This is a genomic window from Pseudothermotoga sp., assembly GCA_025060105.1.
GTDB lineage: Bacteria > Thermotogota > Thermotogae > Thermotogales > DSM-5069 > Pseudothermotoga_A.
In genome coordinates this window covers 1-57,671 of sequence record JANXCS010000004.1, presented here as the reverse complement: position 1 = coordinate 57,671, position 57,671 = coordinate 1, and the positions used below count along the sequence as shown (strand labels likewise).

58 protein-coding genes and 5 tRNA genes (1 of these 63 running past the window's edge) are annotated in these 57,671 nt (G+C 48.6%); 31 read left to right on the top strand and 32 right to left on the bottom strand.

What is annotated here, in order from left to right:
• The 3 genes in view from NZ875_05025 to NZ875_05015 are tightly spaced (each overlapping or abutting the next) and all read right to left on the bottom strand, a layout consistent with a single transcriptional unit that may run on beyond the window.
• On the bottom strand, window positions 1–941 hold the 5' portion of the coding sequence (locus tag NZ875_05025; GenBank protein ID MCS7175099.1) for a sigma-54-dependent Fis family transcriptional regulator. Its footprint begins 784 nt before the window's first position; the window shows 941 of its 1,725 coding nt (coding positions 1–941); it begins with the start codon at window positions 939–941; the stop codon falls past the left edge of the window.
• Window positions 895–1,656, bottom strand: a complete 762-nt coding sequence (gene rsmA / locus NZ875_05020) for a 16S rRNA (adenine(1518)-N(6)/adenine(1519)-N(6))-dimethyltransferase RsmA (protein ID MCS7175098.1) — start codon at window positions 1,654–1,656, stop codon at window positions 895–897. Before rsmA ends, NZ875_05025 begins: the two co-directional genes overlap by 47 nt.
• Window positions 1,653–2,066: a MaoC family dehydratase gene (locus NZ875_05015; GenBank protein MCS7175097.1), complete on the bottom strand. Its 414-nt coding sequence runs from the start codon at window positions 2,064–2,066 to the stop codon at window positions 1,653–1,655. Before NZ875_05015 ends, rsmA begins: the two co-directional genes overlap by 4 nt.
• Before the next feature lie 61 nt (window positions 2,067–2,127).
• On the opposite strand from NZ875_05015, the gene NZ875_05010 reads away from it, so the two are divergent.
• From NZ875_05010 to ispE, 8 genes are read left to right on the top strand one after another with little or no spacing between them, the layout of a single operon-like run.
• Window positions 2,128–4,041 (top strand): molybdopterin biosynthesis protein, encoded by a 1,914-nt coding sequence (locus NZ875_05010; protein MCS7175096.1) that lies wholly within the window; start codon window positions 2,128–2,130, stop codon window positions 4,039–4,041.
• Window positions 4,038–4,526, top strand: coding sequence for a MogA/MoaB family molybdenum cofactor biosynthesis protein (locus NZ875_05005; GenBank protein ID MCS7175095.1), 489 nt, complete (start codon window positions 4,038–4,040; stop codon window positions 4,524–4,526). Before NZ875_05010 ends, NZ875_05005 begins: the two co-directional genes overlap by 4 nt.
• Before the next feature lie 10 nt (window positions 4,527–4,536).
• Entirely contained in the window at window positions 4,537–5,787 is a 1,251-nt protein-coding gene (locus tag NZ875_05000) for a molybdopterin molybdotransferase MoeA (GenBank protein MCS7175094.1), read from the top strand.
• Window positions 5,788–5,791: 4 nt separating this feature from the next.
• Window positions 5,792–7,066, top strand: a complete 1,275-nt coding sequence (locus tag NZ875_04995) for an SLC13 family permease (GenBank protein MCS7175093.1) — start codon at window positions 5,792–5,794, stop codon at window positions 7,064–7,066.
• A gap of 6 nt (window positions 7,067–7,072) precedes the next feature.
• The gene (locus NZ875_04990) at window positions 7,073–7,936 is read left to right on the top strand and encodes a tyrosine-type recombinase/integrase (protein ID MCS7175092.1); all 864 of its coding nucleotides are present in this window, start codon (window positions 7,073–7,075) and stop codon (window positions 7,934–7,936) included.
• Between the two features lie 3 nt (window positions 7,937–7,939).
• A complete protein-coding gene (locus NZ875_04985) occupies window positions 7,940–8,530 on the top strand; it encodes a thymidine kinase (protein ID MCS7175091.1) in 591 nt (196 codons plus the stop codon).
• Window positions 8,493–9,080: an NUDIX domain-containing protein gene (locus NZ875_04980; GenBank protein MCS7175090.1), complete on the top strand. Its 588-nt coding sequence runs from the start codon at window positions 8,493–8,495 to the stop codon at window positions 9,078–9,080. The genes NZ875_04985 and NZ875_04980 overlap by 38 nt, the downstream gene beginning before the upstream one ends.
• Entirely contained in the window at window positions 9,032–9,838 is an 807-nt protein-coding gene (gene ispE, locus NZ875_04975; GenBank protein MCS7175089.1) for a 4-(cytidine 5'-diphospho)-2-C-methyl-D-erythritol kinase, read from the top strand. The genes NZ875_04980 and ispE overlap by 49 nt, the downstream gene beginning before the upstream one ends.
• On the opposite strand, the gene NZ875_04970 is transcribed toward ispE, so the two are convergent.
• From NZ875_04970 to NZ875_04940, 7 genes are all read right to left on the bottom strand, one after another.
• Complete coding sequence (locus NZ875_04970) at window positions 9,823–11,511, bottom strand: acyl-CoA dehydratase activase (protein ID MCS7175088.1); 1,689 nt, start codon at window positions 11,509–11,511, stop codon at window positions 9,823–9,825. The two genes, ispE and NZ875_04970, sit on opposite strands and share 16 nt — an antisense overlap.
• Window positions 11,508–12,758 (bottom strand): 2-hydroxyacyl-CoA dehydratase family protein, encoded by a 1,251-nt coding sequence (locus tag NZ875_04965; protein MCS7175087.1) that lies wholly within the window; start codon window positions 12,756–12,758, stop codon window positions 11,508–11,510. Before NZ875_04965 ends, NZ875_04970 begins: the two co-directional genes overlap by 4 nt.
• A 4-nt stretch (window positions 12,759–12,762) precedes the next feature.
• Window positions 12,763–13,935 carry a phosphopentomutase gene (locus NZ875_04960; GenBank protein ID MCS7175086.1) on the bottom strand — a complete coding sequence of 391 codons (1,173 nt, stop codon included), beginning with the start codon at window positions 13,933–13,935 and terminating at the stop codon, window positions 12,763–12,765.
• Entirely contained in the window at window positions 13,932–15,428 is a 1,497-nt protein-coding gene (gene lnt, locus NZ875_04955; protein ID MCS7175085.1) for an apolipoprotein N-acyltransferase, read from the bottom strand. The genes NZ875_04960 and lnt overlap by 4 nt, the downstream gene beginning before the upstream one ends.
• A complete protein-coding gene (locus NZ875_04950; protein MCS7175084.1) occupies window positions 15,425–16,267 on the bottom strand; it encodes a Cof-type HAD-IIB family hydrolase in 843 nt (280 codons plus the stop codon). Before NZ875_04950 ends, lnt begins: the two co-directional genes overlap by 4 nt.
• A 48-nt stretch (window positions 16,268–16,315) precedes the next feature.
• Window positions 16,316–16,402: transfer RNA gene (locus NZ875_04945), tRNA-Leu, on the bottom strand.
• A gap of 36 nt (window positions 16,403–16,438) precedes the next feature.
• On the bottom strand, window positions 16,439–17,953 hold the full coding sequence (locus NZ875_04940) for a diguanylate cyclase (protein ID MCS7175083.1): 1,515 nt from the start codon (window positions 17,951–17,953) through the stop codon (window positions 16,439–16,441).
• A gap of 84 nt (window positions 17,954–18,037) precedes the next feature.
• On the opposite strand from NZ875_04940, the gene NZ875_04935 reads away from it, so the two are divergent.
• The 3 genes from NZ875_04935 to rsmD are packed head-to-tail and all read left to right on the top strand — an operon-like array spanning window position 18,038 to window position 20,784.
• A complete protein-coding gene (locus NZ875_04935) occupies window positions 18,038–19,000 on the top strand; it encodes an ATPase (GenBank protein MCS7175082.1) in 963 nt (320 codons plus the stop codon).
• The gene (locus NZ875_04930) at window positions 18,997–20,232 is read left to right on the top strand and encodes a 6-phospho-beta-glucosidase (protein ID MCS7175081.1); all 1,236 of its coding nucleotides are present in this window, start codon (window positions 18,997–18,999) and stop codon (window positions 20,230–20,232) included. The genes NZ875_04935 and NZ875_04930 overlap by 4 nt, the downstream gene beginning before the upstream one ends.
• 6 nt (window positions 20,233–20,238) lie before the next feature.
• On the top strand, window positions 20,239–20,784 hold the full coding sequence (gene rsmD / locus NZ875_04925) for a 16S rRNA (guanine(966)-N(2))-methyltransferase RsmD (protein ID MCS7175080.1): 546 nt from the start codon (window positions 20,239–20,241) through the stop codon (window positions 20,782–20,784).
• On the opposite strand, the gene NZ875_04920 is transcribed toward rsmD, so the two are convergent.
• The 9 genes from NZ875_04920 to NZ875_04880 form a co-directional block, all read right to left on the bottom strand.
• Complete coding sequence (locus NZ875_04920; GenBank protein MCS7175079.1) at window positions 20,750–21,259, bottom strand: hypothetical protein; 510 nt, start codon at window positions 21,257–21,259, stop codon at window positions 20,750–20,752. The genes rsmD and NZ875_04920 overlap by 35 nt on opposite strands.
• Window positions 21,256–22,290, bottom strand: a complete 1,035-nt coding sequence (gene asd / locus NZ875_04915) for an aspartate-semialdehyde dehydrogenase (protein MCS7175078.1) — start codon at window positions 22,288–22,290, stop codon at window positions 21,256–21,258. Before asd ends, NZ875_04920 begins: the two co-directional genes overlap by 4 nt.
• A gap of 15 nt (window positions 22,291–22,305) precedes the next feature.
• Window positions 22,306–23,256, bottom strand: coding sequence for a methylenetetrahydrofolate reductase (locus tag NZ875_04910; protein ID MCS7175077.1), 951 nt, complete (start codon window positions 23,254–23,256; stop codon window positions 22,306–22,308).
• Window positions 23,240–23,986, bottom strand: a complete 747-nt coding sequence (locus tag NZ875_04905; GenBank protein MCS7175076.1) for a UPF0280 family protein — start codon at window positions 23,984–23,986, stop codon at window positions 23,240–23,242. Before NZ875_04905 ends, NZ875_04910 begins: the two co-directional genes overlap by 17 nt.
• Window positions 23,983–25,305, bottom strand: a complete 1,323-nt coding sequence (locus tag NZ875_04900) for a 4Fe-4S binding protein (GenBank protein ID MCS7175075.1) — start codon at window positions 25,303–25,305, stop codon at window positions 23,983–23,985. Before NZ875_04900 ends, NZ875_04905 begins: the two co-directional genes overlap by 4 nt.
• Before the next feature lie 5 nt (window positions 25,306–25,310).
• Window positions 25,311–26,645, bottom strand: coding sequence for an aspartate kinase (locus tag NZ875_04895; protein ID MCS7175074.1), 1,335 nt, complete (start codon window positions 26,643–26,645; stop codon window positions 25,311–25,313).
• Complete coding sequence (locus tag NZ875_04890; GenBank protein MCS7175073.1) at window positions 26,642–28,966, bottom strand: homocysteine S-methyltransferase family protein; 2,325 nt, start codon at window positions 28,964–28,966, stop codon at window positions 26,642–26,644. Before NZ875_04890 ends, NZ875_04895 begins: the two co-directional genes overlap by 4 nt.
• Entirely contained in the window at window positions 28,959–29,522 is a 564-nt protein-coding gene (locus NZ875_04885; protein ID MCS7175072.1) for a methionine synthase, read from the bottom strand. Before NZ875_04885 ends, NZ875_04890 begins: the two co-directional genes overlap by 8 nt.
• Window positions 29,523–29,606: 84 nt before the next feature.
• A complete protein-coding gene (locus NZ875_04880; protein ID MCS7175071.1) occupies window positions 29,607–30,620 on the bottom strand; it encodes an L-threonylcarbamoyladenylate synthase in 1,014 nt (337 codons plus the stop codon).
• A gap of 94 nt (window positions 30,621–30,714) precedes the next feature.
• Here NZ875_04880 and flgB point away from each other — a divergent pair, with 94 nt between their 5' ends.
• The 8 genes from flgB (at window position 30,715) to lysA (ending at window position 36,029) form a co-directional block, all read left to right on the top strand.
• Window positions 30,715–31,092 (top strand): flagellar basal body rod protein FlgB, encoded by a 378-nt coding sequence (gene flgB / locus NZ875_04875; protein MCS7175070.1) that lies wholly within the window; start codon window positions 30,715–30,717, stop codon window positions 31,090–31,092.
• Between the two features lies 1 nt (window position 31,093).
• Window positions 31,094–31,501: a flagellar basal body rod protein FlgC gene (gene flgC, locus NZ875_04870; protein MCS7175069.1), complete on the top strand. Its 408-nt coding sequence runs from the start codon at window positions 31,094–31,096 to the stop codon at window positions 31,499–31,501.
• Window positions 31,502–31,505: 4 nt separating this feature from the next.
• Complete coding sequence (gene fliE / locus NZ875_04865; GenBank protein MCS7175068.1) at window positions 31,506–31,799, top strand: flagellar hook-basal body complex protein FliE; 294 nt, start codon at window positions 31,506–31,508, stop codon at window positions 31,797–31,799.
• Window positions 31,800–31,817: 18 nt separating this feature from the next.
• Window positions 31,818–31,905, top strand: a tRNA-Leu gene (locus tag NZ875_04860).
• A gap of 263 nt (window positions 31,906–32,168) precedes the next feature.
• Window positions 32,169–33,149, top strand: coding sequence for an ABC transporter substrate-binding protein (locus NZ875_04855; GenBank protein MCS7175067.1), 981 nt, complete (start codon window positions 32,169–32,171; stop codon window positions 33,147–33,149).
• A complete protein-coding gene (locus NZ875_04850) occupies window positions 33,146–34,108 on the top strand; it encodes an ABC transporter permease (GenBank protein MCS7175066.1) in 963 nt (320 codons plus the stop codon). The genes NZ875_04855 and NZ875_04850 overlap by 4 nt, the downstream gene beginning before the upstream one ends.
• Window positions 34,105–34,851, top strand: coding sequence for an ATP-binding cassette domain-containing protein (locus NZ875_04845; protein ID MCS7175065.1), 747 nt, complete (start codon window positions 34,105–34,107; stop codon window positions 34,849–34,851). The genes NZ875_04850 and NZ875_04845 overlap by 4 nt, the downstream gene beginning before the upstream one ends.
• Before the next feature lie 20 nt (window positions 34,852–34,871).
• A complete protein-coding gene (gene lysA, locus NZ875_04840; protein MCS7175064.1) occupies window positions 34,872–36,029 on the top strand; it encodes a diaminopimelate decarboxylase in 1,158 nt (385 codons plus the stop codon).
• On the opposite strand, the gene NZ875_04835 is transcribed toward lysA, so the two are convergent.
• The 4 genes from NZ875_04835 to NZ875_04820 are packed head-to-tail and all read right to left on the bottom strand — an operon-like array spanning window position 36,010 to window position 38,254.
• Entirely contained in the window at window positions 36,010–36,330 is a 321-nt protein-coding gene (locus NZ875_04835; protein ID MCS7175063.1) for a YbjQ family protein, read from the bottom strand. The genes lysA and NZ875_04835 overlap by 20 nt on opposite strands.
• Before the next feature lie 13 nt (window positions 36,331–36,343).
• Entirely contained in the window at window positions 36,344–37,108 is a 765-nt protein-coding gene (locus NZ875_04830) for an ABC transporter permease (GenBank protein MCS7175062.1), read from the bottom strand.
• A complete protein-coding gene (locus NZ875_04825) occupies window positions 37,105–37,890 on the bottom strand; it encodes an ABC transporter ATP-binding protein (GenBank protein MCS7175061.1) in 786 nt (261 codons plus the stop codon). The genes NZ875_04830 and NZ875_04825 overlap by 4 nt, the downstream gene beginning before the upstream one ends.
• Window positions 37,853–38,254 (bottom strand): GntR family transcriptional regulator, encoded by a 402-nt coding sequence (locus NZ875_04820; protein MCS7175060.1) that lies wholly within the window; start codon window positions 38,252–38,254, stop codon window positions 37,853–37,855. The genes NZ875_04825 and NZ875_04820 overlap by 38 nt, the downstream gene beginning before the upstream one ends.
• 131 nt (window positions 38,255–38,385) lie before the next feature.
• On the opposite strand from NZ875_04820, the gene NZ875_04815 reads away from it, so the two are divergent.
• From NZ875_04815 to NZ875_04800, 4 genes are read left to right on the top strand one after another with little or no spacing between them, the layout of a single operon-like run.
• Entirely contained in the window at window positions 38,386–39,714 is a 1,329-nt protein-coding gene (locus tag NZ875_04815) for a TIGR00366 family protein (GenBank protein ID MCS7175059.1), read from the top strand.
• 13 nt (window positions 39,715–39,727) lie between these two features.
• The gene (locus tag NZ875_04810; protein ID MCS7175058.1) at window positions 39,728–40,939 is read left to right on the top strand and encodes an acetyl-CoA C-acetyltransferase; all 1,212 of its coding nucleotides are present in this window, start codon (window positions 39,728–39,730) and stop codon (window positions 40,937–40,939) included.
• A gap of 3 nt (window positions 40,940–40,942) precedes the next feature.
• Window positions 40,943–41,602, top strand: coding sequence for a 3-oxoacid CoA-transferase subunit A (locus tag NZ875_04805; protein ID MCS7175057.1), 660 nt, complete (start codon window positions 40,943–40,945; stop codon window positions 41,600–41,602).
• On the top strand, window positions 41,599–42,273 hold the full coding sequence (locus tag NZ875_04800) for a CoA transferase subunit B (protein MCS7175056.1): 675 nt from the start codon (window positions 41,599–41,601) through the stop codon (window positions 42,271–42,273). Before NZ875_04805 ends, NZ875_04800 begins: the two co-directional genes overlap by 4 nt.
• An 87-nt stretch (window positions 42,274–42,360) precedes the next feature.
• Here NZ875_04800 and NZ875_04795 read toward each other — a convergent pair whose 3' ends face one another.
• Together NZ875_04795 and NZ875_04790 are read right to left on the bottom strand one after the other, a co-directional pair.
• Complete coding sequence (locus NZ875_04795) at window positions 42,361–42,666, bottom strand: hypothetical protein (GenBank protein MCS7175055.1); 306 nt, start codon at window positions 42,664–42,666, stop codon at window positions 42,361–42,363.
• 82 nt (window positions 42,667–42,748) lie between these two features.
• Complete coding sequence (locus NZ875_04790) at window positions 42,749–43,264, bottom strand: hypothetical protein (GenBank protein MCS7175054.1); 516 nt, start codon at window positions 43,262–43,264, stop codon at window positions 42,749–42,751.
• A gap of 164 nt (window positions 43,265–43,428) precedes the next feature.
• On the opposite strand from NZ875_04790, the gene zwf reads away from it, so the two are divergent.
• Both zwf and pgl read left to right on the top strand, forming a co-directional pair.
• A complete protein-coding gene (zwf, locus tag NZ875_04785; protein ID MCS7175053.1) occupies window positions 43,429–44,898 on the top strand; it encodes a glucose-6-phosphate dehydrogenase in 1,470 nt (489 codons plus the stop codon).
• Complete coding sequence (pgl, locus tag NZ875_04780; GenBank protein MCS7175052.1) at window positions 44,883–45,548, top strand: 6-phosphogluconolactonase; 666 nt, start codon at window positions 44,883–44,885, stop codon at window positions 45,546–45,548. Before zwf ends, pgl begins: the two co-directional genes overlap by 16 nt.
• Window positions 45,549–45,859: 311 nt before the next feature.
• Here the strand turns inward: pgl and NZ875_04775 are convergent.
• Window positions 45,860–45,935 (bottom strand) — tRNA-Met (locus tag NZ875_04775).
• Between the two features lie 56 nt (window positions 45,936–45,991).
• Between NZ875_04775 and NZ875_04770 the strand changes: the two genes are divergently transcribed.
• From NZ875_04770 to NZ875_04760, 3 genes are read left to right on the top strand one after another with little or no spacing between them, the layout of a single operon-like run.
• Window positions 45,992–46,177, top strand: a complete 186-nt coding sequence (locus NZ875_04770) for a hypothetical protein (protein ID MCS7175051.1) — start codon at window positions 45,992–45,994, stop codon at window positions 46,175–46,177.
• Window positions 46,178–46,214: 37 nt separating this feature from the next.
• Entirely contained in the window at window positions 46,215–47,660 is a 1,446-nt protein-coding gene (locus NZ875_04765; protein ID MCS7175050.1) for a TldD/PmbA family protein, read from the top strand.
• Window positions 47,657–48,988 (top strand): TldD/PmbA family protein, encoded by a 1,332-nt coding sequence (locus NZ875_04760; protein MCS7175049.1) that lies wholly within the window; start codon window positions 47,657–47,659, stop codon window positions 48,986–48,988. Before NZ875_04765 ends, NZ875_04760 begins: the two co-directional genes overlap by 4 nt.
• A 65-nt stretch (window positions 48,989–49,053) precedes the next feature.
• Here the strand turns inward: NZ875_04760 and NZ875_04755 are convergent, their stop codons facing one another.
• On the bottom strand, window positions 49,054–51,087 hold the full coding sequence (locus NZ875_04755; GenBank protein MCS7175048.1) for a S8 family serine peptidase: 2,034 nt from the start codon (window positions 51,085–51,087) through the stop codon (window positions 49,054–49,056).
• A gap of 17 nt (window positions 51,088–51,104) precedes the next feature.
• On the bottom strand, window positions 51,105–53,126 hold the full coding sequence (locus tag NZ875_04750) for a hypothetical protein (protein ID MCS7175047.1): 2,022 nt from the start codon (window positions 53,124–53,126) through the stop codon (window positions 51,105–51,107).
• Between the two features lie 155 nt (window positions 53,127–53,281).
• On the opposite strand from NZ875_04750, the gene NZ875_04745 reads away from it, so the two are divergent.
• A tRNA-Pro gene (locus NZ875_04745) sits at window positions 53,282–53,358 on the top strand.
• A 4-nt stretch (window positions 53,359–53,362) separates the two neighbouring features.
• On the opposite strand, the gene NZ875_04740 is transcribed toward NZ875_04745, so the two are convergent.
• Entirely contained in the window at window positions 53,363–54,214 is an 852-nt protein-coding gene (locus NZ875_04740) for an ATPase (protein ID MCS7175046.1), read from the bottom strand.
• 47 nt (window positions 54,215–54,261) lie between these two features.
• Here NZ875_04740 and NZ875_04735 point away from each other — a divergent pair.
• Together NZ875_04735 and fba are read left to right on the top strand one after the other, a co-directional pair.
• Window positions 54,262–54,351 (top strand) — tRNA-Ser (locus tag NZ875_04735).
• 31 nt (window positions 54,352–54,382) lie between these two features.
• Complete coding sequence (gene fba / locus NZ875_04730; GenBank protein MCS7175045.1) at window positions 54,383–55,315, top strand: class II fructose-1,6-bisphosphate aldolase; 933 nt, start codon at window positions 54,383–54,385, stop codon at window positions 55,313–55,315.
• Here fba and rsfS read toward each other — a convergent pair.
• The 3 genes from rsfS to NZ875_04715 all read right to left on the bottom strand — a co-directional run.
• Entirely contained in the window at window positions 55,312–55,638 is a 327-nt protein-coding gene (gene rsfS / locus NZ875_04725) for a ribosome silencing factor (protein ID MCS7175044.1), read from the bottom strand. The two genes, fba and rsfS, sit on opposite strands and share 4 nt — an antisense overlap.
• A 4-nt stretch (window positions 55,639–55,642) precedes the next feature.
• The gene (gene glmS / locus NZ875_04720) at window positions 55,643–57,463 is read right to left on the bottom strand and encodes a glutamine--fructose-6-phosphate transaminase (isomerizing) (GenBank protein ID MCS7175043.1); all 1,821 of its coding nucleotides are present in this window, start codon (window positions 57,461–57,463) and stop codon (window positions 55,643–55,645) included.
• The coding region (locus tag NZ875_04715) for a phosphate acyltransferase (GenBank protein MCS7175042.1) at window positions 57,435–57,671 on the bottom strand (237 nt) is incomplete at its 5' end. The genes glmS and NZ875_04715, both read right to left, overlap by 29 nt.

The window sequence follows — 57,671 nt, the reverse complement described above, 5'->3', positions numbered from 1 at the left end:
GCTGCACAGTTGACGCTCACGAAAGGTTGGTCTTTCCTGTCGCTTGCGTTGTGTATCGCGTGTGCGAGCAACTCTTTACCTGTACCACTTTCTCCTCTCAGCAGAACCGTTGCAGGCGTGTGTGCCACCTTCATGGCTTGTTCTATCACGGCCTTCATCTTCGCACTCTCGGCCACGATGTCTTCGAAGGTATATCTGGCGCTGAGACGTCTCATGATCCGTCGCATTTCTTCGAGTTCCCTGCTCAGACGTACGATCTCCGACACATCGTGTATCACACCGACACTACCTTTGAATTCACCCTTGACGAACAGAGGTGTCACGTCCACCACAACTTCTTTGCGCGTTGGACCCACCAGCAACCTGGCCCCATAGATGGGCTGTTTCGTTTGCGCAACTTTCATGTGCATGCTTTCTCCTTCTGCGATGTCTATCGTGGCGGGTTTGCCTATCACTTCCTGTGCTGAGAATCCCGTTATTTTCGTGTAAGCCTTGTTGACCATCACGATCTTTCCTTCGGCATCGGCAACAGATATGGCATCGTTGGTGGATTCTATGATCGCTTTCAAGAGTGCTTCCATTTCTCGAAGGTTTGTGACTTCTTCGACCATCTTCTGAACGCTCGTGATGTCTCTGAATATCGCTACGGCACCTATGACGTTACCTTGTTGGTCTCTGATGGGTATCCTCGAGGTTATTATTTTGACTTCGCCTATGTTTTGAATGTGATCTATCTCGGCCTTGCCCGTTTGAACAACGATGTGCAACCTCGTGTTCGGTATCACGTCGACCACATGTTTGTTGATAGCGCTGGAAGGTGGAATACCGAGTATGATCGAGGCTTGTCTGTTTATGTAAACTACCTTTCCATCTCTGTCCACTATGATGATGCCTTCAACTATGGAGTTGAGGACCGTTTCGAAAAGTTCCGCCCTCGTCATAACACCACTCCAAATAAATTTTAACTATTTGATCAACATTCGCGTTGAAAACTCGCACGTTTTCAAAAGGCCCCTGGTAATCTATAGACAACGTTTTGAGTGCATTTTTGAGCGTTTTGTTTGGTCTCGAAAAGAGTCTTCTGAGGAATTCCTCATACCTTTTCAAATCGAGCGGCGTCCGTTTCCTGACGAGTTCGACCATGGTCGAATCCACCTTCGGAGGAGGATCGAAGCAAGTTCTTGGAACGTGGAAAAGGACGCGAACATCGAAATAAGTCTGAGTTAAAGCGGTGATGAACGTCAATCTCCGTTTATCACGACCGTGAGCGAGCTTCTCTGCGAACTCTTTTTGGACGATGAAGATGCACCTTTTAAAACCCAGTTCGATCACCTTACGGATGATTTTCGACGATATCTGATAAGGTATACTTCCGTAGCACAACTGTGCTCCTTCGATCTCGTTTGGCGACACTTTCAGAAAATCTTTCAACCTCAGCTCGACGTTCCCAGAAACGTTCCTTTTGAACTCTTCAACCAATGTCTCGTCGATTTCATAACAAAGCAGTCGACAACCGAGTTTGGCGGTGAAACTCGTTAAAAAGCCTTTTCCGCATCCTATCTCTACGATTGTATCTTCTCTGGAAGGATCCAATAATTTTGAAAGTTCCTGGCCCACCCACTCACATACGAGGAAATGCTGGCCGTACCGTCTCACTGTTCGATCAAGATCTCAGCTTGTCCTTCGATGGCAGTAGAACCGTCCATCTTCAAAACGTTCGTTTGAAGGATCGCTCTTTTCTTCTCTTCCTTTTTTTCGATCACACGCACATGAACTTTCACAGCTTCACCAACGAACACGGGAGCCCTGTAAGTCAGCTGCTGCCTAACCAAAATCGTTCCTGGACCTGGGAAATCCATACCAAGGACCTTCGAGATCAGCGAGGCTACGAGCATACCATGACAGATTTTTCTTCCAAAACGTGTGTTCTTTGCATACTCATCATCCAAATGTATGGGATTCTTATCGCCCGTGATCTCCGCGAAGGCTTTCACCATTTCTTCTGTGACCATGAACATCGTCTCGTACTCTTGGTTTACTTGTAAAGTTGAGAATTTCACTCTCATCCGCTCCCAAGTTACATATTACCACGTTGCGGAGTAGAATGTTATTCGGAGGTGCGATCTTCTGGAGAGGAAGATATACCTAAAGAAAATGGATTTGGATCAAGTACTTAAGCGTTATCTAGAACGATTGAGGGACGTTGGTTTTTTCGAACGAAAAGTGGAAAGAGTCAAAACGAGGGACGCGCTCGATAGAACGCTCGCTTCAGCGGTTTTTGCGCATAGAAGTGTACCACACTACAATGCGGCAGCCGTGGATGGTATCGCCGTTCGGAGCGTCGATACGATCGGCGCCTCCAAGCACGCACCGAAGAAGTTGGCGAAGGATCGATACGAATTCGTCAACACGGGTCAACCTATCCGCGAAGGTTTCGACGCGGTGATAATGATAGAAGATGTTCATTTTTTGCAAGATTCTTCAGTTCAAGTTTTTGAACCTGTACCACAGTTCCACAACGTCAGGGTGATCGGTGAAGACGTCGTGGAGTACGACATGTTGTTTCCAAGATACCATCGCCTTGCCCCACAAGACCTGGCTCTGCTCCTCGCCGCTGGGGTGTTCGAAGTCGATGTGTTGAAGAAGATGAAGTGTGTGGTCGTGCCAACGGGGGACGAGATCGTCGATCCAACCGCAGAGCTCAAAGAAGGTCTCATACCTGAGACCAACTCGTCGCTCGTCAAAGCTTTCTTGGAGAAGCTGGGAGCAGAAGTGGAAGTTTTTCAGATCGTCAAGGACGATGTGAGAATGTTGGAAGAAACCTTGCACACGTTCTTACCAAAGAGCGATATGCTACTCTTCATAGGTGGTTCTTCCGCCGGGGAGAAGGATTTCGTCTATAGGTTACTCGAAAAAACGGGTGAGGTGTTCGCGCACGGTTTAAACCTTCGTCCTGGCAAGCCAACCGTTCTATCCATCGTGGAGAAAAAGCCAGTGATCGGGCTACCTGGCTTCCCCTCGTCGTGTTTCACGGTGCTTGAGAGGATCGTTCAACCGATCATCGATGAATGGTACGGTCGAAGGGATTGTGAAGCAGATTTCATCGAAGCCGAGTCTGTGAGACGTGTGCACTCTTTTGTGGGTGAAGACGAGATCGTGAGGGGTGTGGTGGCGAAAGTCAAAGAAAGGTACGTCTTCGTTCCACTTAAGAGAGGATCTGCGGTCATGTCATCGCTCTCGAGGATGAACGGCACACTCGTTGTTCCAAAAGGTGAGGAAGTCATAGAGGAAGGACAAAAAGTTTTGATAAAACTGGAGAGTTCCAAGCGCTACATCGACGACATGGTGCTCTTCGTGGGTAGCAATGATCCACTCGTCGATCGGCTCGTTGATCTGTTGTGTGAGCGAAAGCTGAACCTCACGGTTGTGAGCGTGGGTAGTTTGGGTGGTGTACGGGCGATCGCGAGGGCACAAGCCCATCTGGGTGGGATACACCTGTTCGACCCAGAGACTGAGACTTACAACTTACCTTATCTGAGGAAAATGTTGAACAATTTCGTGCTGGTCAAATTCGCCAAGAGACTTCAGGGCATTGTCGTGCAGAAAGGAAATCCCAAATCGATCAAGACACTGTACGATCTCACTAAAAGCGATGTGAAGTTTGTCAACAGACAGAAAGCCTCAGGAACTAGGATTCTTTTGGATTATTATCTTGAGAAACTCGGAATAGAACCGAGCAAGATAAATGGTTATGAAAACGAGGAGTCAACGCACATCGGTGTTGCCTTGAAAGTGAAGAAAGGTCTGGCAGACGCCGGTTTGGCGGTGGCCTACGTTGCGAAGTTGATGGATTTAGATTTCGTGCCGATCTGTTGGGAAGATTACGATCTTCTGATTCTACCTGAGTTCTTCGAAGATGAACGTTTCAAGATCATACTCGATGTGATAACATCCAAAGAGTTCAGAAACCTCGCCTCTGCCTACGCGGGGTACGATGTATCCGAGGCGGGAAAGATCATCTTGGAGGGTAGAGAGCTATGAAGGTGGGTATAGTCGTGATCGGCGATAGAGTGAGCAAAAATCTCATGATCGACAGGAACGCCGAGACGGTCGAGAACCTCCTCAGAGACATCGGCGGAAGGATCGAAGCGAAGTTCGTTGTGCCGGATGAGATGGACTTGATACGTGAAAAGCTACTCTATCTGTGTGAACACGGTTTCGATTTGGTGATCACCTGTGGGGGTACGGGTGTTTCGCCCAGGGATGTGACACCCGAGGCGACACTCTCGGTGGTGGAAAAAAGGCTCTATGGCATGGAGATGGCCATGATGAACGAAGCTCTGAAGCATACACCGACGGCCATGCTGTCTCGAGCCGTCGTGGGTGTGAAAAAAGAGACTCTGATCGTCAATCTACCTGGCAGTCCAGATGCAGTCAGAGAGAATTTAAAAGCGATCTTACCGGCGATACCACACGCCATCGAGAAGATCAAGGGTTCCACGAAAGACTGTGGTTCGAAATTTTGAGGCGCTCGTTATGGGTGAGATGAGATTTCTCAAGCTCGCTACACTCCAACAAGTCTATTCTGAGTATCTTCGGCTTGTGAACCCGCTCGATCGGGTTGAGCAAATCTCGGTGCTCGAATCGCTCGGGTTTGTGAGCGCTGAGGACATACCAGCGAGGCAAGATCTGCCAGGTTTCAATAAATCCTTGGTGGATGGTTATGCTGTTAGGGCGAAAGATACAACCGGTGCCAGTACGAGTTTTCCAGCAGTCCTGCATTTTGCTTTCGAAGTGAAAGTTGGTGAGGAACCAAAAAGGCCTCTTGGTCAGAACGAAGCGGCTTGGATCGCTACCGGTGCAATGTTGCCGATCGGTGCCGATGCCGTCGTTATGGCCGAGCATACCCAGAGGTTCGGAGAGTACGTGGAGGTCATGAAGCCCGTGGCAGTCGGAGAAAACGTTTTCAAAAAGGATGACGATGTGAAGTTGGGTCAGTTGATAGTCACGAAGGGTGTGAGGATCGGACCTGGTCATCTTCAGCTCATGTTTCAACTTGGGATCCAACGGTTGAAAGTGTTTCGGCGCGTGAGTGTCGGAGTGATATCGACTGGTGATGAGATCGTTGAACCTTTTGAGCAAAATAAATCGATCGCTCAGGTGCGCGACAGCAACAGCTATACACTCGAATGCTGGTTGAAATCTTTAGGGTTCAGAATAGAACGTGTAGGACTCTGCCGCGATGACGAAGAGATGCTGTTCAAGATGTTGAAAGATTCGATGAAAAATCACGATGCGATCGTGATCGTCGGTGGAAGTTCCATAGGTACGAGAGATTTCACAGAGTCTGCGATGAATCGGTCGGGAAAACCTGGTGTGATTTTCCACGGGATCCTCATGCAACCTGGTAAACCGACGGTGCTGGGCTTGTTGGACGGAAAACCTGTGGTTGGCTTGCCAGGTAATCCAGTTTCTTTCACCGTGAGCGCCAGATTCGTGTTGTTACCCATCCTCAGAAAGTTGGAAGGTGAGATCGACTTTCTTCCAAAACCTGTGGGCATGGTGAAACTGGCGAGGAACGTGTCCTCCAGACAAGGTAGAGAACATTTTGTCAGAGTCAGGCTTTTCGTGAGAGACGCCCAAGTTTGGGCTGAACCTTTGGAGAGCGAAACGGCACAAGTTTCGAACCTTGCCATGGCCGACGGTGTGATCAGATTGCCGGCGAACATCGAGGGACTTTACGCGGGAGATTTTGCGGAGTTCTATCCTCTCTGGTCTGGGTGGTGATACGATGATCAAGCAGCTCATAGCTTTGGGTTTGTTTCTCGGAGCCTACTATGTGATATTGAGCAAAACTCAGAGAACATCGGTGAAAGTATTCTTGTTAGGTTTGATCGCAGCCGTTCTGAAACTCTCTGAGGGGCTCACGGTTGAAAATATTTCACGTGTCGTCGACTTCAACACGATCGGTTTGCTCCTCGGTATGATGATCATCGTGGCCGTGATGAAAACCACAGGTTTTTTCCAGATGGCCGCCATATACGCGGTGAGACTTGGACGGGGACAACTGAAAAGGACTTTTTTGATGCTCATGATCTTCATCGCCGTGCTTTCGGCTTTTCTGGACAATGTGACCACGTTGCTCATATTCGCTCCCATCCTTTTTCTCGTCTGTGACGCAGCGGGTGTTGATCCGTCGAGGATGCTCGTGCTCGGTATAGTCGCCTCGAACATCGGTGGAATCTCGACCATGATAGGCGATCCTCCAAACATCATAATAGGTTTGGCCGGTGGCTTGAGTTTCACAAGCTTCATCACACATCTGGCCCCTGCAGCGTTCCTCCTCACGTTGATATCGGCGCTGTTGTTGACCCGTGACATACATGAAGAGAAGGAATCTCTGGAAGGTTTAAGAAAGCTCGCAACCACCAACCCGATACAAGCTATCACCGACAAAAAAACACTCTCGAAGCTCATCGTCGTCTTCGTTGTCACCATCGTTGGATTCGCTTTTCATGAGAGGTTGAAAATCGACATAGCGTTCATCGCACTCGTTGGTGCCTCTCTTTCGCTCATCCTCGCTGGAAAGAATTTTGAGGATGTTGCAAAAGAGGTCGAATGGGACACGCTCTTCTTCTTCATGGGGCTATTTTCACTCACGTACGTTGTGAGAGAACTCGGCCTTCTGAGCAAGTTTGCTGGACTCGTTTCGTTGATACGCTCACCCCTTCTTCTGACTCTACTTCTCGTTTGGCTCGGAGCCATCATGTCGGCTCTGCTGAGTGCCGTACCGACCACCGTGGTTCTCGTTCCTGTGGTGAAACACCTGGTGGAGCTCGGCCATCCGATTCAACTTTGGTGGGCGATCGCCCTTGGTATAGGGATCGGTTCGAACACGACTCCCATGGGCGCAGCCGTCAACATAGTGGCCATTTCCCTGCTGAAGAAGTTCACAGGTAAAACTTTGATGTTCAAAGATTTCTTCAAAGTTTCTTCTTTGATAGTTCTGATCGGTCTGATGGTTTCCAGCCTTTATGCGCTCTTGTTGAGTTTCTCAGGATGGTGATCGAGTTTGGAAAATCTGCTTCAAGAGTATGTAGAATATCTCAGATTCGTACGCAGAGTTTCAGAGAACACCGTGATCGCTTATCAAACCGACGTGGCACAGTTTTTACAATTTTTGCGTGAAAAAGGTATATCCTTGAACTCGTTCGGTGTGAAGGACGGTGAAGACTATTTGAAACAAATTTCTAAGGATCGCGATAAACCCATGAGCGTTTCAACGCTGGCGAGGAAGATATCTTCGTTGAGAAATTTCTTCGACTATCTCGTGTTGAGAAACTACGTTTCAAACAATCCTTGGACAAGGGTGAAGAGCCCGAGGCTCAGAAAGAGGATGCCAGACTTTCTGACCAGGGAAGAAGTCGGAGCGATGTTGAGAGCTTCGGAACGGAACGAGAGGGATCATTTGATCTTGTGCCTTCTGTACTATTGTGGCTTGAGAGTGAGCGAGCTGTGCAATCTGAAAGTGAGTGATGTTTCTTTCTCACCAGCGTTCGTGAAGATCTTGATGGGAAAGGGGAGGAAAGATCGAATTGTACCACTGAACATCGATTTGTCCAACAAATTGAGACATTACATAACCGAATCACAAAGAACGATGGAACAATTCCTTTTCGGTGGAGAAGTTAGGATACATCCTAGTACTGTGTTCAGGATCGTACGCAAATATGCCAACCTCTGCGGTATAAAGAAAAAAATACATCCACACACGTTGCGCCACTCTTTCGCAACACACTTACTGCAACGAAAGGTGAACGTGAGGGTCGTTCAAGAACTCTTGGGTCACGCGAATCTCTCCACCACGAGTACGTATCTACACCTGCTCGATGAGGAAAAGATTGCTGCAGTCAACTCTTTGATAGAGGAGGAATGAACCGTGTCTGGAAAACTCACCGTCATCGTTGGACCGATGTATTCAGGTAAAACCACGGAGCTGTTGTCCTTTCTGGAGATCTACAAATTGGGTCGAAAGAAAACTCTACTCTTCAAACCGGCTTTGGATGTCAGATACGGCGTTGATGTTGTGAGGACGCATTCCGGTTTAGAAGCTCAAGCTGTGTCGGTGGAATGCTCAAAAGATATGCTTCCTCATCTCAGAGAGAAGGTGGACGCCGTTTTCATAGACGAAGTGCAGTTCTTCGATAAAGATCTGGTGAGGATAGTGAGGAAGCTTTTGGATGAAAACGTCAACGTCTTCTGTGCGGGGTTGGACATGACCTTCAAGCAGAATCCCTTTGAGACCACTATGCTACTCCTCGCACTCGCCGACGAGGTGATCAAGAAGAAGGCGGTTTGTCATTTGTGTGGAGAGCACAACGCCACTCTGAGTTACAAGATTTCCGATGGTGATGCAGAGATCGATGTGGGTGGCAAGGAGAAGTACATCGCAGTCTGTAGAGACTGTTACAACAGCTTGGTGGTGAAGGGCCTTGGAACGAGTTTTAGTGGTTCCAACGAAGGTGATTGAGAATCTCGTTGATAATGAGAGCGGTATTTTCCCAATAGATCTCGAGCTTCTGCGCGATTCGATAGAAAGATTTGGCTTTTTCATCGACAGGAACGTCGCAGAGTTCGATGAAGCGAATCGTCAAGTGATTCCGTACGTTTTGATGAACCAAGAGGGCAGATTTCTTCTGCTGAGGCGTACCAACAAACAGCAAGAGAAAAGGTTGCACGGCAGACTGTCCATCGGGGTGGGAGGACACATCACACTCCAAGATGGTGACACTCCCTGGAAGGCTTTTTTGAACGGGATGGAGAGAGAAATACACGAAGAAGTCGATGCGAAAATTCGTAAGATGGTCTATCTTGGCCTTCTGAACGATCTCAGTTCCCCCGTGAGCAGGGTTCATGTGGGCATCGTTTATTTGGCTGAAGTGGAGTTCAGAAGTTTGAACGAACCTGACATGTTCGAGTGGTGGTTCAAGAGCCTTGAAGAAATCACCCAGTGGGAGGAAGAGCTGGAAGGATGGTCGAAGCTGACGTTGGATTTTCTGAGAGGGCTTACGCGAAACTGAATCTGTACTTGGACGTGGTTGCGAGACGACCAGACGGCTATCACGACATCGTGGGTCTGTTTCAAACGATAAGCCTTCACGATGAATTGTTGTTCTTCGAAATCGAAAAAACCAAAGGAATCATCGTCGAATGCAATGCTCCTATAGAGGGTCAGAACTTGGTGGAAAAAGCCTACAGAGCGTTCAACAAGTACCATCCTACGGATTTCGGTTTGAAAGTGGTTTTGAAGAAACGCATACCCATAGGATCGGGCTTGGGTGGTGGAAGCTCAGATGCTGCAGCGACGCTCAGATTCCTCGCCAAAAAATTGAAGGTGTCGAATCTAGACTTGCTTCAAATCGCTTCAGAAGTTGGTTCGGATGTTCCGTTCCTGCTCTTCGGTGGTACGGCCATCGTTGAAGGTAAAGGTGAAAAAATCACACCGCTCAGTCCTATAACTGGTTACACGGTGGATCTGTTCTGCCCAAACGTGAGTGTGAGCACCGCGATGGCTTATCGGATGCTCGAAGAGAGAAACTTCAACAGAGGTCCAAAACCTGTAGAAAAGCTTTATGAAGCTTATCTGAAACGCGATTTCGATGCGATCAAAGCTTTATCTTACAACATTTTTCAAGAACTGGTCTGCAACATGCATGAAGAGATAAAACGAACGCTTTTGAAGGCTTGGACTACGAATCCAATCGTCGCACAGCTCACAGGAACTGGTAGCTGTGTCTTTTCCGTTCGTGAGAGCGGAGGGAATCACGTTTTTTGCTGAAGACCGATCAGTGCGGCGCCGAGTGCACCTGTTGTGATCGGATTTTTGGGAACGATCAGCTCAACACCCATCAACTTTTCGAGTGCCCATTTCAAGCCTTTGTTCAGGGCAACCCCACCGGTCAGAACGATCGGAGGTCGTCCTTTGACCCTCTGATACATAGCGTATATCCTTCGAGCGATGGCTTCGTGTGCGGCGCGGATTATATCCTGTTTGTGATAACCTTTGCTCCTGAGTGAGATGATCTCACTCTCCGCGAACACCGCACAAACACTGCTGATGTTGAGTTCTTGTTTTGACTTCAAAGATTCTTCTCCCAAGGCTTCTATGGGTGTTTCCAGAATGGAAGCCACGATCTCGAGAAATCTGCCCGTTCCAGCCGCACATTTGTCGTTCATGACGAAATCGACGACTTTTCCATCCTCCAGTCTGATCACCTTGCTGTCTTGTCCTCCGATGTCGATGATCGTCCCAACGTTCTCGTACAGGTAACTGACACCGATGGCATGACAAGTTATTTCAGTCACACGTTCCTGTGCGAAATCGATCGCGTCACGACCGTAGCCGGTCGCAACGACGAAGACGTCCTCATGGGAGATCTTCAGTTCCTGCGAACTCTTCATCAACAGTCGTTTCGCAGACTCCTTGGGATCGGCACCCGTTTTCAAAATTTCCTGTAGAAGTATGTTTCCAGATCTATCGATGGCAACCAATTTCGTGCTCGTAGAACCGCTGTCTATACCTATGAAATACGAAAAGTTCAACGCAGGCTTTGAAAATCTCTTCAAACTCTCCAAAAGAGCTCCGATTCTCGTTTTTGTTTGTTCAAAACCTCCAGATGAGAAATTTTCTTCAACGCTGACGAAAGGAACTTTCAACTTTTCCAAGATTTGCCCATCGAAATGATAAAAGTCGCAGAACTTCGCGGTGTGCAACACAACAGCAGAAGGTTCGAACGATTTCACAAGTTCGCTCAATTTTCTGTCCGAGCTGAACCTTCCGCACACGAGTTTTTTGCTCAATATCCTTGAAGCGATCGATTCGAAGACGTTGCTTTTCATTTGAATATCCGACAACAACGCGTACGGACCAGAACACGTCGCATTCAGCACACACGCTCCAGAGTCCTCTATGAACTTGACCAGCTCTTCGCTCACCCAAGACCCCACCAAAAGCACCTTCAATGTGTCTTTCTTCGTCGAGCCGATCCATTCTTGGTTCGAAAGACTTTCAAAGAGTTCTTTTGCCTTGTAAGGATCTTCAAAAAGTGCCTTTTCCAAGTTTTTTGACGATTCTAGAAACCAAGAATGTGTCTCTTCAAGCTCACTCACCGGCACTTCCCTGTTGAAAGTTTCCTTCAGTTTTTCCCAAAGTTTTCTCAACTCGTCTGCGAAAGCGCGTAGGACTACTTTGTCATTTTTTACAGGAACGTGCAGATAGAAAGATCTGTTCGTCTTTTTCAAAAAGTCGTACGCTCGGCGCATCGAATCACACGAATCGACCCAAACGAGCACGTCGTTCGGTTCAACGGAACAAACGGCACTCCTGCAGAAAGAGCACACGTTAGGATGAAGTTTTTGAAACTCGATCGAGTTCGGTCGGATTCTTCTGAACGGTACCTTCAATGCATGGAAGAATTCGAAAGGAACAAGTGGACAGTTGTAGACTATCATCCGATCATCTCCAGAAACGCTTGGATCCGCGTTTTGTACTGTTCAAAAGAAGCGCTGGTGTGATCAACACAGTCTCCATCGAGCGATAGGAAAGGTATCCTCACCTCATCGAAAGCGTTCTTCAATATTTCGACTGAACCGGATGACTGTTTGCATCCAAAATGGTTGAAGTGGATCACTCCATCCACCTTGAAATCGAAAGCCAACCGCAGGGCGAACTTCGCCCTCGTCTCGACGTCTCCGAGCAGCGGATTGGAAAGTATCTTTTCGGCCAAACACTTGAACGGATGCGCCACATCTATCTTCCAGTTGAGCCAGTCCCATGAAAGTTCGCTCGCCACCACCGAATATTGGCTATCTTTAGAGAAGATATCGTTCAGAACGTTGTCGTAATAAGGGCTCAGGTGCATCCAAAGAAACCTTTTCTTGAAGGTAGGTGCATTCGAGTCGAGTTGTTTTCGAAGCGCTCGCACCGCTTTGAGCATGTGCACATCTGGTCTAACGTGCAATGCATACAACAAATTCACATGTTGATAGAGATGTAATCCGACGGGATTTTCGCAGAGTTTTGGATAAAGCTCTCGCAAGGTTCCAAAGATCTCTGATTCAATTTTCAACTGTTCCTCAAACTTCGAGTAGTTGAAACTTTGATTCAACTCGTTTTCCAACTCGTGGACGATTCCTTCCAACTGTTGAGACACGCTGTGAACACTGGATTGATCGAACGTTCTTGGAACATCAACGATCAATGGGTCTAAACCATGGATCTGTGCGATCGTTTTGAAGATCGGAACGTTTCCATCGCAGAGCGCGTTCGTGGCTGCAACGACCTTGGCGTTGCTCACCATCTTCAACAGATTCAGGCCCAACCCCGCTCTGTGGAACGAACAAGTGTTTTTCGATATGCCCATCGCTTCCGCTCGGTTCAGGGCGAGATCCTCCAAATGCATCGCAGCCAGCATTCCAGCCAACCCTTCGGCCGATACGCATTTCAGATTGAATCCTGCCATGATTTCTACAGGGAAGAAGAGATTGACCAGAGCGATCTTTCCACCTTCGAAAGCTGAGCTGACGATGGAGAGGGCTACTGAATCCACCCAGCTCGCAAAATCGTTTTTGATGTTGGCGACCACTCGGCGCCTCGCCAGTTCGAGTTTTATTCCTAGTTTGAGTATCTCCTTTGCGAGTTTCGGTCTTTTCCAAAAATATCTCACGAATTTTCCGTATGCGACGCTCTTTTTGCTCATATCTTCAACACTCGAAAAGCAGATCTTTGAATGAAACGCCGTTGTCGAGCTTATCTACGTTGAAGATATCGGCCACCGTTTGTCCGAAATCCGCGAAAGATTCTCTCACACCAAGGTTCACATTTTGACAAACCTTCGATCCGCACACCAGGATGGGAACCTTCTCGCGCGAATGGTCCGTTGAAGGAGTGGTCGGATCACAACCGTGGTCGGCCGTTATGAAGAGAACATCGTCTTCCTCCATCGCATCCCATATTTCTGGTAATCTCCTGTCGAAATCTTCCAACGCCTTCGCGTAGCCCTTCACATCGTTTCTGTGTCCGTATTTCATATCGTAATCGACCAGGTTGGTGAAGATCATACACCGTTGTCTTTTGTTCTTCATCAACCATACAGTCTTATCGACACCGTCCATGTTGTCTTCCGTCTTGAAGCTCTCCGTTATCCCCTTCCCGGCGTAAAGATCGTATATCTTACCAACGCCATACACAGGTATCCGATTTTCCGTGAGCACATCGAGCAAGGTTCGGCCTTCGGGTGGTAGAGAATAGTCGTGCCTCCTTGGTGTTCTCACATAGTTTGGCCATTCACCAGTGAAAGGTCTCGCGATGACCCTGGCCACTTTGAAACCCATTTCGTCGAGCAAACTTCTGGCGATCTCACAGTATCTGTAGAGTTCTTCAACAGGAACGATCTCTTCCTTGGCGGCGATCTGAAACACGCTGTCTGCGGACGTGTAGACTATCAAGGCACCGGTCCTTTCATGTTCCAAGCCGAGTTCTTTTATGATTTCCGTGCCCGAGGCCGGCTTGTTACCTATCACCTTCCTGCCAACCCTTCGCTCGAATTCCTTCACGAGTGCTTCGGGAAAACCGTTGGGAAAGAGATCGAACGGCTTCTTCAACACGATACCTGAGAGTTCCCAGTGTCCCGTGGTGGAATCTTTTCCTGCACTCTTTTCTTTCATGACACCGAAGGCACCGATGGCCTTCATCTTTGGAACACCGAGTATGTCGTCCAGATTACCCAACCCCATCTTCGCGAGGTTCGGTAAGTTCAGCCCACCGACAGCCTTCGCCGTGTTGACGAGCGTGTTGCTACCTTCATCTCCATACAGATGCGAGTCTGGAAGCTCTCCTATACCGACGCTGTCGAGCACGATCGCTATCACTCTCATCCCCAAACCCTCCTCACGCGAATCCTCCTTTGACCTGGTAGCAACAACGTCAGCAAGATGACAGCCAGGCAGAACCAAACGATGAGATCACCGTACTTCGTGTAGAACGTTTCTCCTCTCTTTGGAGAAAGTTCTATCTCCATGGATCCGTAACTCCTCACGGGAAGGACCTTGGTGATCCTTCCGTATGGGTCTACAACACCGGTTATACCTGCGTTGGAAACCTGTATGATCTGTCTCCTCGTCTCTACGGCCCTGAAAACGGATTTTGAGAAATGTTGCTTCAAAGCCGTGTTGAAATCGAACCAACCGTCGTTGGTACAAACGACGAGAACCTCTGCACCGTTTTTCACCAAGTTTCTTGAAGGCTCGCTGAAGTAAGATTCGAAGCATATTTGAATGCCGAGCGAGGGATAGTTTTCCAAACTCACTGGCAAAAAGTTTTCGCCAGGCTCGAGGTACGATAAACCTTTCAAAAAATCGAACATACCGAAGATTTTCTCGTAAGGAAGCATCTCCACGAACGGGAACAGCTTGACCTTGGAATAGACCTTTCTCACATTAGAACTTTCAACTAGAAAGATACTGTTCTTCGCACCACCGTTCGTTGATATCGCTCCAAAAAGGATCTTCAGATTGTTTCTGTTCGAAAGTTCGAGCATTTTTTCTCCGACAGGATTCTTCGTTGGATCCGTTGGGAACGTATCTTCCGGAAGGATGACGAGATTGTTGGAAAGTTTTTCCAAATGTTTTTCGATCTCCGAGTAGAGTTCCAAAGACGAAGAGCTGTACTTCTTTTTGGGAGTAACGTGAGTTTGCAGTGCGACTAGCTTCGTTTCACCCTTCTGTGGTGGGGGTAAAAAGCTTTCCACCACGTGTGAGACAGAGATGATCAGTAAAACGACGAAGGCGATCCTTTCTATGGGTTTGGAACTCTTCTTCATCAGCATGTAGAGCGCTCTGTTCACCAGCACGATGAGGAAGGTCAAACCATAAGAACCGATCAAAGGTGCTAGCTGTAGCACGCCGACTTCCCTGTAGAGGGCATCCGCCAAGGTCCCACCGGTGAAACCCATTTCGCCAAGGCCCCTCAGATAATCCATCAGTGTGTAGGCGGAAGCGACGAAGAGTAAGTCGAGCCAAGGCCAATTCTCGGTCGATCTTCTACCGAGAGAGTAAATCAAGCCGAACGCTGCGAAAGGTAAGGCTTCTATAGCCAACATGATCAGAAAGACAAAGAAACCAAGCCATCCTGGAAACCTCGAGAATGTCCTCGGTAGATTTTCAACCAAGACTGGTAGAACCCAAAACAGATTGATGGCACTGAAGATGTAAAAGTAAAGAAACCCGTACAGAGCACTCACAAGGGGATTTTTGTCCTCCAAGGCTAAGAATAAAAAAACTAGTCCGAACCAAACGAAGAAGCCAAACAAAAAACCAGGCATGGAAAGAGCAGTCAGAACACTAGAAAGTACCAAAAGTAAAAGGCTCATTCGTACACACGCTCCTGAAGGACGAATCTCTCCAAAGCTTTCGCGACACCGCATTCATCGTTGCTGTCAGTCACATAAGTTGCGATCCTTTTGATCTCATCCGGTGCGTTCTGCATGGCCACAGCTATCCCAACCATGCGCATGATCGATTCATCGTTCAAATTGTCACCTATGTACATGACTTCATCTGGTCTAACTCGATACATTTTCAAAAAGAACTCCAACGCTCTTTCTTTGCCGACGTTTGGTCCGAAGATCTCCACGAAAGTTTCCCCATCTTTCCTCTGATTCTCGATCGGAGTGTAAACATCACGGAGAGATTCTTCAACTTGTTGAGTCAACTTGTTGACATCTTCGATTTTTCCAACCAGCGCGATTTCGACCACACTCGGTCTGTGCTCGAGTACTTTCAGCAAATCTTTCACCATCCTGATCCGGTGCGAGTTGAGTTGAAAATACTGGGCGAAGGCTCCTTCGTAAGGTTTTTCCACGAGTATATCCTTCTCTGCGAAGAAAGATTCGTAGATCGCTGGATACACACCGTTCAACCTGCACAGTTCGACAAAATGGCTCGCCACCTTGGAATCGAGCTCGATTCGCTGGTAAATCTTCATGCTCACTGGATCTATGATCAAAGCACCGTTTTGAAAAACGGCAGGTATCTGGATTTCAAGCTCTCTCAAATAATGTGAAGCCGAGCCAAAGCTTCTGCCGGTGAAGATCGTAACATGTACACCGAGTTCAACTGCGCGCTTCACAGCTTGTTTGTCCATCTTAGAGATGTGTTTTTGATTGTTCAACAACGTTCCGTCCAGATCTATGCAGACCAGCTTGATCAAACGAACCACCCATGAAAGTATAGCAAAAAAGGGAGCTTTCGCTCCCTCTGGTGCCGAGGGCGGGACTTGAACCCGCACGGGCCGAGGCCCACATGGCCCTCAACCATGCGTGTCTGCCAATTCCACCACCTCGGCAGCCGTCAAAATTTTACCATGTGATCGTTGGTAATGTCAATCGGCGCAGATGTTTCCTTTGCCCGACGCTTTGGCCTTGTACATACGTTTGTCCGCCAAACTTATGAGGCTTTGCAGATCGTGACCGTCTCTGGGAAACTCTGAAATGCCTATCGAAGCGCTCAACGTCAACGTGATCTCGGACATAACGAGCTTTTGCTTCAAATTCTCTTGGAACCTCTTTGCAATACGTAAAGCACCTTCCAAGTCGATGTTTGGAACTATAGCGAGAAATTCATCACCACCGTAGCGTATCAACACCGTATCTTTCCTAACGCTTTTGGAAAGCCTCATTGCGAATTCTTTCAAAACCAGATCTCCCACAATATGGCCATGTTTGTCGTTTATCTGCTTGAACTCGTCCACATCGAACATGAGTACACAGAAGTTCTTGCCGAGGATGAACGTGTGTTCTCCGAGTTCTTCCAGAACGCTCCTGTTGGACAAACCGGTGAGTGCATCGGTCTCGGCCTTCGCTTTCCAAAGATTGATCTTTTGCACATGTTCTGTGATCTCTGTCAAAACGAACATCGCTCCTCGAACTTCTCCATTTTCAAAGTGTGGTACGGCGTGGATGTGAAACCACTTCTCTTGGCTTTCGTCACCGAGCTTGGAGGCCCTACTTACATCGCTTTTCTTTTTTTGAACTTCTTTTGTGAGCTGTTTCAACAATTCCAAAACATCCGATTTGACGATTTCAGAACTACCTTCACTGAAAAACGTGTTTTTGAACGCTTCGTTCATGAAGGTTAGCTCCAATTCCTCAAAGATTGCGATCGGTGTGGGGATAGAACTCAAAATGGCATGAAACTTCTCTTTTTCTTGCTGAACTTTGTTCAGAAGTTTTTCTTTTTCTGCTTGGTATCGATTCATCATCCGAAGGAAGAGGATCAGTACCAAAAAGAAGCTGATTGCGGAAACGCCTTCCACCTGCCAAAAGTTCATCCGAACGCGTTTGATCTGCTCCGTCAGAGTTTGACTGTACAGACCTGTGCCTATGATCCAGTTCCAAGGTTTAAAAACGCGAATGACAGTCAGTTTCCTTTGAATCTTTTTCTCGCCGTACACGTACCATTCGTACTCAACGTGATCTTTTCCCTGCTTTGCTCCCTGAACGATGCTACTGACCGCTCTGGAAAAAACGATGTTGTCCGACTCCAAACCTTTCTGACCCTCGAGCTCTGGATAGTATGGATGGGCCAACAATACGCCGTCGGTATCCAGAACGAAGAAATAATCCTTTCCCTCTGGTCCATAAAAGGAACTTTTGATTAGTCTCAGCGCCTCTTTCTTTGCCGATTCTTCGGACATCGCTCCTTCGGCACTTTCAGAATGGTACAGCTCCACTAAATTCAAGATCATGTCCAAATACCCTCTTAGACTGTTCAGTTGATAGCTTTGCACCAGTGTGTCCAGTTTGGGAAAAACGAACATCATCGGATAGACTAGAAGCGCGAAGAACGCGGCGGCCAAGATGAAGGAAATGACGTAAAGGTTTGGCTTGAATCGCACCTGAGACACCTCTTTGTTCATGTTTTCTTTCTTAGATTAGATTATACTAAATTTTTGGTATCGCTCTCCGTTGGGGGTGAGGTTGTGTACTTTCTGGGCGTCGATGTCGGTGGCACTAAGACACACGTTTTGATCGTTGACCATGAAGGAAGAACGGTGGCTTTTCAAGAAGGGCCGGGAGCGAATTATCAGGGATTGGGTGTGGAGAAAGCTTACAACAATTTGATGGAAACGATCTCGAAAGCGTTGGAAAAGGCTTCTTTGAGTCTTCAAGATATCGAAGCGGGCTTTTTCGGTGTGGCTGGGGCGGATTTCGACTACGAGATCAAGATCGTTCGAACGATCCTCGATCGGATCGGTTTGAGGAGATACGCTTTCGACAACGATGGGAGGATCGCTCTGAGGTCTGGGACCTTGGACGATGTGGGTATCCTCGTCAGTTGTGGCACTGGTGGGATCAATTACGCCTGTGATGGGAAGAGAATGGAGAGGATGGGTGGTTTTTCAGAGTTCTTCGGTGAACGCTTGGGTTCTTACATCATCGCCGGTTTGGTTGCCTCGTCGATCGTCAGGGGAAAGGACGGTAGGTCTGAACATACGAAGATGATCCAGATGTTTGAATCTCAGATCGGTGGGAAAATAGAAGATATCATGCATTACGAGTACGAAGGCGACTACGAAAAGATGAGAGAATATTCCATCTTGTTGATCAAGACACTCTTTTGTGCGGCGAACCAACATGATTTTGTCGCGTTGAAGATACTCTGTCGGATCGTAGACGAAGTTGTGAGCGTAGTGAAGGCTTTCAGAATGAAACTCGATTTCACCCCACCCATCAAGTTGGTTCTGGAGGGAAGCTTCTTCAAAAACGCCGATCCGATCCTTTTGGAGATGATCCTCAGTGCGGTTGGACCAGAGTATCGGATCGTTGTTCCGAAACATCCACCTGTGGTTGGGGCGGTCCTGCTCGCGGCGGAATTTTCGAATCACAAGTTCGATCGACACTCAATCGAAAGGTTGATCGGCTTTTGGGGGAATGAGCCATGAAGATCGCGGTGATCGGTGCTGGTAGTAGTTACACACCGGAACTCATCTCGGGTTTGATGTGTGTGGCGAAAGAGTTGGATTTGGATCAAGTTTGGTTTCACGACGTGGACGAAAGAAGGTTGCACATCATGCACAGCTTTTGCGAAAGGCTCATCAAAGGTTGTTTTGCCCTCTTCAAAACCTCAGATTTTGTCCAAGCTGTGAGAAGAGCAGATTATGTGATTTTTCAGTTCAGACCAGGTGGTTTGAAGTCGCGAAAGCTCGATGAAGAAATTCCACTCAAATACGGCCTCATCGGTCAAGAGACTACGGGTGTTGGAGGGTTCGCCGCTGCTCTCAGAGCTTTCGGTGTGATTGAGAATTATGTGGATCTCATCGATAAAAACAGTGAAGCGTTGATAATCAACTTCACCAATCCTTCTGGTCACATCACCGAGTTCGTACTGAACTATCTTGGATTCGAAAGGTTCATAGGCCTATGCAACGTTCCTATCAACGTTTTGAAGCATATTTCCAAACTTTTTTCGTGCAACGTGGAAGATATTTTCGTCAAATATTATGGGCTGAACCATCTGAGTTTCATCGAAAAAGTGTGGTTCAAAAACAAAGACGTCACCAACGAGTTGTTCAACAAGGTTTCACAGCAGAGCGAGCCAGAGTTACCTGCTTGGTTGATCTCTTCACTGGGTCTTTTTGTGAATCCCTATCTGCGTTACTATCTCTCCACACAGACTGTGCTGAACAAGTTGATGAAAGAAGGGACACGGGCCCAAAAGGTTCTAGAGATCGAGGAGAGACTCTTCCAACATTACGAGAAGTTTGACAGCATACCTGAAGAGCTTTCACTCAGGGGAGGTAGCCTTTACTCGACGGCCGCCGCGATGCTCATAAGAGATCTAGCGTTGTCCAACAATTCTGTGCACATCGTCAACACCAAAAACGATGGGTCGATCCAAAATCTTCCGAGCGATTATGTGTTGGAAATACCATGTTTAACGAAGTCTAAAAGGGTGCTACCCGTAAGCTTGGGTGAAGCGGATCAATTCGCCGTGGGGTTGATCCACACGATCAAGATGTACGAAAGACTCACCATAGAGGCTTATCTGAAGAAATCTAAGTCCATCGCGATGAAAGCTTTACTTTTGCATCCACTCGGTCCAAGGTCTCACAACGTCAGAGAGCTCCTTGAGGAAATCCTTGAAGCGAACAGAGAATACGTTCGATTGTCATGAAAAGAGGTGTTCCCTTTGCTCCAGATCACCGGAGGGACGTTCAAAGGTAGAAAGATCCAGCCTGTACCGGATCCCAAGACGCGCTACACCAGTTCGATGGTGAGGCAAGCGTTGTTCAGTATGGTGGACGTGACCGACAAAAGTTTTCTTGAACTTTTCTGTGGCAGTGCGGTGGTCTCGCTCGAAGCTTTGAGCAGAGGAGCAAGCAGAGCCATCGCCGTCGATGTCTCAAAGTTGGCGACAAAAGTTGCCAAAGAGAACGCGAAGAAATTGAACGTGGAGCTCAAGGTGCTGTGCATGGACTTCAGAAGGTTTTTAGAGAAAAACACGGAACGTTTCGACATAGCTTTTCTCGATCCACCCTACGGGCTCGGACTCGTTGAGGAAGCTCTGCGTTGGCTCGCCAAGAAGAAAACGGCAGAGATCATCGTGGTGGAAAAGTCCAAAAAAGAAGATGTGATCGTTCCTGAGGAATTCGAAATTCTCAAACGTAGAGTCTACGGTGATAGCGAGCTGATCATTCTGAGGCACATCCGAAGTACCTCGGTGTGAGGAACGGTGGCAGTTCCCCTGTTTTCAATCCGAGTTTTTCCCGCACACTCGACGGAGTGGCGTTCAGCATCTCGAAGCACAACGAGCCGATCCTCACACCCCAGATTCCTTCGGCTTCATAAAAGCTCACAGGCTCTTTTGAACTGTAGATGACGTTGACACCGTCGTTCGCCACCCTTTTGAGCACGTAGTTTCCATCTTCGATGTCGATCCTGTACCAAACAGACTTTTCCTTGCCATCGACCTTCTCCCTGAAACTCAGCGCGTTCGCGCTCACCTGTGCAACGCAGATCGATTTATACCAAAAATCGTGCCTCATGGAATCGAGGGCCATCATCAAGTCGAGGTCTCCCTCCAAACTCTGCGTTGTCTGGAAAAGGTGCGAAATCACTGTGTTCAAACACAGCGCCGTTATTCCCAAGAAGGTCAGAGAGACGAACAGATAGATGATCAACTGGGTGGTGACGAAACTCAAGCGTTTTTCCCGTAAAGCAGTTCGTACACCTCCGCGTTCAGCACGGCACATCCAGCTGCACCTCTGACCGTGTTGTGCACCAACGCAACGAACCTGAGCGATCGTTCAGACACCTGAACCAACCTTCCCACACTCACCGTCATGCCTTTGCCGAGGTCTCTGTGGAGTCTCGGTTGTGGGGCATCCTTGTATGGCAGATACATCAAAGGATGTTCAGGTGCTGTGGGCAAATGGTAACTCTTCAGTGGTTTGAAATCTTCGATGAACTTCACGAACTTTTCTAGCTTTACCTTCTCACAGGTTTCAACGTACGCGCTGAGCATGTGGCCATCTTGAACCGGTACTCTGTTACACTGTGCAACGATTTCGAACTGTGCGAAGTTCAATCTCGATTCTTCCAATTTACCCAGAATCTTCTTCGGCTCGGTACACATCTTTTCTTCCTCGTTCTTTATGTGAGGTATCACGTTGTCGAGTATGTCCAGTGAAGCTACTCCAGGATAACCTGCCCCAGATACGGCTTGCATCGTCACAACACTGACGAACTCTATCCCGAATAGATCCATGATGGGCTTCAGCACCATCACGAGGCCCGTCGTGGAGCAGTTTGGATTGGTTATCAACCTGCCTTTCGTTTTCTGACTTTCTATAAGTTTTATGTGCTCCAGATTGACTTCCGGCACTAAGAGTGGGACGTTTTCATCCATCCTGTGGCTCGCCGCGTTGGAGAACACGGTATAGCCTTGTTCGACGAGGCGTGTTTCTATCGGCCCAGCGATGTCCGAAGGTAGAGCCGAAAAGATGTAATCGCAATCGAACGACGAATCAACGCTCACGACGGTCATATCGCGAACTTTTTCTGGGATCTCACAATTTAGATGCCAGTGCACCACCTCGCCGTACTTTTTTCCGGCGGAGGATTCGGACGCGGCCAGCACGGCTATCTCGAAGAACGGATGGTTCGCAAGCAGCTGTATGAACCTCTGACCAACTGTGCCGGTGGCTCCCAAAATGGCCACTTTTTTCTTCATGTTTTCAACCTCCTCTCACGCTTGTTTCGAATAGAGCAACTTCAAAAAAGCCTTCGTGGCTTTCGCGCGACCCATCGTGAACACGTGGAGCGCTGGAGCGCCGGCGCCGAGGAGATCTTCCGCGAGTTTCGCCGTGAACTTCACACCGATCTTGAATTCTTCCTCGTCGCTCTTCGCCTGTTGCATCTGCGAAACGAATCGTGCTGGAATCGTGACGAAGAACTTTTTTGGTATCGAGTACACGCTCTTCAGGTTGGTGATTGGTTTTATACCGGGGATGATGGGGACATTTATGCCGAACTCTCTGGCCATTTCGACGAACCTTTTATAGATCCCCACATCGAAGACCATCTGTGTGATCACGTAATGAGCACCTGCGTCTATTTTTCTTTTTAAGTTTTTGAGATCTTCTTCCATGTTCGGTGCTTCGAAGTGCTTTTCAGGATAACCGGCCACGCCGATGCAGAAATCCGTGGGCTCGTTCCCCTCGCTCGGATACAGATAGATCCCCCTGTTCAAATTGGAGATGTGGCGCACCAGTTCGTCTGCATGCTTGTAAGAACTTCTGTCTTGTTGCTCGCTGGTGGGATTTTCGTATTCTCCCCTGACGGCGAACACGTTCCTTATGCCTATGAGATGCAGATCTATCAGGAGGTCTTCTATTTGATATTTATCCATACCGTAGCAAATCACGTGTGGAACGACGTCTATTCTGTATCTGTGCAACAAAGCCGCTGCGAGTCCAACCGTTCCGGGTCGTTTCACTTTGGTCACCTTGATGATCTGCCCGTTGTGCTCGATGTAAGTCACTTCCGGTGCGTGTCTGGTGACGTTGATGAAGGATATTGGAAACTCCATCAGTTCGTCGACGGTTCTGAATATCTCTTCCACGCTGTGCCCCCTGTTTGGTGGGAGTACCTCGATCGATAGGAAATGCCCTTCTTTCAACTTATCGACCAGTTTCATCTTCATCACCGTCCGTATCGAACACGATCTTGAACTGTCCTTTGACTCCCAGCACGTCTTCGAAGATGACCACCACACCTAGAACATGTTCGTTGATGGCTGTTTCGAGCAACGCTGTGACATCCCTTTTGCTCTTCACTCTGTTGCAGTAAGCTGTTGCGAACGCATCGGCGATGGCGCTACTTTTGGAAACGACAGTGACTGCGTCCGCGTTGCCGAAACTCAGAGAGTGTCCCACCTTTCCCGAAGAGGTACACACTCCCCAAGTTCCCTCTGGCAGTTGCAGTCCCACCTTTCCGGACAGGGGGGAATCTCCAGCGTAGATCATGGAGATCAAAGGTTTTTCACATTTAATGAACACGTCTCCGCCGTTCTCCACAACGACCTCTCTGCATTTGAACTTGTTCAGCAAGAATTCTCCCACCTCATCCGCGAACGCCCCGGCCACCGCCGCAGTCGGACCAACGTTCGCAAAACTCGCCGCTTCGATCATTTTCATGGCGATCTTCGGTCCACGATCGATCTTCACTGGTTCCAGTGAGGTGAAGAACTCGGCCGAACTTCTACCCACTTCCAACAACTGCTGATAGAGTGCTTTCAAAAGTTCGAGCACAGCGTTCGGCATGCTCGGTTCGAACTCATCCACACCGATCCAGAGGTCGGTCTCTCTGTACTGAACGACGAAGGATTGGAACCTCCCGCTGCACCAGTCTCTGTAGAACTTCTTCATAGAGGTGGGAGTTTCACTCCAACGGGACACACATCGCTGCAAAGGCCACAACGAACACAAGCATCTTCCTCGAATTTGAGCGCATCGTTCACCATCTTTAAAGCGTCGTACATGCACACGCCCACACACATGCCACAGTTCACACACGTAGGTTCCTGAATTTTGAACCTTTCGGCTTCTTTGATCTCTTCCAGGGTTTTCACAGAGCGATCTTCGTTGAAGAGTTTCACCGGTTTTGTCAGCAGAAAGCGCCCCTCAACGATCCATTTCCTCAACACATCGGCTATTTCTCTGGCCATGGCCACACTTGAGATGGATGAAGTTTTCACCTTTTTGCCGTCTATCTCGATCCAGCCAGATTTCAGTTCCGCATAGCTCACCAGTCTGAGTACAGGTCTTCCAGGTTTGCCGTAGTCCCTCACTTCCGTGGTTATCTCCTCGTTCGATTTGCTCACGAAGTGAGCGATCTCCTCGTTCAGCACCGGTATGGGAACACCGATACCGACGAAGAGCGTCACACCGTAGTTCTTGAAATAGGCCGCCCTGAGGTATCTTGGATTCATCCTCTTCGCATCACCGATGACGACGAGTGTTCTTGCAGGGGAGATCGGTATTCCATGTTCGTTCACCTTCACATCGTTTCTGAACTGCGTGCCTGGCCAAACCACATAGCCCTCAGCACCGCACAGGAAGATCTTCGTTCCAAGTCCTATGGTGAGCATCTTGGGATCTTTCAAAAGTGGGCTCAACTCACCAGAAGTGGAATAGGTGACGTTACCGAACCTTGGCAGTAACTTGCCCATGTACGTGTAAATCGTTCTATCAGAACTGTTCGTGGCTGCCGAGTAATTCTGATAAGCGTTCCTCGGGTTGAACATGAAAAAGTCGTTTATAGTTTGCTTGTTTATGTACCCCTCGAACTGTTTTCTCGGATAGCAATCGGTGCCCTTGCCTTCGGCGTTGAGTTTGAGATTCTCTCCCCTGATCAGCAACTCTATGATGTGAGCACCACCGAAGGTTTTGTCTTGCTTCGATTCCTGCGTTGCTCCGATGTAACCATCCACCGCCGCCAACCCTCCGTAGACTTCCACTCCCTCTATCTCTATCCTTTCCATTCTCATCGGAGGTTTCGTGTGTCCAAAGTTCACAAAAGCACCACTGGAGCACATCGGTGCGAAAGTGGCTGTCGTCACCACATCCACCTTCTTGGCGACTTCCTTCACACCTTCCTGCTTGGCCAGACTCACGACCTCTTCGGCTGTGAGCACCACCGCCTCACCCTTCAAAATTTTTTCATTGATTTGCTCAATCGTCTTCATTCCGTTCACCCCCCGAAGAATTCTTTATGGATCGCTCGCAACGCCTTGTCTCTGTCGGTGATGTTCACGATGAAGTACATCGTGACTTCGGATGCACCCGCAGAGATCATTTGAACGTTGATCTGTTCTTTGGAGACGGCTGAGAAAATCTTTGCCGCGATGCCATGCTTTTGGAGCAACCCGTTTCCCACGGTCGCTATCAGTGAGATATCGGTTTTGAAATCGATCTGCTCTACTTCTGGGATACTGAGTTTCGAGACGATCTTTTTAGATCTTTCGAGGTCTTGACGCGATATGAGTACGTTTATGCTCGTTTGGGACGTCACCACGGATTTTATGTTGATGTTCTCCGCTCCGAACATCGAAGCGATCTGACCGAGCAAACCTGGTACTCGACCCACGTTGGAACCTTTGAACTGCACGACCGCTATGTCGTCGGTGAACGAAATGCTCTTGACTATGTCTTCCGTAGTCGAGCCGTTCGCAGTTATGATCGTGTCAGGTTCATCGATGCTTCTGAATTGATTTATGTTGAATATATAAAGCGGGATACCTTTCTTTCTCAGAGGTTCAACCGTCGCGTGGTGTAGGATCTTCGCCCCAAAGTAGGACAACTCCGCTGCTTCATCGTAAGAAAGATGCCTCACAGGTTTGACGTTCTCAACGTGCTTCGGATCACACGTCATGAAACCAGAGACGTCTTTGTACAGATCCACCCTCTCCGCATCGAGACAATACGCCAAGCACGTGGCCGTATAGTCGCTACCACCTCGACCGAGTATGGTGAACCTACCGTCGTGTAGTCCGTAGAAGCCAGCTACGACGTAGTTTCCATCTTTTTTGAAGAATTTCAAGGCGTTCTCGCGTGACAACTCGAGGTTCACCGTGGCGTTGCCGAACCTCCCATCGGTGATCAGTCCAAACTGTTCTGGGAGTGCCTCTTCGCAAGGAAAGCCATTCTCTCTGAAGAATTTCGTCAGCATCAAAGATGAGCATCTCTCACCGTGGCTGACGATGAAGTCCTGAAATTGCAACGGCACTTCACCTAAAAGTTTCGAACCGAGCAGAGCGTTTTTGATTTCGAAGACTCTGGACTTGAGTTCTTCATCGTCTTTGCCCAAAAGAGAGCGATACTTTTCGTACAAAGAATTCAAAAATCCATCCACATCCAACTCATCGATCTTGGACACGGCATCTATGAGCTGGTTGGTAACACCGTAGGCGGCAGAAACCACCACGATCAGATTTTGTCGATACATCCTCACAACTTCCAAGATCTTGAAAAGATCGTTTCGGCTTTTCAGATTGGAACCACCGAACTTCACAACACACCTTTTCAACTCTTCTCACCTCCAATGAGGCTTTTACACAACTTCAACGCCTCGAGGGCATCCCTGGCGTAATAAACTCCGAACTGTTTGGCGAGCTGTTCGTTCATCGAGGCTCCACCAGCCATCACAAAAACTTCCACACCGTTCTGCTTGAGTAGGTCCGCCGTTTCTTTGACGAATCCAACCGTTGTGGTCATCATCGCCGAAAGTCCAACGATGTCTGGTTTGAAATTCTTCACAGCTTCGAGCACTTGGGCTGGTGGAACGTTCTTACCGATGTCGATCACTTCGAAACCCCCACTGCGCAACACGGTCGCGACGATCTTTTTACCTATATCGTGTATGTCATCCTGAACGGTGGCCAGAAGCACTCTGCCAAGTTTCACTTCCGAGTCACCCATCAGTTCGTTCAGACGATCGAAGATCGGCTGTACCGTCTCGGCAGCGAGCAACAAGTGTGGTAGGTAGATCTTTCCTATGGCGTACAGCTGTCCAACCCTTTCCATCGCCTTCGCAAGTACGTTTTGACTTATATAGAGCGGATCTTGTGTTTTCAACATCTCTTGAACGAAATTCATCAACTGTTCTCTTTGACCTTTCAGTATATGACTGACCAAAGGTTCCTCCTCGAGTTGGTCCAGTTTCACCAACTGTTCTCCCCTGAGCGTGAGGGCGCCTTTGAGCACGTTCATCGTCGTTGCCTCTTTGCTGTTCAGTATGGCTCCGTTCAGTCCAGCTTCAACACAGAGGGCGAGGAATGCCGAGTTGACGTTCTCTCTCTCGGGCAAGCCAAAACTCAAATTGGACAGACCAATGCAACTTTTCAAGCTAAGATTTTTCAATTTCCTTATCGTCTCCACCGTCACCCGATGATCCTTCTTCGCTCCGATTGGCAGTACCAGTGGATCGAAGAAAACTCTTTCTAATTCAATACCTTCGGCTTTGAGAATTTCTGAAGCTTTCTTTGCCAACCTCACTCTGCCTTCGCTGTCTTCAGGAATTTCTTTTTCCATGCACAGCACGATGAGCATGCCACCGTAACGCTTGAGCAACCCGATACGCTCGAGCAAATGTTTCTCATCGCACGTTGCCGAGTTCAAAAGTGGTCTACCCACGTACTCTTTGAAACAGACTTGCAGAAAGTTCAGCGTTTGAACATCTATGGAGAGTGGCAAACTGGCGTACTTGTCCAACTCTACGATCAACTTTTTGAAATGTTCCTCGTTCAAGACTTTTTCAAGGCCGAGGTTCACATCTATGACCGCGCAACCTTCCTGCTCTTGCTCTTGAGCGAGCTTGACGATCTGCGAGAAATTGAGCTGTCTTATTTCTTCTTGAAGCTTCTTCTTACCAGTTGCGTTTATGCGCTCTCCGATCAACAAGAAAGGATCTGTAGGTTTCAGAACGGTCCTGGATGATAGGAACTGTCGTTCATCCACGTTCCTATGGATAGGTTTTCTTTCCCCAACGTAACTCTTCATCAACTTTATGTGCTCAGGCCCAGTGCCGCAACAACCGCCGATTATGTTCGCCCCAAGCTCCACGAAATCTCTCATGTAAATGGCGAACTCTTCTGGACTGGTTCTGTAGACGAGCCTGTTTTCAACGAGTGTAGGCTTTCCAGCGTTCGGTTCCACACACAGCGGTTTTCGGCAGAACTTGGCCAACCTGGAAAAAACGGAAATCATCTGTTTTGGTTCTAAAGTACAGTTGATGCCCACCACATCGACGTCCAGATCGTTCATCAGCGTGGCGAAGATTTCCACGGAAGTTCCAGTCACAGATTTACCATCTTCTTCGAAGGTCATGCAAGCTATGATAGGTATCTGTTTCGACACGTCCCTGACGGCCAAAACGGCGGCCTTGAGTTCTTTAAGATCGCTCATGGTTTCGATGATTATTCCATCCACGCCTGAATCTATCAGAATGCTTGCTTGCTCTTTGAACACATCGTAAGCTACATCGAAATCGAGCTCCCCGAAAGGTTTCAACAGCACACCGGTCGATGACATGTCACCAAGAACGATCTGGCCATTCTTGCACACGGATTTGGCTATCTCGACAGCTCTTCTGTTGATCTGCTCGATGGCGTCTGCAAGATTGTACTGTGCCAGCTTTATTCGATTGGCACTGAACGTGTTGGTGAGCAACATATCGGCTCCAGCTTCGATGTATTCCCGCTGGAGTTGTCCAACTTTTTCAGGATCCTGTAGGTTTAATGTTTCGATCAACTTTCCTCGAAAGCCTCTCTTGAAGAGCTCAGTACCGTAAGCTCCATCCAGAAAGAGCACTCTTTCTCTCAAAAGTTGAGAAAATTCGTTTCTATCCATCGTACCACCCGATCATGCAGGTTGTCGTCTTTCTTGGAACCATGATACCGCTGTTCAGCACTTCCACGCCATCGACCTTCAAAAGTTCAACGATGTATCTGTTCCACCTGATGTCGACCTCACCGTAGCCTGGAGAAAATCTCATCGTGCCCCTGCCGAATTTATTTCTCAACTTTTCATCGAACGATTCGTTCAACGCCTCGAGCGCTTCTGAAGCCCACGCGTCCAACACCGCAGCGTCGTGCGTGCGACCTCGTTCCAAAAATGAATTGATCGATTCATCGATGCTCTTACCCAAAGTTGAAAGAAAAAGGCTCACTCGTTTCACGTTGAGAAAAGAATTCGGTATCAAAGACGGGGGGAGTTCTTCCACAGGACGGACGGTATGATGGACGGTGGGTGAAACATTCCTCAATCCTTCCAGGTACAGTTCGTTGAGGCGCACCAGAAGGTCTGTCTCGTTGACGATGTTCTTGTAACGCGCTTTGAGTCGTGCGAGGAATAGAATTTTGTCCGGCATGTACTCCTCAACGCTTGGGAGATAAATTTCGACCAATTCTCATCCTCCTTGCTAGCTGAAAATCATACAATCGTTGGGCTCGATAATGTATGAAACTAATGCAAACGCAAGTTGAAGGTTTTATTCAATCACTCGACTCGCAGCTTTCCTGAGCCTGTTCATCACCGAAAAGAGTATCCCTTTTTCAGGTAAACCCACCACGATGGCCACATCGGCCAAAACGGTGTCTATGGATCGGAGTACTTTGAAGAGGTTCTGCGCGATCGTGTAAGGTTCTGAAAGCTTTCCCATTATTATGAGACGTCTTCCGTAAAAGTTTCTGGCCATCTCTTCGGGGCACACTATGGGTGCGTCGGGATACTCCATCAAGACTGTGTCGAGCTTGTTTTCATCTATCACCAGCACTATCGGTTTGTTCGGTGCATAGTGTCGATACATCATACCGGGTGAGAGGGGTCTTTCCGGTTGGCTCTTTCCGAGTAGAAAGTCTGGTATGCGCAGATTTGGCACCACTTTCCTTATTTCTTCGACGGTGGCTGGGCCTGGTCTGAGCAGTGTGGGTTCATCCCGAGAGAGGTCTATCACTGTCGATTCGAGGCCGAGCGGTGTTTCACCACCATCGATGATCGCGTCCACCAGTCCATAGAGATCGTCTATGACGTGCTGTGCGCTCGTGGGACTGGGCCTTCCAGAAAGGTTCGCACTCGGTGCAGCGATGGGTACTCCGCTGACCTCTATGAGCTTTTTGGCGACAGGATGGCTCGGCATCCTCACGGCAACGGTTTCGAGCCCTCCTGTGACTTGTTTGGGCACTTGAGGTTTCTTTTTGAATATGAGCGTGACTGGTCCAGGCCAGAACGTTTCGATGAGTGGCTCAGCTTTGGTCAAATCGTCTTCCACCAAGAGATCGAGCTGTTGGAGGTCGGATATGTGCACGATCAGAGGGTTGTCCGGTGGCCTTCTCTTTATCTCGAACACTCGAAGGACTGCCACCTTGTCGAAACAGTTCGCACCAAGTCCATAGACGGTTTCCGTTGGAAAGGCGACTGTGCCACTCTTTTTTATTATTTCCGCAGCCTTCTTGATCACTTCCATACTCGGATTGATCGGATCGACCTTCAATATCAAGCTCAAATCGAACACCCCTCATCGTTTTCAAGAACATTTTAACCTGTGATCCTTAGGAAAGACTCGTATGGCTGTAGAAGAGTTCATCGGGAGGCAAGGTATGTTCAACACGAACTTCCAGATTTTGAAGGTTGGAATGGATGTTGCGATGCTCAGGCAGAGCGTCCACACTCAGAACATAGCCAACGCGGAGACGATGGGTTATCGTCGAAAGTACGTCGTGTTCGAAGAAATGCTTAAGGAAGCCTCTAAGCTTCAACTCGCCACAACGCACGAGAAACACTTACCTTCAGTCCGTTCCCTTCCCCGACCGAAGATCGAAGTTGACAAACAAGCTTTCTACCGTAACGATCTGAACGGTGTGGACATCGATTACGAAGTGACACAGATGGTCGCCAACGGTCTCAAATACGAAGTGCTGGCGAGGCTCATGTCGAAGAACATAGAGTATTACAACACGGTGTTGAGAGGTGTATAATATGAACGAATTCACCATCTTCAACGTGAGTGCGTCTGGCATGACGGCACAGCGTTTCAGGCTCGACATAATAGCGAGCAACATAGCGAACTCTGAAACAACGAGGACTGAACGTGGTGAACCTTACAGAAGAAGAATACCGATCTTCGCCGAGTACTTCGTCGACAAAAATAAGACATCGGCAGTGAAGGTGGTACGCATAGAAGAAGACCCATCACCGTTCAGGCTCGTTTATGATCCGTCCCATCCGGACGCCGGTGAAGATGGTTATGTGAGATTTCCAAACGTGAACGTACTCAGAGAGATGGTCGATCTGATAAGCGCTCAGCGTGCCTACGAAGCGAACGTTTCAGCCTTCAACGTCACCAAATCCATGATAAACAGCGCCCTACAGATCGGAAGGGGATGATCGCATGATAGATGGTATCAGTAACATCGGTCCTGTCAACGTCCAGAGGGGTCAAGAAGAAAAGACAACTAAGAAGACCGCAGATTTTGCGGAGATATTGAAGGAAGCATTCGACAAAGTGAATCAGGTTCAGAAGAATGCCGAGAAGATGGCATCAGATTTTGCACTCGGCAAGATCAGCAACATACACGAAGTCATCATTGAAGCTGAGAAAGCTACGATCGCCCTGAGGCTCACCACGGAGGTTCGAAACAAGATAATCGAAGCCTACAGGGAGATCATGAGGATGCAACTTTAGTTTATAATTGATTTGGGTGCCGGGGTGGCGGAACAGGCAGACGCTGCGGACTTAAAATCCGCTGGAGCGAGGCTCCGTGTCGGTTCGAATCCGATCCCCGGCACCATTTTTGTAACTTGACATGCCTTCAACCTGATGATATACTCCTATCAAACAAGGCTCGAACGGGGGTTTCTATGGAAACGGTGAACATCGTTCAGCACGGTGAATTTGCATACGCTTATTGGTGGTTTAGGGGAAGGCCCTCTTCCGGGATTCCCCCTAAGCCACTTGGCACATAGAGGGGGAATCTTAAAAGAAAAGGTGAGGAAGAGGGCATCCAAAAAGGATGCCCTCTTTTTTTAAACGAACATTTCTGGAGGTGTGGGTATGTTGAGGAAAACTTTAACCGCCTTGGGGATCTTGTTAGTCTTGTCTGTCTTGAGCTTTGGAGCCGTCAGAGTCGGCATCACCCAGATCGTGGATCATCCAGCTCTGAACGCGGTCTTCGATGGGATCATCAAAGTGCTCGAAAGTGCAGGTTTCAAAGTTGGGACTGACGTGATCATCGATAGGCAGAACGCACAGGGGAGTGTACAGAACGCCGTGGCCATAGCGAGGAAGTTCGCAAGTGAGAGAGTCGACATCGTTGTGGCCATCACAACACCGAGTGCTCAAGCTTGCGTGCAGGTGATAACCGACAGGCCCGTGATCTTCTCCGCAGTGACTGACCCGGTCGGAGCTGGACTGATCAAACAGCTCGGAAGGAACGATTCTAACGTCGTTGGTATTTCTGACATGGTGCCAGTTTCTACGCATCTGAGGCTCATCAAAACGGTCTTTCCAAACGCGAAGAAGATCGGAGTGCTCTACAACCCTGGTGAAGCCAACTCCGTCACTCTGACCAACATTGCGAAGACTGCAGCTCCCGCACTCGGACTGACCATCATCGATATGACTGGTACTTCCTCCGGTGAGATGGTCACGGCGGTCAACAGCGTGGGACCGGACGTGGATGTCATATACATCGGCACCGACAACACCGCAGCTTCTTCCATCCAAGCGATCGCAGCGGCCGCTTTGAGGTTGAACAAACCCATCGTTGCAGCGGATGTGGACATCGCACGCGGAGGAGGTCTCATAGGCTTTGGTTTTGACTATTTCCAAGTGGGTGTTGAGAGTGGAAAGCTGTTGGTCGAAATCCTGAAGGGTAAAAAGCCGAGCGAGTTGGAATCGCGTCTTCTTGGACCTGAGTCGCTCATGTTGTACATCAATCTCGATCTTGCACAACAACTGAAGGTGAGCATACCCAAAGAGCTCGTCGATAGGGCCAACATAATCGTTCAGAACGGCCAAGAGGTGAAAAGATGATCCCCATTCTGGAACAAGGGCTTTTGCTCGCCTTGGCCGCCATGGGTGTTTACATATCGTTTCGACTCGTTGATCTTCCCGATCTGACGCCCGACGGTTCCTACATCATCGGTGGGGCCGTCGTGGCCTCTCTCCTTCATTCCGGCCATGGGTGGGTCAGTGCAACGATCCTGGCTGCACTCGCCGCCAGTGCAGCCGGGCTTGTAACTGCCTTGATCACGACTAGGTTCAAGATTCATTCACTCCTCGCCTCGATCATGGTCATGACGGCACTCTACTCTGTAGCGATAAGGGTCATGAACTCACCGAATCTGCCTATACCGCGTTTCAGTACCGAAAGGGTGCTCGCATACGAACAAGTTGTGGGCAAAACTCCTTTGGACGACATACTCGGTGGGACTGAAAATTTCCAGTTCGAGGCGCGTGGAATGAAGGCTGTGAGCATCCCCTTCAACAACAAGGCTGATGGTCACGATCTGCTCATGATCGTTTCACTGCTGGCAGTCGTGACGTTCGTGCTCTGGTTGTTCCTTCGAACGGAACTCGGCACGATGTTGAGAGGTTATGGTCGCAACAGGTTTGCCGTGAAGGTGCTCGGCGTGAATCCCAACCTTTTCGCCTTGATGGGATTGACCATGGGCAACTTCCTGGTGGGTCTGTCTGGAGCCTTGTTCACCATGTACAGTGGCTTTGCTGATGTGAACATGGGTGCCGGCACTGTGGTGGTGTGTTTGGCTTCGGTCATACTGGGAGAGATCATCTTTGGTTCGCGCGATTTTGCGTACGGTCTCTTCTTCCCCATAGCTGGTGCTGTAGTCTATCAAGTTCTGCTGACACTCGCCATGAAGTACGGCTATCGCATCGGTTTCAAACCGAGTGATATGAAACTGCTCACGGCACTTTTCGTTGTGAGCGTCATAGCGGCGAGAAGATTGAAGAAGAGTGAGGTGACTGTATGATAGAACTTCAACACGTCACGGTGATCTACAACAGAGGCACACTCGATGAAAAAGTCGCCCTGAACGACGTTGACCTTTCGATCGAAGAAGGTCAATTCGTCGTGATCGTTGGTGCCAACGGCGCTGGGAAGAGCACGCTCATGAAGGTGATCGTGGGGGAAGTGAAACCGACCTTCGGTTTGTGCCGAGTCATGGGACAAATTCTGAAAGAGGAGAAGATCTTCAAGTGCGGTAGCATAGTTTGTCAAGATCCGAACTTGGGGATTTTTCCAAATTTGAGCATCGAAGAGAATTTGATGCTCGCAAGGAAGAAAGGTTTCAGAGGCCTTGGCTTTGGACGCATAGATGAAAGAGCGATTCAGTTGCTCAAGTCGACGGGTTTGGGACTCGAAGAGAATTTGAAAAAGAAGGCTTCGAAGCTTTCTGGTGGACAGAAACAGGCTCTCGCCATGGTGATGGCCGTATCTTCGAATCCGAAGATTTTACTCTTGGATGAGCACACCGCTTCGCTCGATCCCAAGAGTACTGAGAAGATCATGGAGCTCACCGAAAGGATAAACGAAGAGCTCGGTACCACCATCTTGATGATCACACACGATATGAACATCGCCGAGCAATACGGTGATCAAGTGATAGTCATGGAGGATGGGAGGATCGTTGCACGAATCGATAAATCGAAACAAAAAATCCAAGCAAGCCAGCTCAAATCGATGATAAAATCCAAAATAACAACCATAACTTGATGATAAGGAGCTGATTGAGTATGCTCAATTCCTCTATCCTCCTTTCAGCCGCCGAGAGATTCGGCACACCTTTCTACCTTTACGATGTCGATTTCATCACCGAACGTGTCGAGAGAGTGTATCGATTTTTCAAACAGTTCGACTTCCATTTAGCTTACGCGGTCAAGGCCAACTTCAATTTGGATATCCTCAAAAGGCTCAACGAACTTGGAACCATGGTGGACATCGTTTCGTTCGGCGAGTACGAGCAGGTGAGAAAGGCCGGATTCACTCCAGATAGAATCGTAGTGAATGGAAATTGCAAAAGCTCTGGGGAATTGAAGCACTACGTTTCAGATGGTGTGTTCTGTATCAACCTCGACAGTTTTGAAGAATTGCTCCGTCTTGAAAAGCTCGCCGACAAACCAGTCAGAGTGGCCATAAGGGTCAATCCGGACGTCGATCCAAAAACCCATCCCCACATCGCCACGGGTTTGAAAGAGAACAAATTCGGTGTGGACTACGAAACTGCGGAAAGAATGGTTCAGCTCATCTCGAAAAGTCGTTTCATCCGTTTGGTGGGACTCCACTGCCATATAGGTTCTCAGATAGTCGAAGTTGGTCCGTTCAAAGAGGCGTTCGAATCGATGAGAAACTTCGCCTCGAAGTTGGGGTTGAACTTGGAACTCGTGAACCTCGGTGGTGGCTGGGGCATCGACTACGGTGATGGAAGACAGTTGGATTTGAACGAGTACGAGAAAGAGATCTTTCCCATACTGAAAGGTTTCGGTGCCAAGGTTCTGCTGGAACTCGGTAGATGGATCGTTGCTCCTGCAGGTTTTCTCGTCACGAAAGTGGAGTACGTCAAAAGGACGAAGAACAAAACGTTCATAGTCGTCGATGCCGGTATGTCGCACCTGATCAGGCCGGCACTGTACGGCGCCAAACACAGGATAGAACCGCTCTATCCGACGAACCACAGACCGACGATCGTGGCCGACGTCGTTGGTCCAGTCTGTGAGAGTGCAGACACCTTCGCGAAGGGTTTGAAACTTCCCGAACCAAAAGAAGGAGAGCTCGTCGTGATCAGAGACGTTGGCGCTTACGGTTATGCCATGTCATCGCACTACAATTTGCTGAGGAAAGCTCCCGAGGTGATCTATTCGAAAGAAAATTACCTCAGAGCTTCCTCAGCTTGACGGCCGTCCCGTAAGCGAGTACCTCCGCGGCCGATTGCATTATCGAAGCACTGCCGAATCTGATACCGATGATCCCATCGGCACCGAGTTTCTCAGCCTCGGCGATCATCCTGTTCAAAGCGATGTTCCTCGCTTCCGTGAGGAGCTCCGTGTAAGATTTGATTTCCCCACCCGCCAAAGTTTTGAAAGCTGCCGCAATGTCTTTGCCTATGTGTTTCGAATAGACCACGTTACCCATGACCATCCCGAGTGTCTCGACGATCTGATAACCTTCAATCCTCTCGGTTGTGGAAAGAAGCATTCGATCACCCCCATCAGAACTCTTTTTTCAAAAAACTCACATAACTCAGCAACATCAAAGCGATTGACAAGCCGAGCAAGACCAATGTGTATGGAACATCCATCTTCCCGTTCGATAGAATCTTGCCTCCAAGGATGTACGAATAAGTGTTCATGAACCTCAAAGGTTTGAACACCGCGACCACCGTGGTACCTGCGAGCGTTCCAATCGCACCAAGTATGGGCTTCACTTGATCGTCAGACAGAACCGAGAACAATATGGTCACAGCGAGCCAGAAGAGGGCACCAACGATCGTGTGGATCGAATAAGCGAGGAGGTACGTGTAATCTAGATTTTTGGAAGCAAGCAATGAATAGAACGCCGGAAGGATTGAGAAAACGATCATTTGGAAAAAAACGACCAAACTCACAGTCAATACCTTACTGATGAAAACCTTTTCCCTGCTGCTTCGAGCCAAGAGGAATTCTATCGTACCGTTCTCTATCTCTCTCGCGAAGATGGGGAAGCCCATGATGATGGCGAATATGGGGACGAACTGTCCTAAATTTTTACCGAACCACTGTGTGTAGATGTAAAAGTTCCATTCTGAGAGCTTTTCCACAAAACCTCTGGGCAAGAACCTCTCCAGAAACTTCGGCATGTTCGGTATCTGTGCATACTCGTTCAACATCTCCAGCGCGAATTTATGCAAGGGAGCAACCATGAAGAAAAAGCCTATTCCAAGAAAAAGAAGCACGAAAGTTCTCAGCTTCATATCGCCGAACTCTTTTTTGATCATTCTTTCACCCCTTTCACGAGCGCTTCGAAGATGATGTCAAAACTCGCAGGTTGTGTTTCACCTTTCGCTTCTTCTTTCTTGACCAAGTACACATCCTCGCTCTCGGTCGATTTGTAAAGATAACCACTCACCTTTTCACCCTTCGGTACAACGCAAAGGGCGTATTTTTCCTTCAGATCGTCCAAGTTGTCGAGCTCCACGATCCTGCCAGAAACCATGATGGCCACAGTGTCGGCCACCCTCTCCACCTCTGAAAGTATGTGACTCGTGTACAGAACGGATCTGCCATCGGCGGAAAGTCCCCTGATCATCTCCAACACTCTGTTGCGCATGAGTGGGTCCAAACCCCATGTAGGTTCGTCCAACAAGTACAGTTCGGCTCTCTGAGCCAAAACGAGTGAAAGGTAGGTGAGCGTGGTCATACCGTGAGACAGGTTCGCGATCTTTTCTTTCAGAGGGATTTGGAATTCTTTCAGCAACGAGAAAGCTTTCTCCGCATCGAAGTCTTTCGTGATCTGTTGAGTGATTTTCACCATCTTTTCTACAGTCGTGTAACGATACAGTTCTTTCTGCTCTGGAAGATAACTGAAAGAACCGTTCAAAAGGATAGATCCTGAATCGGGTTTTCTGAGACCGAGGATACACTTCATCGTCGTCGTTTTCCCAGCTCCGTTTGGTCCCAACAGAGCGAAGATCTCACCTTTTTTAACTTCAAAAGAAACGCCATTGACGGCTCGTTTGTTCTTATAGCTTTTCGTCAGATTCTTCACACTCAGAACCATTTTTTCGCCTCCCGTAGATTTGTTTCAGCAAGCGAACCAACTTTTCTTGCTCGATCCCGACCCTCTTGCACTCTTCGATCGTTTCGATGAATCTCTGCAGGGTCGCTTCAATGAACCTTTTTTCGTCGAGCTTTTTCACGATGTAACCTTCACCCCGTACAGGTTCGATCACACCTTCCGCCATGAGCTCTCTGTAAGCTCTCGCCACGGTGTTCACGTTGACGTTCAGATCTTCTGCGAGTGTTCTTATCGAGGGCACGAAATCTCCCGGTTTCAACCGACCGGTGTGTATGAGCAACTTCAGCTTGTCTTTTATCTGTTTGTACACAGGTATGTGCGAGTTGAAATCAACTTTGAACCACAGAATAATCACCACTGTAATAGTACAATATTACAGCATGCATGTCAACTGAAACGGGCGTTTACTTGATTCTGATGGACCCAAAGTGATAGTTTAACAGTTAAGAAATCTTCTTTTACAAAGGAGGGTTTGGGATGCTGCGAGTTCTTGGAGACGTTTTTTCAAGGTTCGCCAAGAAGTACCTACCTGACGCTCTGATCTTCGCCATGATCCTCACACTACTCACCTTCGTTCTAGGCATCGTGATTCAAAAGAAAAGCCCCATCGACATGATCATCTACATGGGAGATGGATTCTGGGCACTGCTCGCTTTCGCCATGCAGATGTGTTTGGTGCTCATGACTGGTCACATTCTGGCTCAAACCAAACCCATGGCCTTGATCCTCAAAACGATCGCTAAAGCCGCCGATACACCGTTCAAGGCCGTCGCACTTGCATGCGTTGTCATGATCGTCACCAGCTATCTCAACTGGGGTTTTGGTTTGATCTTCACGTCCCTGTTGGCGATAGAGATCGCTAGGAACATGAAAGGTAAAGGTTTGCACTATCCTCTCTTGGTGGCTTCCGCTTATTCTGGTTTCCTAGTTTGGCATGCTGGTCTTTCCGCTTCGGCACCGTTGCTCGTCAACACGAAAGGTCATTTCCTCGAAGCCAAGATCGGTTTGATCCCAGTTTCTCAAACCATCTTTTCACCCATCGCGTACGTTCCGGTGATCGTTCTGCTCGTGACGTTGCCCTTCATCATGGCCGGTATGCATCCGAGGAAAGAACAGGTTGTGGAAGTCGATCCTGCAGCGTTCGGTGAAAAGAAAGAACTACCAAAGAAGAAACCAACAGAGATGACGCCCGCTGAAAAGATGGAAAACAGCTTCATCCTCTCGCTCATCATAGGTATCATCGGTTTGATATACATCTTTTACTACTTCTTCGTCAAGAAAGGATCATTGGACTTGAACATACTCAACTTCATCTTCCTCATGCTCGGCATCATCCTGCACGGTACTCCTAGGAACTTCATTGCGGCAGCCATCGAGGCTGGAAAGACCGTTTGGGCCATCGTCGTACAGTTCCCGTTCTACGCCGGTATCATGGGCATGATGACGAGATCTGGTTTGGCAGCGACCATTGCGAACTGGTTCGCATCTTTCTCGAACGCCAAGACGCTACCTCTATACACCTACTGGAGCGCAGGTTTGATCAACCTGTTCATACCATCCGGTGGAGGTCAATGGTCCGTCCAAGGGCCCATCATGGTCGAAGCTGCGATGAAGATAGGTGCTTCCGTTCCGAAGGTGATCATGGGTGTGGCTTGGGGAGACGCTTGGACGAACATGATTCAACCTTTCTGGGCTCTTCCGTTACTGTCTGTGGCGAAACTTGAGATCAGAGACATCATGGGTTACTGTGTCGTCGCTCTGATTTGGAGTGGTATTGTCACGAGCATCTTGTTCATGGTTTTGTGAAGGAGGGGGATCTGTGAGAAAGGTCTACATCGTGGGAGCCAAGAGGACTGCGATAGGTACCTTCGGCGGTACTTTGAAAGACATTCCGGCAGTACAGCTCGCCGTCACTGCGGCGAAAGCAGCGATGGAACAGGCGAACGTCAAGCCAGAATGGATCGACGAAACGATCGTTGGAAACATCCTCATGGCCGGCCAAGGCATGGGGCCTGGCCGGCAGGTTGGTATATACTCGGGCGTTCCTGCAGAAAAACCAGGTTATACTGTGAACATGCTCTGTGCCTCTGGCATGAAATCGATCATGATCGGTGCGACGGACATCATGCTCAACGAAGCGGAGATCGTACTCGCCGCAGGCATGGAGAACATGTCCATGGCGCCATATTTGTTGCTCAAAGCTCGCTTCGGTTACAGGCTAGGAAACGGTGAGATCGTCGATCACATGGTTTACGATGGCTTGACGGACGTCTTCAACATGTACCACATGGGAGTCACAGCGGAGAACTTGGTCGAGAGGTACGGTATAAGTCGCGAAGAACAGGACCAGTTCGCCTACAAAAGTCAAATGAAAGCCAAAAAAGCTATCGAGACAGGTAGGTTCAAAGACGAAATCGCACCGATCGTCATAAAAGACAAGAAGGGCGACAAAATCTTCGACACCGACGAACATCCAAGGTTCGACGTTACGCTCGAATCTCTTGCTAAGCTCAGACCAGCCTTCAAACCGAATGGTACGATCACTGCGGGTAATGCCTCTGGTATAAACGATGGAGCTTCTGCGGTGATCTTGGCTTCTGAAGATGCTGTCAAGAAGTATGGCCTCAAGCCTTTGGCGCAGATCGTTTCGTTCGCCCAGCACGGGGTGGATCCGGCGATCATGGGTATAGGACCAGTTGGAGCGATCTCGAAGGCTTTGGAGAAAGCCAAGCTCAAGCTCAAAGACATAGGCCTAATAGAGCTGAACGAGGCGTTCGCCGCACAGTCCATCGCCGTTCTGAGGGATGTGAAGAAGGAGCACGGTGTGAGTGACGATTGGCTCGAAGAGAGGGTGAACGTCAACGGTGGTGCCATCGCGCTGGGTCATCCGATCGGTGCGAGTGGAAACAGGATCGTGGTCACGTTGCTCTATGAAATGAAGAAGCGCGACGTTGAGTTCGGTCTTGCGAGTCTGTGCGTTGGTGGAGGTATGGGCACGGCCGTCATCATAAAGAACGTTCAGGAGGGTTGAGACATGAAAAACAAACTCATCAGTGTCGAGAAAGCCATCGAGATGATACCAGATGGTGCCGTTTTGATGATCGGAGGTTTCTTGGGTGACGGCACACCCGAACTGCTCATAGATGGTCTCGTCAGAGCGGGAAAGAAGAATCTGACAGTGATCTGCAACGACACCGCCATGCCTGAAAAGGGTATAGGGAAACTCATCGTGAACAGGTTGGTCAAGAAGGTCATAACATCGCACATAGGTACCAATCCTGAAACTCAAAAACAGATGATCGAAGGCACGCTCGAAGTCGAACTCGTCCCACAAGGAACGCTCGCAGAACGTGTCAGGGCGGGTGGATTTGGCCTTGGAGGAGTTCTCACACCCACGGGTGTCGGAACGATCGTTGAGAATGGAAAACAGAAGATCACCTTGAACGGCAAGGAATATCTGGTTGAGACCGCCTTGAAGGCAGATTTTGCCCTGATAAAGGCCAAAAAGGCAGATTTTCTGGGGAACTTGTTCTTCAACTACACTGCACGGAACTTCAACCCGATCATGGCCTTCGCGGCGAGTGTGACGATCGTCGAAGTCGAAGAGTTGGTACCAGTTGGAGGTTTGGATCCCAACGAAGTGCACGTGCCACATGCGGTTGTGGACTACATCGTGAGGGGGAATGCGAAATGATCCAAGATCCCAAAGTTTCAAGGACTGTGATAGCCAAAAGGGTTGCACTCGAACTGAAGGATGGTGACATCGTCAACCTTGGAATAGGCATTCCCACCTTGGTGGCCAACTACATCCCTAAGGGGGTCACGGTGTTCTTCCAATCCGAGAACGGAATCCTCGGCATGGGTCCAGCGCCGGAGCCAGGTTATGAGCATCCAAACTTGAACAACGCGGGAGGTAGCCCGGTGACTTTCATACCGGGTGCCGCAGCCTTCGACTCCGCAACGTCTTTCGGACTCATTCGAGGAGGTCACGTGGACATCACCGTGCTTGGAGGCCTTCAGGTGGACGAAGAAGGTCATCTTGCCAACTGGATGATCCCAGGCAAATTGATCCCAGGCATGGGTGGCGCGATGGATCTGGTCACCGGTGCCAAGAAGGTCATCGTGGCCATGACGCACGTTGAAAAAGGAGGAGTTCCCAAGATAGTCAAAAAATGCTCGTTGCCGTTGACTTCGGTCAGAAGGGTGGATCTCATAGTCACCGATATGGCCGTGATCGAGGTCACTGAAAAGGGTTTGGTGCTCAAAGAAGTGGCACCAGAAACCACGATCGAAGAAGTGCTCAAGTTCACCGAGGCAAGGCTGTTGATTCCAGAAACGGTTTCCACGATGCCAATAAGTTTGTAATCGTTTAGATCTCAACCGAGGCGGGCGCAAGCCCGCTTCTTCATTTGTCGTTGGTTCTGCATTTTTCAAGATTGTGAAAGTCAAAAATCAAAGAAGTCTTCTTTGCACATCCAACACTTTTGCCAACTCTTTCTGTGAAATGAAGTTCATCAACAGCAAGATGTTCCCCAACGGAACTTTTCTGTCCAAGTTGCTTTGAAAATTCAACGCAACGGCGAGCTTTGCGTCATCCAACAAACCTAGAGCCGTGAGCATCTCACCGAGCTTAGGTTTAGCCGAAAATTCTACCAGTTCTCCTCCACAATTCTGGCACTTCTTCTCCAAATGGTACTTGATCGACGTTGCAGAGTAGTAAACTTCTCCACAGTTTTTACAGACGCATCTGTAATTCACACCCTCGTCCCCCCAACGAGCCCTCATAACTTATATTATAACGAAAGCGGGCACGAGCCCGCCTTTTCAAAATGTCAGGTTTTTAACCTGGCACGTCGTACCAATACGTTGCGTAGAAACCGAAAGGTATTCCATCCCACCACGTGATACCTGCGATCGCACGTTTGCTCGGTGTTTTGAGTGTTTGGGTGAAGATGTAGCCATCGAACCTCTGATCGTCTTGAGTGTTGTTGGGTGTTTGAGCGAAATCGACGGAGAAAACTATTCGATGGCCGAGGCTGGTCGTTTTACCGGTGTAACCTGGTCCAGTCATGCCTGCGATGTTGTCTTGGGGATTTTTCAATATCATGTAAGTCAGATTGTACTTCTTTCTATCCGCAGTTTCGATGTAACCGCTCCCACCTTTGAAGAACACGAGGGTGGCTTCCCAACCATCCCAGTAAATCTTCCATACAGAACCGTAAGAACCAAGCACATCAACCTCTTGTACCGTGGTGGTCAACAAGGGTACGAACGGGATGTTCGGCTTGATCGGTTGAAACTGTGCAAAACTCAATGTCACGACCATGAAGGAAATTGCCAACAGGAATTTTTTCACCTTCATCCCCTCCTCAGGATGGATGATCCCATTGTAAAGTATTTTTGATTAGAAAAACATTAGAGTTTGTCTGGTTCAAATCGCTTTTCTCAGTGAAACTGATTGTACAATCACAGTAGAGGTCGAAATGGAAATTATTTGAAGAAAGGCTGTGAAAAGATTGTATGCAATTTCAAACATGTTTTCCAAGTGTTGAAAGTCCTTTCGGTATCGTGATATTCGGAGCTTCGGGTGATCTCACCAGCCGAAAGTTGATACCTGCACTGTGCCAACTCTATACGTCCAACATTCTGAGACGTGATTTTTTCATTTTGGGTGTTGCGAGGACCAAGATGAGTGACGATGAGTTCAGATCGCGCTTCAAGTGTGATGGAGAATTTCTGAAGCGTTGTTACTACACGAGCGTCGTTTACGATGATCCGAGCAGTTATTCTTCGTTGATCGAAAAGTTGGATTTTTTGGAAAAGCGCCACAGAACGAATAGAAATAGAATCTTCTATCTCGCCGTGCCACCCGAGGTTTATCCCCACACGGTCGAAAATCTCGGTCGACTTGGCTTGAACCGTGAAGAGCACAACTTTTCGCGCATCGTCGTGGAAAAGCCTTTCGGGAGAGACCTCTCATCGGCACTTGAACTTGAAAAAACTCTGCAGAGATATTTCTCAGAAAGCCAGATCTATCGGATAGATCACTATCTTGGGAAAGAGACAGTTCAGAACGTTCTGATCTTCAGATTCGGTAACTTCATCTTCGAAGAGATCTGGAACAACAAGTTCATCGATCATGTTCAAATAACGATCGCTGAAGATATAGGTGTGGAGCATAGGGCTGGTTATTTCGAATCTGTAGGTCTCCTGCGCGATCTGTTTCAAAACCACATGCTTCAGATGCTCTCGATCGTGGCGATGGAACCCCCCTCCTTGATGGATGCTGAAAGTTTCAGGACTGAACGTGTGAAACTTTTAAAATCGATCAGGCCGTTGTCTGTGAAAGATTTGAAGAGTGTGGTGGTCAGAGGTCAATATTCTTCAGGGACTGTGAATGGGAAAGTCGTGCGGGCCTACAGGGAAGAGCCAGGCGTGGCGAGCGATTCGAACGTGGAAACTTTCGTGGCCATGAAACTGTTCATAGACAACTGGCGCTGGAGCAACGTGCCGTTCTACTTGAGGGCTGGGAAAAGGTTGGCGAAGAGACTAGCAGAGATCGCAGTCTTTTTCAAAAACATTCCCCATTCCGTGTTTCCCAACATTCCTGCAGGAGCTATAGAACCGAACGCGATCGTTTTCACACTGCAACCAGACGAATCGATCGTGCTAAAGTTCAACGTCAAACGTCCTTGTCCCACCATCTTCTTGGAACAACTCGATATGCGTTTCAAATACGAAGACTATTTCGGTGTGAAGCTTCCCGATGCTTACGAGCGGTTGCTCCTGGACGTCATCTTGGGCGATTCCTCACTGTTCGTTAGAAAAGATGACATGGAGGTTTCTTGGCAGTTGCTCGATCCAGTCCTAAAAGAATGGCAGGAAAAACCCAAGTTGTACGAGCCCCATCTCTATCCTGCGGGAAGCTGGGGGCCGAAAGAGGCAGACGATCTGATCGAGAGAGATGGTCGTAAATGGCGAAAGCCGTGATACACGTTTCACAGCAAGATTTCTACGATTTTTCCCTCATGCTGATAGCTTCAAAGATCGAAGAGGTTCTATCGCGAAAGCCCAATCTCAAAATCGTTCTGGCTGGGGGTAGAACCCCACTACCGCTCTATGAAAGATTGATCCAAATTGACCTTCCATGGGACGAGTTTGAATTCTTCCTGAGCGATGAAAGGTTCGTGCCTCTCGATTCGAACGACAGCAACTTCAAAGCCATCAACGAAGTGTTCTTCAGCAAGTTGAACCCTTCGCCACGGGGTGTTCATTTCTTCAGAACAGACCTTGAACCGGCTGAGGCCTTAAACTCGTACACCGAACTGCTCAGAAAGCACGCACCTGAAGGTTTCGACCTTGCCATCCTTGGGATGGGCGAAGATGGACACGTGGCATCGATCTTTGAACTTGACGATTCTGTCTGGCGAGAAGATGTCGTGTTCGTTGCACCGTCTGGAACACCGAAGGTCCCACGGATCAGTCTGACGTTAAAAACGCTCAACAGGACAGACCATGTGATCTTTCTGATCGCTGGCCAAGAGAAAAAGAAAAAACTTCACGAAATGTTCAGCGGAAAGATTCTCCCAGCCGCTTTCGTGGAAGGTAGGAGAGAAACCGTCTGGCTCGTCAGCGGTTGATTCGATTTCCCCCAAACCGTTTCTTTGACGACATGTCCACATCTTTTGTGAAAGTTCCACACTTTGCAGTGATTTTTCAGCTCAACTTCACCATGGCAACTGAACTGTTCTTGAAATTCTAGTCTGCCAAAATGAATCTTGGAATGTTTCTGAACTTATTTTGAAGCTACTGAGCGCTGGCTGTAGAAAACGTTCGAAGCTTCGTTGAGGTTTGCGATCTGAATTTAGACTTTTTTGGTCTGTTCATCTTTACAAAGATTGAGATCGATGGTAAAATATCAATAAGAAAGGGAGCTTTGCGCTCCCTGATTTGGTGGGCTCGGGAGGCTTCGAACCCCCGACCACCCGGTTATGAGCCGGGCGCTCTACCCACTGAGCTACGAGCCCGTGACCACAGTTCATTATACAGCTTGCCCTTGCGAGTGTCAAGGGCTTTGAGGGCGGTGATCACCTTGGAGACCGAGGCTCTAAAGCTCGACCCGATCCGAAGACTCATGAAGCGTTATCCCCGAATCGTCGTGATCAAGGCTGCCTTAATGATACTCCAGTCTGGGCAGAAGATGAGTGAAGAAAACATAGAAAAAGCTTTGAAAGAGATATTGAGTGATGAGGAAGAAAGCAGGGATTGATCCCTGCTTTCTTCGTTGTGCGAAGGGAGGTAGGCGGATGCAGGAAAAACTAGAAAAGTTGTTGCAGTTTCTCAAGAGCAAGGGAGCACGTTACGCGGATATTCGCTATGAAGAACATGTGAGACAAGAACTGTTCGTCGAAAACGGTGTACTCAAGAGCTTCTCTAACAGTGTCGATGTGGGTACGGGTATAAGGGTGTTGTATGAGAACGGCTGGGGGTTCGCAGCCACGGACGAACGGAGCGAGGCTGCTCTCGAAAAAACCGCTTTGAAAGCTTTGGAGATCGCTATGGCCTCGAACAAGAGAGCGAACAAGCAAGTTCAACTCGCACCGGAACCTGTGCACAAAGCAGCTTTCAAATCCCCTGTGATGAAGGATCCTTTCTTGGTGAGCGAGAATGAAAAGATAGAGATTTTGAAGATGGCCACGTTGAAGATGAAGGAAAATCCGAAGGTTGTGCGCGCCACAGGTTCGATGAACTTTCGAAGGATCGACAAACTGTTTCTGAACACGGAGGGTTCTTTGATCAGCCAGGAGATCTACATAACTGGTGCGGGCATAGAAGCGAACGCTGTGGGGGAGGGTGGTTTTCAGAAAAGATCTTATCCTGCAAGCTTCGGTGGAGACCACGCCACGAGGGGATGGGAGTTCGTGGAAGACATGAAATTGCTCGAGCACGCACCGAAGGTTGCGGAAGAAGCGGTCATGTTGTTGGACGCACCAGAGATAGAACCCGGTGAGTACGACGTCATCATCTCTGGTAATCAATTGGCTTTGCAGATACACGAATCTTGTGGTCATCCGAGCGAGTTGGACAGAGTGATGGGTTCTGAGTTGAGCTTCGCCGGTGGAAGTTTTCTTGGACTCGACAAGCTCGGCAAGCTCAAATATGGAAGTGAGCACGTCAGCATCACGGCGGATGCGACCGTTCCAGGTGGACTTGGGAGCTTCGGTTTCGATGATGAAGGTGTAAAGGCTCAAAAGAGCTACATCGTTCGGAACGGCTTGTTCGTCGGCTATCTGATGGACCGACAGACTGCCGCGGAACTCGGTTTGAGGTCCAACGGTGCGGCGCGCGCGGACAGCTGGTCCCATCCACCGATCATCAGGATGACGAACATAAACCTCTTGCCGGGCAAATACACCCTGGAAGAACTCATCGCAGGGATAGATTACGGTTTTCTTTTGGATACGAACAAGAGCTGGTCCATAGACGATCTGAGATTGAACTTTCAATTCGCCACGGAGATCGCTTACGAAATAAAGGGTGGAAAACTCACAGGAAGGATTTTCAAAAACCCCGTGTACTACGATATCACACCGAACTTCTGGAACAAGTGTGACGGTGTAGCGAACGAGTCTTTCTGGCACGTGTGGGGCGTGCCGAACTGTGGGAAAGGCCAACCCATGCAGGTGATGCACGTGGGTCACGGTGCATCTCCAGCCAGATTCAGAAAGGTGAAGGTGGGTGTGAAAAGATGAGGGGCGAAACTTTCTACAGAAATCTGTTCAGGTTGATGAACGAACATTTCATCGGTATGAAATTCCTCGCCGTGGTTTGGGAGCAAGACCAAGCGCTCACACGTTTTGCGAACAGTCAAATCCACCAGAACGTTGCCGAAAGGAAGATTTCTCTATCGGTTCTCGCCACCAAGGATAACAAGCTTGCGCTCGTAACGAGCAACGACTTGACGGTGAGTGGTTTGAAATCGCTCCGTGAAAAGCTCGAGAAGATGCTCGAGGTCGCAACGCCTCTGGACTATCAATTCAAGCTTCCTGAGGTCTCGGTTGGTTATCCCGTGGAGAACGTGGATGAATCTCTCAAGAAAGTCTTTGCCGAGCAGAGGGCGAGCGTTTTCGATAGGATGTTGAAGATCGCTGGAAAAGATGTGCTCATCTTTGGTTACGTGAGCGACAACGTCACGGAGAACGTGATCATGAGTTCGAATGGGACTTTCTTGTATCAATCTTTCGGTGGTGTGAATTTCAACGTGGTGGCGATGCACGATTCTGGCAGTGGTTATGCCTCCGGTGTGGCGAGGAACTATGAAGCTCTGAACGTGGATGAGAAGGTCGAGCGCGCGGTGAGGTTCGCGAAGATGTCGAAACAACCTGTGGAGATAGACCCAGGGAGTTACACCGTCGTGCTGGGGCCCGAAGCGGTGAGCGATCTGTTCATGTATTTTGGCTGGCTCTGCACGAATGGTTACACGCACGAGCTCAAGATAAGTCCATCAGCGAAACATCTCGGCAACAAAATAGGGCCAGATGAGCTGAACGTGTTCGACGATCCAACGCATCCGATGCAGATACCTCTGTTTTATGATCTGTGTGGAAAAAAGAGAGAAAAGATGCCCATCATCGAAAACGGGATTTTCAAAAATGTTTTCTATGCCCACGGCGCAGCGATGAGGTTCAACAAGAAACCCACAGGTCATTCCTTCAGCTTGGACGATCTAGATTTGAGCACGCCGGTCAACCTCGTGGTGGAAGCTGGTAGCGTTCCAGTCGAAGAGATCATCAAAAGCACTGAAAAAGGTATCTACGTGAACAGGTTCCACTACATGAACATAGTCAATCACCAAGAGGCGATCTTCACAGGTATGACTCGAGACGGTACGTTCATCATCGAAAAAGGTCAACTCACCAAGCCGATAAAGAACATGAGATTCAACGTAAGCTTCTTCGAAATGACGCAGAACATAGAAGCGATATCTAAAGAGCTCGAATCGGTAGCTTCAGAATACACCCCACAGGTCGCACCGTACATGAAGATCAAAAACTTCAAATTCACTTCCAAAACTGCATGAAAATTCAAAAAAACCGCCTCGAGCAAAGGCCCGAGGCGGTTTCATTGCCTTTCAAAGATGCAACTTCAATTCGATCCAAACACCGTCCACCAAGCGGAATCTCCCCAAAAATCTGAAAGGATCGTGGAAGTTGCGTCAGATTCAATCTCTCCAATAACATATATTTCATGACCGTTCAGTGTGACTGTGGCTTCGATCGTGATAGTTTCAGTTGCCGGTTGATCGATCCTCACACCGATTTTGAATAAACCTGAAAGATGAGACAGATCGATCTGGCTGGTTGTGTAAGTTAATTCTTCTAGTATTGAGCCAAGTAAGTTGTAGATCGTCACCGAAGCGTTGGTGGTGAGGTTTGTGTTCAACTTCAATTTGAACTGTGAACTGAAATTATAAGTTTTCGTCGAATCGTTCGTCAAATTGACGATCTCTTCTATTTGCCTTTCTTCTTCCATTCTCCAATTGATGGCCCATCCCATAGGTCCTGAATAAGGAGCCCAGCATCTTTCCCAGCTGTCTGGCCCACCGAGTATCAATTGATATTGGCCAGCATCGATGTTGGAAAAGCGTGCCACACCATCAAAATCAGTTTTGGCATAGTAATCTCCACCGGCACCGTTTAGACGTTTCAACCTCACAAAGACCGTTGGAATGCGCCATTCTTCATAAGCGTCTGTCACTACGACATCGAAGGACAATCCGCCTGAAGATGGTAAAGATGCTGTTGAAGCGTTCTTTGCGTTGATCAAGCCATAACCAGAGCTGTAATCGAAGCCAGGTTCATCTATGTCGAAAGCTGTTTGTTGGATCAATCTTCTAATTTGCCATGGTTTTGCGTTGGGATACTTTTCCAACAACAGTGCGATGACGCCCGTCACGTGTGGGGCAGCCATGGACGTACCTTCATAATAGTCGTAAGTTCCATTGTTTGCAGACGAAACTACGGAATGACCTTCATAGCCTACAGAATTTTGTCCAGCTACTGTTGAAAGCACCTTCACCCCGGGTGCTGCCACCGTTATGGCATCGCTCCTGCTGGAAAACCACACAGTTCTGTATTGACCACCGTGGTATTCCGCCGCAGCAACCTGTATCACCCCAGGATAGTTCGCTGGATAGAGAAAGTGCTGAATTGAATGATCGTTCCCTGCCGAAACGACCATGATCACCCCACGATCCAATGCGTAATCGAAGGCCAATTTCAACGTATGACTGTAGCCCCATCCTCCCCAAGAATGGTTCATCACGTTCGCACCATGATCGACAGCCCAGATGATTCCTTCGGCAACTTCATCGTCACCAACGTAAACGTAATCACCTGTGATTGGATCAAATTCGAATATGACTATAGGCATTATTTTAGCGTCGGGTGCCACACCCACGATGCCTTTACCATCACGTTTGGCTGCTATGGTCCCCGCCACGTGAGTGCCGTGCGCACCACCGAAGGAAGAATCAGAGTTTGGAGGTAAGATTTCATCACTTGAAGGTTTATATCCTCCCATGACTTGACCGACGAGGTCAGGATGGGTACCATCCACCCCTGTATCGACTACGGCCACTGTGATGTATCTTCCGGTGAGTTGTGGCCAAACTTGAGGAGCGCCGATCGCTTCTAAACCCCAAAGTGCGTGGCTGAATTCTTCTTCACCTCTCAAAGAGGTGGTTTTCACTGTATCTATACTCTTGATCGTTGTATCATCGACGGGTAAAGGTTTGATGAGCTCTCTTTTGTAGCTCGGTTCGACGTACTTTATGCCGGAAATGTTGGCAGACTTGATCTTTTCGTAAGCTTCTTCGACGGTTCCATTGAACTTGATGGATATCATATTGATCTGGGGAAGATCCACCGCGATGGTTCCTTTCAAAAGTTCTACAACTTTCATCGCCGCCGATCTATCTTCGTAACCTACGAGCACCTTACCTTCGACGTATTCGCCATCCTTCAACTGGCCGAAGACTATCAAGTTCGTTTGTTTCGCTGACGTTGGCTCATTTTGAACTGGTTTTTGGCCGCTCACACTGTTAATTGGTGCAACGCATGAAACTAAAAGCAGAACGGCGAAAACGATCGATAGAAAGATCACACCGAATCTTTTCATCTTTCACACCCCCCTTCTCAGTTAGAACCGGTGGTGAAAGTATGATAAATAGCTGGTTCTACACGGAACGGATTAAATATAGGAGCATAGTCTGTATGAACGGCGTAAGCAACGGCGAGGAATCTTTTATTTTGATCTGCCAAGCTCAGTCCATTGTAGAGCAATCGAGCCACTAAAAGTTCGTTTCCCCAAGAATAAGTCTTGTTGGCTTGAAGTTTGTCGAAAGGATATGGAGAATCTGCAGCAAAATCTACCCAGTACGTGTTAGGATTCTTCTCTATATAGTAATCACTGAATTTCACCTGAACCGTTGGGTTAGGATTGGCTGGTGTGGCTGGAACAAAGAAATAGTAATATGGTATGCCGTTAATGATATTTACCAATCTGTAGCGTCCCGCGGTATTAACCGTCAGATCGTACAACCAAATATCCCAGAAGTATTCCAACGAGCGCGTCGTATCGTTGGCTGGTGGAACGTAGGCTTCAAGGCCTTTGAACCGCCATGCGAAGGTTGGATCTCTCGAAACGTTCGTTGCACCGTTCAGAGGACCGATGTATTCGATCTGAAACATTGGAAGGGGTGTGACGGAACCTATCACAGTTTTCGTAGCTTCATATCCATCGTACACCGATGCGACGGCATACCAAGTTTCCTTGCCAACGCTCAAGAGGGGTGAAGAGTCTCTGAAAAAGTTTCGTGATGAATCCACAGTTGCTATCGGAACGAAGTTCGTCCCATCGAAAGATCTGTAGATCTTATAAGCTTTCGGTGGGGTTGTGGAGGAAAACTGAGTTGAACTTGCATGTGGCAACCATCTGACTTCGATCCACAGGTTCGTTTTGTCGTCTGGTGAAGCCATCGGAGCGAACTCGAAATCTTCAAATTTCAAAGGCTGTCTTGGTATATTGAACTTTTCAATGGGTGGTTTACTGTAAAACTCACTGGCACCGTTTTTCGTGTAGGCTATCAAATCTGGTTGTATAGGAGGTCTGCTACTTATCCTTTCTACAAGGTATGGATTGACTGAAACAGCGTTCCTCACCACGTTGAGCCATACTATTTTTTCCACTTTGTTGTCGTTGTGATCATAAACATCTACGATGAGTGGTACAAGCCCATCGAACTCTTTCACACTGAGAAGTCCTTCAAGTGAGGATGAATAACTGATTAACCTTGGAGCTGTGAAGAAACTGGTACCAGGTACCCCACCCACTTTTGCGTAAATGGTGTTTATTCCTTCGTTGAATTCGATCGGTGTTGCCGTCACACTGACGTAGATTGTATCTTGAGTAACGTTGTTCGGATCGATCTCGGTGGTTTTGCTGGCGTTGGTGTAGATTTTGACGTTCACCGATATAGGAATTTCCGTTTTCGTTTCAGCGTAAGCAGCTTTTCTCAAGGTGGTGGTCAGCTCAAAAGTTTGATCTTCTTGTAATCTTACACCGAAGATCACAGTCTTTGCGTGTGTTGGTTTGCTGATGAACACGTTCAACAACTCTTGAGCCGAATCCAACCTGACGAGGAAGGAGGCTTTTCCATCCGCATCGGTCGAACCAAAACCACGAACGTTTCCCGAATCATCCTTGACGATGACCGTTGCTCCCAAGACCGCTGGGCCAGAGTTGAACTGTGTCACGTAGATCGTGAACGTGCCAGATGGTTTAACGATCACTCGAAACGATTTTGTTATTTCCTGACCAGCTTTGGTACGGGCAGCGATTGTTATGTTGAATGTGCCTTTCGAATCTGGCGTCCAAGAGTAAACACCGTTGGACACACTGCCAGGTCCTTCTTTCAAAACGATCGTTTCTACAACTTTGTCTGGATCGTTGAGATAATCGGCGAGGTTCACAGTTACGGACAATCCTTTCCCTGTGACTCGATCTGGTATGTCTTGCCAGGTTGGAGTTGCTGGGATTGTTGGAGTTGCTGGCGGAGTTGGACCAGAAGGAGTCGGTGCAGTGGCAAGACAAGCAGATAGAATTGCCAGCACTGAAACAACCACACTCAGTAAGATGAGCTGACGTTTCAAAACCATCCTGAAACACCCCCCAAGCTTCAGGTTCATCTTTGTTTAATATTATAACCACAATACAGCTTACAAATTCATCTCTTCATCTATAATGAAGCAGTGTGAATCTTCATTCGGGTCTTGAAACGTGCCGTTTTTGATGGTATCATTAATACCGTGGTCGGGGCGTAGCGCAGACGGCTAGCGCGCCTGCCTTGGGAGCAGGAGGTCGCTGGTTCAAGTCCAGTCGCCCCGACCAATTTTTATTTGAGCTCGATCAACTCCTTTTTCTTTGCCAGCGCTTCGTCCACATCGATTTTCAAGATCTCGAACTCGACGTCTTTCAAAAGTGAAAGGAATATCCTTCTGTACTCGGCGTTGTTGAACATACCTCCAAAACCATAGACCTTATCGGCGTTCGTTGCGCCCAGCACTTGCTTGACCCTGTCGACGAGTAACTTGATCTCTTTCTTCATGATCCTTCGAACGAGCTCCGTGTCGGGCATGGCTTTCGCGAAGGAAGCTATTTTTTCTTTGAAATCGCTCAATCTTTGGAGGTTCGCAAGCTGTGGAAGTTCATCGTAACCGAAGTGTTCAAGCAACGAATTGAACACAGGATCAAAGCCTGAAAGTCCATCGAAGTACAATAAAGCTTCAATGATGATGTTTTTGACTATGCTGAACGCACTGCCTTCATCGTCGAACAGATGACCCCAACCACCGCTCCTGATGAATTTCCCGTTTTGGTCCACTCCCACGACGATCGAACCTGTACCAGCTATGGCGATCGTGAGAGGTTGACCAGAATAACAACAAACGATCAAACCTTCAGCGTCTGAAAAGATGGAATTTTTTGAATGAGGAAATATTTTCTCGATCAATTCACGGAGGATCGCTTTCCTTTGGGGATCTCCAGCACCGGAGAATGCGGCTCTGACTTCATCGACTGGGCCAGACCAACTCTTCACTTCTTTGACGATCCGTTCCAATTCCAAAACGTTCACAGCACTTATGTTGACACCCTTTTCGAACGTTTTTCGCTTCAAAGTCTTTCCATCCTTCACCAAGGTGGCTTTCAAGCTGGTCCCACCGCCATCGAGTCCCAGCACGATCATGTGCATCCCTCCTTTTCAAACGTTCCAATCGCGAGTATAATATCAACGGAGGCGTGTCCGAACTGGCTAAGGAGCCGGTCTTGAAAACCGGTGGGGGCGAAGCCCCCTTGTGGGTTCGAATCCCACCGCCTCCGCCAGCGTTCAAGACATCTATGGGAGGTTTTGCGCATGCCTTTGGTGAGTTCGAAGGAGATGTTCGAAAAGGCCTACGGTAAGTACGCTATAGGTGCTTTTAACGTGAACAACATGGAAATCCTTCAAGGTGTGATCGAGGCAGCCAAAGAAGAGAGAGCACCCGTGATCCTTCAGATCTCTGCAGGTGCCCGCAAGTACGCCAAGCAGACCTATCTGATCAAGCTCATACAGGCCGCCTTGGAAGATGCTCCAGATATTCCCATCTGTGTCCATCTGGACCACGGTGATTCGTTTGAACTGTGCAAAGCCGTCATAGATACAGGCTTCTTCACCTCCGTCATGATCGACGGTTCGCATTTGCCCTTCGAGGAGAACGTGAAGCTCACCAAGCAAGTCGTCGATTACGCCCACGCGCGCGGTGTCGTGGTGGAAGGGGAGCTCGGCAGGCTCGTCGGTGTCGAGGAACACGTGGTGGTTAGCGAGAGGGAAGCGTCTATGACCGATCCAGAAAAGGCCGTTGAGTTCGTCCACAGGACGGGCGTCGACTCTTTGGCGATCGCGATCGGTACCAGCCACGGTGCTTACAAGTTCAAAGGTGAACCAAAGCTAGATTTTGAACGACTCGGAGAGATCGCCAAAAGACTGCCAGGTTTTCCTCTGGTACTCCATGGGGCTTCGAGCGTTCTCTCAGATTTGGTTGAGAAGGCGAACAAGTACGGTGGAAAGCTCGAAGGTGCACAGGGCGTGCCAGAAGAAATGATCAGGAAGGCTACAACGATGGGTATATGTAAAGTCAACATCGACACCGATCTGAGACTCGCCATGACGGCGACCATCCGTGAGGTGTTCGCGCTGCATCCTGAAGAGTTCGATCCGAGAAAGTACCTCGGTCCGGCGCGCGAAGCGATAAAGCAAGTGGTCAAGCACAAGATGAGGAACGTTTTGGGATGTAGCAATCAAATTTAAAAGAGCTTGGCTGTATCGCTCCAGAGACCTTCGAGATCGTAGAACTCCCTTCCGTGCGCCGTGAAGATGTGTACGACGATGTCTCCAGCGTCTATCAACAACCAATCGTAGCCTTCACCTTTGTCGAAGTAGATGAGATTGTGGTTGTTCTCTAGGAAGAACTCCACCACCGCATCTCTCAAGGTGCTCATGTGCGTCTGTGAGTTTGCCGTCGCGATCACGAAGAAATCCGCAGGCATTGGGGTTTTTCTCATATCTAGTACCACAGTGTTGATCGCTTCTTTTTGATTCATCACATCGAGCAATCTTTTCAAAATCTCCATCTCATCACTCCACGGTCACACTCTTGGCCAGATTCCTCGGCTTGTCCGGATCGTGTCCGAGCGCATCGGCTATGTAGTAAGCGAACAGCTGAATGATGGGTCCCATGAGGATCGGATAGAGTTGTTCAGGAAAACTGTTCACGCTGATCGTATCGTCCACGATGTCGTGCACATCGTCACAATCATCACTCGTGAGCGCTATCACCTTCGCCTTGCGCGCTTTGCATTCTATGATGTTGTTCTTCATCTTGCTGTAGAGTTTGTCCATGGGGACTATGGCGAAGACTGGGAACTCTGGACCAAGTAATGCGATCGGACCGTGCTTCAGTTCTCCCGCTGGATAGGCGGTGGCGTGTATGTAACTTATCTCTTTGAGTTTCAACGCCCCTTCGAGTGCCGTTGGATAACTGTAACCTCTGCCTATGTACATGAAATGTTGAAAGTCTTTGTATTTCAAGCTGATTTCCTTTACGAGTTCTGATCTGTTGAGCACGGCGTCGAGCACTTCGGGGAGGCGCAACAGACTGTCCAAAATTTTCGCGCATTCTTGGTTCCATTGGTCCTTGAGTTCGATCACTTTCAAACCGAGCAGATGTAAAAGTACGAGTTGCGTCACATAACTTTTCGTTGCGGCAACGCTCATCTCCGGTCCTGCGTTGAGTAACAGTGTGCGATCCGCCTCACGCATCAAGGTGGAACCAACGACGTTGGTGATGGCGATGATCTTCGCTCCTTTGGACTTCGCCAAGCGTATCGATTCGAGCGTGTCTGCCGTCTCACCGGACTGGGACACCGCGATCACGACGGTGTCTGAATCGAAGTTGGGTTTTTTGTATCTGAACTCGGATGAAACTTCCGCGTCCACCGAAACGTTCGACATGTTTTCGAGAAAGTATTTGAACGACAAAGCAGCGTAACTACTCGTACCGCACGCAACGACCTTCAAGTTGTTCGCTTTTTTCAGAAGATCCTGAAGGTCCTCTATCTCCGGCAGGTTCACCTTGCCAGATCTGATCCTTCCCGTGAGCGTGGCTGTAACGCAAGAGGGTTCTTCGAAGATCTCTTTCAACATGTAATGTTTGTAACCAAACTTCTGTGCCGTCTCGTACGACCAGTCTATGCGGACGATCTTGCGTTCCTTCTTTCTTCCCAGAACGTCGAAGATCTCGAAGCGATCCACGGTGATGTAGAAGATGTCACCATCTTCCAAAAAGACCATGTCTCTGGAGTATTTGAGCAAGGGTGTCACGTCGGAAGCGAGTCCGGCGATCTCGCCGTTGGTGGTCAAGATCAAAGGAGAACCTTTCCTCGCACCGACGATGGTGTTTGGATGGTCCACGTGGATCACCGCGATGGCGAAACTTCCCTGCAACAATTTGACGGCTTTGCGTACGGCATCCAGGAGATCGCCATCGTAGTATTCTTCGATCAGGTGTGGTATGACCTCCGTGTCGGTGTCGGATACGAACTTGTGTCCAACTTCTTCGAGTCTTTTTCTGAGTTCTTTGAAATTCTCTATGATCCCGTTGTGCACCACGCAGAGTTTGTTCTGACAGTCAGTGTGTGGATGGGCGTTGATGTCGTTCGGCTCTCCGTGCGTTGCCCAGCGTGTGTGCGCTATGCCGATCGTTATCCTTTCACCGATCATCTCGGCGAGTTTACTTTTTAAAGTTTCCACCTTACCTTTGTTCTTCTCTATGAAGAGTGAAGAGTTTTTGAGGAAAGCAACGCCCGCAGAATCGTAGCCTCGATATTCCAACCTCTCGAGGCCTTCCACAAGATCGGATAGGGTCACATCACCGACCAACCCCACTATCCCGCACACGTTGTATTTCACCCCCGATCGTCTCGACCAAGTTCATCTCCACACCCTTCAAAGCGACACTGATGGCGTTCTTTATCGCCGTTCTGTCTGAAGAGCCGTGTGCCTTCACCACGAGCCCGTTCACACCCAGTATGAACGCTCCACCGTAGGTTCTAGGATCGAGCGCGCCCATCATCCTGCGGAGGGATCTTGAAAGTAACAGTGCGCC

What these genes read in the sequence shown, in the direction of transcription:
- NZ875_05015 (MCS7175097.1), bottom strand. Translation starts at nt 2,066, where the DNA reads ATGAGAGTGAAATTCTCAACTTTACAAGTAAACCAAGAGTACGAGACG.
- NZ875_05005 (MCS7175095.1), top strand. Translation starts at nt 4,038, where the DNA reads ATGAAGGTGGGTATAGTCGTGATCGGCGATAGAGTGAGCAAAAATCTC.
- NZ875_05000 (MCS7175094.1), top strand. Translation starts at nt 4,537, where the DNA reads ATGGGTGAGATGAGATTTCTCAAGCTCGCTACACTCCAACAAGTCTAT.
- NZ875_04995 (MCS7175093.1), top strand. Translation starts at nt 5,792, where the DNA reads ATGATCAAGCAGCTCATAGCTTTGGGTTTGTTTCTCGGAGCCTACTAT.
- ispE (MCS7175089.1), top strand. Translation starts at nt 9,032, where the DNA reads ATGGTCGAAGCTGACGTTGGATTTTCTGAGAGGGCTTACGCGAAACTG.
- NZ875_04970 (MCS7175088.1), bottom strand. Translation starts at nt 11,511, where the DNA reads ATGATAGTCTACAACTGTCCACTTGTTCCTTTCGAATTCTTCCATGCA.
- NZ875_04965 (MCS7175087.1), bottom strand. Translation starts at nt 12,758, where the DNA reads ATGAGCAAAAAGAGCGTCGCATACGGAAAATTCGTGAGATATTTTTGG.
- NZ875_04960 (MCS7175086.1), bottom strand. Translation starts at nt 13,935, where the DNA reads ATGAGAGTGATAGCGATCGTGCTCGACAGCGTCGGTATAGGAGAGCTT.
- lnt (MCS7175085.1), bottom strand. Translation starts at nt 15,428, where the DNA reads ATGAGCCTTTTACTTTTGGTACTTTCTAGTGTTCTGACTGCTCTTTCC.
- NZ875_04930 (MCS7175081.1), top strand. Translation starts at nt 18,997, where the DNA reads ATGAAGATCGCGGTGATCGGTGCTGGTAGTAGTTACACACCGGAACTC.
- asd (MCS7175078.1), bottom strand. Translation starts at nt 22,290, where the DNA reads ATGAAGAAAAAAGTGGCCATTTTGGGAGCCACCGGCACAGTTGGTCAG.
- NZ875_04910 (MCS7175077.1), bottom strand. Translation starts at nt 23,256, where the DNA reads ATGAAACTGGTCGATAAGTTGAAAGAAGGGCATTTCCTATCGATCGAG.
- NZ875_04905 (MCS7175076.1), bottom strand. Translation starts at nt 23,986, where the DNA reads ATGAAGAAGTTCTACAGAGACTGGTGCAGCGGGAGGTTCCAATCCTTC.
- NZ875_04900 (MCS7175075.1), bottom strand. Translation starts at nt 25,305, where the DNA reads ATGAAGACGATTGAGCAAATCAATGAAAAAATTTTGAAGGGTGAGGCG.
- NZ875_04890 (MCS7175073.1), bottom strand. Translation starts at nt 28,966, where the DNA reads ATGGATAGAAACGAATTTTCTCAACTTTTGAGAGAAAGAGTGCTCTTT.
- flgB (MCS7175070.1), top strand. Translation starts at nt 30,715, where the DNA reads ATGTTCAACACGAACTTCCAGATTTTGAAGGTTGGAATGGATGTTGCG.
- flgC (MCS7175069.1), top strand. Translation starts at nt 31,094, where the DNA reads ATGAACGAATTCACCATCTTCAACGTGAGTGCGTCTGGCATGACGGCA.
- fliE (MCS7175068.1), top strand. Translation starts at nt 31,506, where the DNA reads ATGATAGATGGTATCAGTAACATCGGTCCTGTCAACGTCCAGAGGGGT.
- NZ875_04855 (MCS7175067.1), top strand. Translation starts at nt 32,169, where the DNA reads ATGTTGAGGAAAACTTTAACCGCCTTGGGGATCTTGTTAGTCTTGTCT.
- NZ875_04850 (MCS7175066.1), top strand. Translation starts at nt 33,146, where the DNA reads ATGATCCCCATTCTGGAACAAGGGCTTTTGCTCGCCTTGGCCGCCATG.
- NZ875_04845 (MCS7175065.1), top strand. Translation starts at nt 34,105, where the DNA reads ATGATAGAACTTCAACACGTCACGGTGATCTACAACAGAGGCACACTC.
- lysA (MCS7175064.1), top strand. Translation starts at nt 34,872, where the DNA reads ATGCTCAATTCCTCTATCCTCCTTTCAGCCGCCGAGAGATTCGGCACA.
- NZ875_04835 (MCS7175063.1), bottom strand. Translation starts at nt 36,330, where the DNA reads ATGCTTCTTTCCACAACCGAGAGGATTGAAGGTTATCAGATCGTCGAG.
- NZ875_04830 (MCS7175062.1), bottom strand. Translation starts at nt 37,108, where the DNA reads ATGATCAAAAAAGAGTTCGGCGATATGAAGCTGAGAACTTTCGTGCTT.
- NZ875_04825 (MCS7175061.1), bottom strand. Translation starts at nt 37,890, where the DNA reads ATGGTTCTGAGTGTGAAGAATCTGACGAAAAGCTATAAGAACAAACGA.
- NZ875_04815 (MCS7175059.1), top strand. Translation starts at nt 38,386, where the DNA reads ATGCTGCGAGTTCTTGGAGACGTTTTTTCAAGGTTCGCCAAGAAGTAC.
- NZ875_04805 (MCS7175057.1), top strand. Translation starts at nt 40,943, where the DNA reads ATGAAAAACAAACTCATCAGTGTCGAGAAAGCCATCGAGATGATACCA.
- NZ875_04800 (MCS7175056.1), top strand. Translation starts at nt 41,599, where the DNA reads ATGATCCAAGATCCCAAAGTTTCAAGGACTGTGATAGCCAAAAGGGTT.
- zwf (MCS7175053.1), top strand. Translation starts at nt 43,429, where the DNA reads ATGCAATTTCAAACATGTTTTCCAAGTGTTGAAAGTCCTTTCGGTATC.
- pgl (MCS7175052.1), top strand. Translation starts at nt 44,883, where the DNA reads ATGGCGAAAGCCGTGATACACGTTTCACAGCAAGATTTCTACGATTTT.
- NZ875_04765 (MCS7175050.1), top strand. Translation starts at nt 46,215, where the DNA reads ATGCAGGAAAAACTAGAAAAGTTGTTGCAGTTTCTCAAGAGCAAGGGA.
- NZ875_04760 (MCS7175049.1), top strand. Translation starts at nt 47,657, where the DNA reads ATGAGGGGCGAAACTTTCTACAGAAATCTGTTCAGGTTGATGAACGAA.
- NZ875_04755 (MCS7175048.1), bottom strand. Translation starts at nt 51,087, where the DNA reads ATGAAAAGATTCGGTGTGATCTTTCTATCGATCGTTTTCGCCGTTCTG.
- NZ875_04750 (MCS7175047.1), bottom strand. Translation starts at nt 53,126, where the DNA reads ATGGTTTTGAAACGTCAGCTCATCTTACTGAGTGTGGTTGTTTCAGTG.
- NZ875_04740 (MCS7175046.1), bottom strand. Translation starts at nt 54,214, where the DNA reads ATGATCGTGCTGGGACTCGATGGCGGTGGGACCAGCTTGAAAGCCACC.
- fba (MCS7175045.1), top strand. Translation starts at nt 54,383, where the DNA reads ATGCCTTTGGTGAGTTCGAAGGAGATGTTCGAAAAGGCCTACGGTAAG.
- rsfS (MCS7175044.1), bottom strand. Translation starts at nt 55,638, where the DNA reads ATGGAGATTTTGAAAAGATTGCTCGATGTGATGAATCAAAAAGAAGCG.